The following is a 57,671-nucleotide window of genomic DNA, read 5'->3' as shown; positions in this document are numbered from 1 at the left end:
ACCTCGCCGCCCGTCTGTCGGACGCCGTCTTCGACCGGTTCCACGCCTACGCCCGGGAGCATCTGACCGAGGGCCTCCCGCTGCTCATCTCCGGCGGCTGCGGGCTCAACTGCGAGTGGAACCGCCGTTGGCGCGAGTGCGGGCTCTTCCCTGCGGTCTTCGTCCCGCCGTGCCCCAACGACAGCGGCTCCGCGATCGGTACCGCCATCGACGCCCAGCACTTCTACACCGGGTCGGCCGGCCTGGACTGGGACGTCTACGCGGGGGGCGAATTCGTCGAGGACGTTTCCTTTGACCCCCAGCGGTACGAAATCCGGCCGCTGGACCACGGCGAGGTCGCCCGCTACCTCCGCGACGGGAACATCATCGGCTGGGCACGGGGCCGCTGGGAGATCGGCCCGCGCGCGCTCGGGAACCGGTCGATCCTGGCCGCTCCCTTCACCGAGGAGACGACAGGCAGGCTCAACAAGATCAAGCAGCGCGAGGGATACCGCCCCATCGCCCCGATCTGCCTGGAGCAGGACGCGGGCCGCTGGTTCAGCGGCGGGGTCCCCGACCCCTACATGCTGTACTTCAGCCAGGTCGAGTCCGGCGAACTGCGGGCGGTGACACACGTCGACGGCACGGCCCGCACCCAGACCGTCGACCCGACGGCCAACCCGGAAATGGCCGAACTCCTGTCCTCCTTCGGCGAGTTGACCGGATTCAGCGTCCTCTGCAACACCTCGCTCAACTACTCGGGGCGCGGCTTCATCAACCGCACAAGCGACCTGATGACCTACGGCGAACTCCACGGGCTGGACGGATACGTCGTGAACGACACCTTCATCACCCCACGGCGGTGACGCCGCCCGGCAACGACGCGGAGGCAGCAGGCGACCCGAAGGCGACAGCCGGCCCGTAACCCTGGGCCGGTTCGAGAGTCCCTTCTCCACGAGAGAGTCCGGGCCCGCAGGACGGGCCCGGACTCTCTCGCATTCACCGACATGGCAGACCAACTACTCGTCGATGCACGGTAGTTGCCCGGCCGACAGCCCACATGCAATCCTTTTCACGCACTTGCAGAAAACTCTTGCACGACGTCGCGTTGTGGCTCGGAGATCCGGCCCCGCTCAAGTCGTTCCACGGCCGGACTCCTCCCCGAAGAGGAGGAAGAGTTCATGTCGTTCCTGGCAAAGACCAAGCAGCAGCTCGCGCTGGCCGCCGCCGTCGGCACCCTGGCCGCAACGGCAGGCGTCGCGGCAACCGCGGCCCCCGCCGCGGCTTCCACCACGGGCGCCGATTTCGCCGGCGTCTTCATCTACGCCAACCCCAACTACTCGATCCCGGTGTACCCCAGCGGCGCACCCGTGCAGGTGGGAGAGCTCACCGGATCGGGCAAGGACTCCACCTCCTCCATAGGCAACAGCACGAACCTCTCCATGTGCTTCTACGAGCACAAGAACTACGGCGGCCTGGAGTTCAGGATCGGCCCCGGCGAGTGGTGGGCCACCGTCCCCGGCTGGATCAACGACAAGATCTCGTCCTACCGCCCCTGCTGACCGCTGACACTCGCCCCCGGCCCCGGCCAACCTCTCCACCACGGAATACGGCCGGGGCCGCGGGCTGCCGTACGCAGGTCGCGGGGTTGCACGACATGGACCCCAACCTCGTGGTCAACAGCGTCACCGCGCCGACGGAGAGGGCCAGGCTGGTTGAGCTGGACGGTTCGGCCTGCGAGGTGGTCGGTGGCCTGGCCGAGAAGTCCTTGGGGAGCCTCAGGCCTTCCTTGACCTTGACGCAACGGCACGGTTTCTACTGAGACCTACCGATCGGAGCGACCCCGTACTCGTACGGCCGCCCCCCTGGAAAGGAGTCCGAGATGCCCACCGTGAACGGAAAGAACCTGGCCCTGCTGCGCACGGCCTACAAGGCGCTGGAGCTCGGCGATCTCGACACCTGTGTCGAGATGCTGACGGAGAACTTCATCGCCAACGTCCCCGGCGTGAACGACCCGCTGCACGGACGGGCGATCTGGCGGCACGGAGCCGAAGCCATGTGGGAGGGCTTCCCCGACCTGCAGATCGACGTCGAGGACATGTTCGAGGCCGACGACAAGGTGGCGGTGCGGATCCGCTTCCGCGGAACCCATCGGGGCACCTTCCAAGGAATTCCGCCGACGGACCGGCAGGTCAGCTTCCGGAGCGTCGAGATCTACCGCATCGAAGGCGACAGAATTGCCGAGGAATGGGTCGCTCCGGACATGCTCACCCTCATGCAGCAGATCTCGCCCGCACCAGTCGCCGGCCAGTGACCACAAGGGAGGAAGCAGCGCAAGAGAGTGTGATGTCCGGCCGAGGAGCTACACAGCATCGAACCGGTGCGGATCACCTCCGCGATCCACGCCGGCGTCCAGCGCTGAACCTCGTCCTAGCCATGTCCTGCCGACACCACCTCCAGCTCGCTCGCTTCTTCACCGGCACCCCGGCGTCGGCCAGGGCATCGGCGTACGCCAGGCCCTCGTCGCGCAGCGGGTCGCATTCGCCGCACCCGATGATCGCCGGGGCCAGCCCGCTCAGGTCCTCGGACAGGAGCGGGGAAGCCTCCGGGCGGGTGCCCGCAGCCAGGTCGCACCGGCCGGTGAACCGGTCTTCGCGCACAGGGCTTTTGATGCCTCTGCTCACTGGGGTGGGCAGTGGTTCGGCCTGTACCGGATCGCGTCAGCCCGCTTCGTTCTCGCCGTCGTCGCTCTCATTGTCGTTGTCGTACCAGTAGGCGCCCTGCACGGAGCCCGGGCCCCTGGGCGCGCCCTCTCCGCCGATCCACCAGGTCTCCATGCTGCCGGGAATCCGCGACACCGCGGCCACACCGCCGAAGGCGGCGCCGCTGCCGAAGGCCGAGTGCTGGTAGGTGGTCCACTTTCCGCCCTCGTACCAGTGCGCGCCCTTCACCCCGCGCTGGGGGCCGACCCACCAGATCTCCATACTGCCCGGGATCCGGGACACTGCGGCGATCCCGGTGGCCGGGGACGCGCCGGCGTCCGGTGCGAGGCGATAGCGGGTCCACTGGCCGCCCTCGTACCAGTGCGCGCCGTCCACCGACGCGATGGCGCCGCCGGTGTCGCCGATCCACCACATCTCCATGGTGCCGGGCGCGCGTGAGAGCGCGGCCATGCCGCCGTTGACCGAGGCGCTGCGGGCCGGGGCGATCTGGTAGCGGGACCACGGGCTGCCTTCGTACCAATAGGCGCCCTCCACCGACCCGTTGGCACCGATCCACCACAGCTCCATGCTGCCGGGAATCCGCGACACCGCGGCCACACCGCCCCGGACCGCGGCGCTTCCGTGGGGCGCGATCTGATAGCGGGTCCACTGGCCGCCCTCGTACCAATGGGCCCCTTCCACGGATCCGTTGGTGCTGATCCACCACAGTTCCAGGTGGCCGGGGACCCGTGACACGGCGGCGAGGTTGCCTTCGTTGTTCACGCTGTTGTTGGGCGCGATCTGGTAGCGGGTCCATGGGCTTCCCTCGTACCAATAGGCGCCCTCCACCGACCCGTTGGCGCCGATCCACCACAGCTCCATGCTGCCGGGAATCCGCGACACCGCGGCCATTCCGCCGCTGACGGAGGCGCTGCCGCCCGGCGCGACCTGCTGGCGTGTCCACTGGCCGCCTTCGTACCAGAAGGCGCCTTCGATCGACTGGTTGATGCCGGTCCACCAGATTTCCATGCTGGTGGAGATCCGCGACAGCGCGGTGATACCACGGGTGTCCGTGGCGCTGCGTTCCGGCGCAATGTTGTATTCATGCCATGATGCACACATCTGGAGCCCCCTTCCGCTTTTGCCCCGGAACGTAGCATCGGGGAAGCGGGAGGGGACCGGCGCGCAATCGTGCGCTGGGGGCACGGCCGTCCGCCCGGCGTGCACGGTCCCGGGCACTTCGGGTCCCTGATGGCCGTCCGCGGGGAATCCGGTGGAGTGCGCCCCGGCGAATTCCATCTCGGTGACGGCCATGAGCAGTTGGCCGTGTGGGGTGGCCGTCGCTGCCTCCGCGCGGGACGATCGCCGGTATGGGGGTAGGGCGAAACCGAAGCTGGCAGATCAGTGCGGTGTACTTCGTGCTGGCCCTGGGCGGGATGAGCGGGGCGCTCTGGATCGCCCACCGGTTCGCCCTGGGCGCCGCGGCCACGGCTGCGTCGCTGCTTCCCACCCTGGCCCCGCTGTTCCTCTCCTGGGTCACCTACCGGTCAAGCGCCCGGAAGGCGGCGGAGCAACAACTTGGGGAGATCGCCGACCAGTTGGCACGCGCCGTCCACGACCAGTGGGAGACGGAGGCCCGGGTGCGGCGGGTCAACGACCCGTATCCGCTCCGGGTGTCCTGGCGGGCCGTGCCGGACGGTCTTGCGGAGGAGTGGCCCCTGCTGCGGTCGATGGCCGTCGACTGGCCGGGCGGCCCGGCCGGTGACAGCGCGGCGTGGGCACGAACCCCTGAGGACCTGGCCGGTACGGGCGCGGAGATCACCGAGTTGTTCGCCGACCGCGTGCCCACCCGGAGGCTGCTGGTGCTCGGCCCGCCGGGAGCGGGCAAGACGGTACTGCTCGTACGGTTGCTCCTGGGCCTGCTCGCCCTGCGGGATTCCTCTCCGCAGGGCCGTCAGCAGGGGCAGAGCCAACCGGTGCCGGTGCTGTTCCCGCTGGCCTCCTGGAATCCGGAGGGACAGGATCTCTACGCGTGGCTGTCCGACCGGCTCGCAGCCGACCATCCCGGCCTGGCGGAGCCGGCGCCTGCCCGCCACGGATCGGTGACCCGCTCCCGCGCGCTGCTCGAACACCATCTGGTCCTGCCCATTCTCGACGGTCTCGACGAAATTCCCTTCGCCGTTCGCGGCAGGGCTCTCAGCGCCATCAATCAGGCGCTCCCGCTGGGGCGGCCCGTTGTACTGTCCAGCCGCCTCACCGAGTACCGAGACGCCCTGCGCCCGCTCTCCTACGGCGTGCCGGTGAAACTCTCCGGCGCCGCGGGGATCGAACTGCTCCCTCTGGCCGCCGCGGATGCCGCCGCCTACCTCCGCCGGGACGCGGGAGGCGCCGGCCCAGCAGCCGACCGCTGGGCAGCCCTCTCCTCCGAGTGGAGCAGTGCCACGCCGATGGGCGAAGCGCTGCGCACGCCGTTGATGCTCTTTCTGGCCCGGACGATCTACAACCCGCGTCCCGGTGAGCAGACCGCTGCGCTGCCGCATCCAGGAGAACTGTGTGATGCGCGGCGCTTTCCTGACCGTGACTCCGTCGAGGCACACCTGTTCTCCGCCTTCGTCCCCGCCGCATACCGTTCCCACCCCGGCCGTCCCTGCCGCTGGACGCCGCAACAGGCGCACGCCGCCCTGGTCTTCCTCGCCCGTCATCTCCAGCGTGTTCAACACGGCTCCCCCGATCTGACCTGGTGGCAACTGCACCGCGCGGTATCAGCGAGCATCCCGCATCTGCTCGCCCGGGCCATCGGATCGGTCGCAGCAGTCGTGCTGCTGATCGTGGTCACACCGCAGATCGACGGCAATGCCGCCAAGCTCGGGACGGCCCCGTCCCTGGTCCTGGGAGGGCTCATCGTCGGCTACACCCTCGTTCTCCCGGCCTGGCTGTCCTTCGCCCCCGACCGACAGCCCGTGACAGGGATCCTCTGGACGTGGAACTGGCCCTGGCTCGCGGTCGGACTGGGCGTCACCGCCCTGGTCGCCCTGGCCGGAGCCGCCACCACAGCGGTGATCGCTGTCGGTCTGGGCCTGACGCTCGCCGCCGGCTTCGGCACGAGCTCGGCCGACCCGGCTCGCGCAGTGGGACCGCAGGCGCTGTGGGCGCGGGACCGTCTCGTCTTCTGGCAGCTGACCCTCGCGGTCGGCATCCCGGCCGGGGGCGGGCCGGGGGTGGCCATCGCCCTGCACCACGATCCGCTGGCCGGCCTGCTGACCGGACTCGGTCTCGGGCTCTGGGCCGGACTGACCGTTGCCTTCTCCTCCACCGTCTGGGGCACGATGGGCATCGCACACCTCTACCTCGCACTGCGCCGACGCCTCCCGCGTGACTTCATGGGCTTCCTGCGCGACGCACACGAACACCGCGGCGTGCTGCGTCAGGCCGGAGCCGTCTATCAGTTCCGCCACATCGACCTGCAAAGACACCTGGCCGGCTGAGTCGACACCGATCTCCCCGCGGAAGCAGGCGGAAGCAGGCGCAAGGTGCACGGGGGCCGCAGGACGAGCCCACGGGCACCTTCGCGGGGGTCTCCTACTGCTTCCAGCCCGCCGGCTGAGCGGGGTCGAGCAGCCGCCACCGGGCCAGCACCTGGGGATCCTGTGCGTCGAGCCAGTTGGTCAGTTCGCGGAAGGAGACACAGCGCACCCCCTTGCGGGGGCAGACGTCCTTCATCACGTCCTCGACGGCATCCATGTAGATCCCGCCGTTCCAGTCCTCGAAGTGGTTCCCGATGAACATCGGCGCCCGGCTGCCATGGAACACCCGCTGGAATCCCGCGAGATAGGCGTCCCTGGCCTCCTTCCGCCACTCCTGGTACTTCGCCGGATCCCCCTCGGTGCTCCCCTTCGACTGGTTGTAGAGGAAGTTGAAGTCCATGGAGAGCACCTGGAACTTCTTCTGGGGGAAGGGCAGCAGCTGCAGCGGCAGGTCCCAGATGCCGTCCTTCTTGGCGGGCCAGATCTGGAAGTCCCCCGCAGAGCTGGCGTCATAGCGCCAGCCGAAGGGCTTGGTCGCCGGTATGAGGGTCTTCTGCCCCTCCAGACAGGGCGCCCGCCCGCCCACGACCTCACGGGTGGGGTCGAAGGGCAGCGGATCGAGATCCTTCATGCCCGTGTTCGTCTTCCAGTTCTGCACGAAGGAGTAGAACTGGTCGATCTCCGACGTCCACTCCGCCGCACTCCAGTCGCCGCCGCCCTTCTTGCCGCAGAAGTGGCCGTTGAAGTGCGACCCGATCTCGTTCCCCTCCTTCCAGGCCCCGCCGAGCTGCTCCAGCGTCATACGGATGTGTTCGTCCGTCGGGTACGAGATCGCGGCCGCGCCGGTCTTGTGCTGCGGCGGCAGATACTGGTTCTTCTTCTCCTTCGGCAGCAGATAGATGCCGGTGAGGAAGAACGTCATGTGGGCGTTGTTCTCCTTCGCCACGCGCCGGAAGCGGGAGAACAGCCGGTCGTCGCTCTCCAGCGCGCCGTCCCAGGAGAACACCACGAACTGGGGAGGCTGCTCACCCGGTTTGAGCCGCTCCGCCTTCAACTGGCCCGGCTGCGGCCCGGTGTAGGACGTGGAGCCGTCCCCGAGCACCCGCACCTGCCCGTCCCACTTCTCCTCCTTGCCCTTGCCGGTGCCCGGCGGCTTCTTCGCGGTGGGCTTCGGCGCGGCGGCGGTCGCCTTCGGCCCGGCCACGGGGTTCGTGGCGTCGTCCGACGAGTCGTCCGAAGCCGAGACGGCGAGCGCGGTGGAGAGCGAGGCGACGAGCACTGCGGCGACACCGAGACTGATGCCGGACCTGGTACGGATCCGAGCGCGCAGCGTGGCCGACTTCTTCCAGATCATCGCGACTGCTCCAGACAGAGGGGGGAGGACGGGGGCGAAGGCAGCACGGTGCGCGTCACCGGCGCAGGGCGGCCGTGTACCGGCCCCAGATCTCGGCCGGCATCTTCCTGGCGGCCGCGGGATCCCGGCCGAGCGCCTTGAGGGACAGGGGTGCGAGGCTCTTGGCGAGGTCCATGCGGTAGACGACGACCGCCGTGGACGCCTCCTTGGTGGAGCCGACGTACCAGCGCGCGGCGTCGTCAGGTGTGGTGCCCGTCTTGCCTGCGAAGTCCTCGCCGGTACGGGTGAGCGCCTCGGTGACCTGGCCCGCCACGGCCTGGCTCAGGGCGCGCGCCGAGCGCGGGCGGGGCAGCGGCACCGGCTCGCCGTTGCGCGTGATCTTCCGTACCGAGTACGGGTCCGTGTGCATGCCGCCGCCCGCGAACACTCCGTAGGCACCGGCCATGCGGATGGCGCTCGGGGTGGAGTTGCCCAGCGAGAAGGCGGGCACGGGCGGGCCGAAGTTGGAGGCGAGCATCCCGGACTCCTCGGCGGTGTCCCGCACCAGGTCGAGACCGACGTCCATGCCGAGTTGGAGGAACGGGGTGTTCACGCCCCGCGCCATCGCCTCCCCCAGCGGAATGTGCCCGTAGGAGCGGTCGCCGTCGTTCTGGCCCTTGACCATCTTGCCGCCGCGGTCCCAGTAGGGGCCCTCCGGAGTCATCAGCGGCGCGTCGTCGTCCCCGTCGTACACGGTCGAGGGGGTGATCGGAGTACGGGGGCCGGTGCGCTCGCGCTGGACGCCGTGCTCCAGTGCGGCGGCGTAGACGAAGGGGGTGAACGCCGAACCCGCGGGGACCGTGGCCGTGTTGGACTCGTTGAAGGCCTGCCGCTGGAAGTCGGGACCGCCGTACACGGCGAGTATCCGCCCGTCGGGGGCGACCGAGGCGGCCCCGAACTTCGCGTACCGGTCGGTGGCCCGCGCCTTCGGGTCCAGTGTGTCGCGCGACTTCTTGACCGCCGCGGTGAGGGCCGCCATCCTCGGCTTCTCGAAGGTCGTGTAGATCTGGTAGCCGCCGAGGTCGAAGGCCGCCTCGGGGATCTTCCCCGTGCGCTTCGCGTACGACTCCGCGAGCGCCACCAGGTAGCCGTCCTGCCCACTGGCGCTGGTCGTCCTGGGGGCTGCTCTGGGCTCGGGGAACTCGGTGTACCGCGCCCGCTCGGTCCGGCTCAGCCTGCCGACGTCCACCATGCGGTCCAGCGTCCACTTCCATCGATCGACGGCGCGCTTGTGGTTGCCGGGGCCGAGGGCGGGATCGTAGAGCGCCGCTCCCTTGAGCAGGGCGGTCAGGAACGCGCCCTCGCTGACGTTGAGTTGGGTGACCTCTTTGCCGTAGTACGCCTGGGCCGCACGCTGCAGTCCGTAGGAACCACGCCCGAACCAGCTGGTGTTGAGGTAGTCCTCCAGTATCTGGTCCTTGCCCCGCTGCCGGTCGAGCTTGATCGCCATGAGCATCTCGGTGAACTTGCGCGAGAAGGAACGGTCCTGTGAGAGATAGACGTTCTTCACGTACTGCTGGGTGATGGTGGAGCCGCCCTGGGTGTCCCCGCCGCTGACCGTCTGCCACAACGCACGCGTGACGCCCTGGAGCGAGACGCCGGGATCCGAGTAGAAGCCGTGGTTCTCGGCGGCCAGCACCGCCCCGCGGACGTGCTCGGGAACCTTCTCCAGGCTCATCTCCTGACGGCTCACCCAACCGGTGCGCGCCATGGGTGTGCCGTCCGCCCAGTAGTAGACGTTGTCCTGCTGGGTGGCGAAGGCGTTGAGGTCGTCGGGTATGTCGGTGCGGGCGTACGCGATGGCGACGGCCGCCGTCAGCAGACCGACGAACGTCACTGCCGAGCCCAGCAGTTGGCACCACGAAGGCACCCAGCGGCGCCAGCCGCGCCGCCCGGACCGGGGGTAGTCCGGTCTCTTGGGCAGTCGCAGCTTCATGGACCGCGTCCTGGTCCGCTTCCGTCTGCCCCGCCCGGGTGCCAGTGCCGTACGTGCGGCCTGCGTTGCCCTGTTGAACCTGTCGTGCTTGGTCATTCCCGTCCTGCTGATAGCGATCCCGGGCCGAAGCGTCACGGAGGGTCATGTCGTGAAGTCACGTAAAGATAACAGGCACATGACGCCGTCCATGACGCACCAGGTCATGAACGGCCGGTAAAAGACGGGGAGTTACGGTGTGCGCGTCTGAGTGCCGGTAACTGCCCACACCGTCGTCCCTCGGACGAGCGGGTCGTGCACCCGGTGGGCGCGCGCGGAGCGGTGTCCGTTCAACGGCCGGACAGCAGAGCCCAGAGGCTCAGGGCCAACCCGCCGGCTGAGATCCCCAGATGGATCCCGACCCAGAGTGCCGAGATCTTCACCCACGAGATACGCGGGTACTCGGCCCGATGCTCCGCGCGGTTGTCCGCGATGAGAGCGGACAGGTTCAACTCCGGGTGGCGAAGCCCTATCTCACGCCGCAAGCTGTCAGCCAGACCGGACTGGACGGCCCAACGCTCACCGTACTTGGCACAGGCCACGGCGCCGAAAAGCCCCAGGGCGAACATCGGCAACGTCACCCCGAGCGAGGACGTGCGAAGTCCTCCGTGCTGCACCAGGAAACCGAAGCCGGCCGCAGTAACCACGATCACGACGCTGGTGAGCGCCGCACGTTGATTCTCCATCTGGCGGGCCTCGTCACGCTGGCCCCGCCACAGCTCCAGCAAGATGTCCGTGTCGTCTGCCATCTCTCTCCCCCCCCGTGCCGCCCCTCAGCAAAGCGCAGAATCGCTCGTGCTCCACCACGTCCCGCAGAACCTCGTGCTCCACCACGTCCCGCAGAACAACGCAGGGAACCTTGGCCGTTGACCGACCAGAGGCGACTACAAACCACGCAGCGCCTCATGCAGATCGTCGTAGACGCCCCAGCAGAGGACGCTGCCGTCGTCGTTCAGGCTGCCCATGTACCAATCGTCGTCATGGGAGACCTTCACGATGCAGAGTTCGCCGAACCCAAGGACGAGCGTGGGGTGAAGAACCTCGTCAGGGGCGTCGCAGTGCACGACACTTCGATCCGGGCTGAGCACCTCGGCTCGGGTGTCCCCGGAGACGTCCCGAATCTGTTGGAGCGTCCACCCTGCGGGCGGCTGCCGGTTTTCCATGAGGCCGATCGTCGCACGGAGAATCGCACAGCCGGACGCGCGAGGGGTGCGGAGAACGTCCACCGTTCCAGCGGCGTCGGCCCAACTGCCGTTTGATGGGCTGTCGCAGACGCGTCGCGGATGCACGGGGATGATCCGTACGGAGGGTGCCGGCGCGGGGAGGCCCGATCATTCTCCTGTTCGCGGAACGCACCAGGTTCCTGGCGCTTCCGGCCCCCCGTGCGCGCCGTACCGCGCCGTACCGCGCCGTACCGCGCCGACAGGCGAACAGCAGACAGGCAACTCGCGGGACGCACTGCGGTCTTACGCCCGGAAAGTACGCCTGATTCCACCTTGATCGAACTGGCACCTTGATCGAACTGGGCGGTGGTGCCCCTGGGGCCGGGCGCCACCGCCCACCTGGTCGGCTGTTCTCAGCGTGCCGCGGGCTGCCGGGCTGCCGGGCTGCCGGGCTCAGCAGGTGACGACCTTGCCGTAGGAACCGCGGCCCCAGTTCCACTCCCACTGTTCGCCCTTCTGGTACGTCAGGCAGCGGGAGTCGGGGCCCCAGTCGATGACGACCTTCAAGTGCATCGCCTCGTTGCACGTATTGGTGACCTTCACGTACTTCTTGTGCTTGATGACATCGCGCTTGACGCAGGCCGGCGCGGTACCCATGACCTGGGCCGGTGAGGCCTGGGCCCCGGCGGGGACGGCGAGGAGCGCGGCGAGCACGGCAGCCGCGGTGAACACAGCCGTACGCAGCGGCTTCCGGGAGGCAGAGCGCATGTCATCACCTTCTGTAGGGATCATGGCGGAACAATTGCACGCAGATCGGTCCCGGTGGCGACATCCTTCGGTACAACCCCCGAAAGAGGTACCTGCGGCAGTGCCGGAACGCGTGGGGCATCCGGGGCAGGCGGTTGGTCGCTTCGTTCCGGGCAGGCATGCAGGCCGAAGAGGTCCAGCTCGCCCAGGCCTCGCCCAGGCCGTGTTCTAGGAAGCGGGTGACTCGTGGGCGGCGAGTTCTTCGGCCAGTTCCATGCAGCGCAGGCGGGCCGGGGAGAAGTCGTAGGGCATCTTTCCTATGGCTTCCAATGCGCTCATGGACCCATGCCCGCTGCCAGAGCTCGGGTCGGCCTCGTCCTCACCCCCATCTGCGGGAGCGGGGTGCAGCGCGTCCCAGGTGTCGAAGAGCGCGTCGTCGCTCTCCGCCAGGCCGGAATCCTCGATGACGGCATGCAGCGCCTCTTCGAAGGCGTGCCGTTCGGCAGCCACCCGGGCCACGCGGGGGTCGTCGACAGCGATCGTGTCATCGAGTGCCTCCTCGGCGGCATCAACACGGTCGGAGTCCTCCCGTAGATCCGGGTGAGTGGCAAGGGCGATGAACCGGCTGGCCTGGACAGCCGCACCGAGCGGGCCGAAGATCCGCTCGGTGACCAGCAGGCAGTCCAGGTCCGCCTGGCGCAGGGAGCCCTCGGGCAGGCTCTTGAAGCGGCTGGTGACGAAGTCGGAGAGCAGGCCCATCCTGCTGCCCTCGGTACGCATGCGCTGCACGGCAGTCCGTTGCCGCCGCAGTTCTGCTTCCTGGACGACGAGGGTTTCCTCCAGCCGATCCAGGGTGCCCGCGATGCCGTCGTCGCTGTCGGCACCGGCGGAAGCCGTGTCGGCGAAGGCATCACGGATGTCGTCCAGGGCGATCCCGGCATCGGCCATCCTGCGGATCCACAGCAGCCGGATCATGTCCTCGTAGCCGTAGCGGCGGCGGTCGTCGCTGCCCCGCTCGGGCTCGGGGAGCAGGCCGATCTCGTGGTAGTGACGGATCGCCCGCGGTGTGGTGCCGACGAAGGCCGCCGCGTCACCGATCTTGACCTGGCGCGGCGGGATGAAGGACGAGAACATGAGCTGGGGCCTTCCTCAGTGGGGCGGGAGTGAGTCCACCGGACCACATACCGCTACGGAAGATGCAACCCGAGCCACTCCGCCCGGCATCGTACGGCTGCCGGCCACCTCTCGGGCGGTGCCGCAGGAGGCTGGACAGGCGCGTGGAGCGGCGGCGAGTGCGGGGGGGCAGGGCGGGGTCTCCGTTTCAGAAGGCGGGGAAGGCGGCGCCCGACACGTGGAAGGGTTCGCGTGGGCCGCGGAAGGCGACGGAGGTGGCGGCCAGTGCGCCGGGGCGCAGTTCCTGGATGCGGCCGGCGGCTGCCAGGGCCGTCAGGGTGGGGCCGCCCAGGTAGGCCGCGCCCAGTTCGGCGGCGGACAGTCGCAGGTCGGCCTGCGTCCGGGTGCGTTCGCAGGTGACGGTGTCGGCGTCGGCGTGCAGGTGGTAGCGGCCGGTGTTCCAGGGGCAGAAGGTGTCCTCGACCTCCAGGACCACGTCCAGGCCGGTCGTGTAGCGGCGGGCGGCGAGTGCCCGGTCGATGTCGACGAGGCGTACCCACAGGTTGTCGACCACGGTGGTACGGGCGGCCCGCGGATTGAGGAGCAGGTGCGGCAGGGGTTCGTCGACTGCGCCTTCGTGGGTGAGGTGGTCGTGGCCGTCGAGATCGATGAAGAAGCGCCACAGGGCCGCGTAGGACTGGCGGGTGGTGGCGGCGAGTTCGACGATGTCCACGGTGCTCGCCCGGGAGCGGTAGAGGGCGTAGCCGGTGACCGCGCCGCTGGGCTCGGTGTGGACGGCGAAGCGGAAGGCTGTCGCGCCGTTGCGGACGTGTTCCGCGTCGTAGAGCCGGGCGTTCCAGTACTTCTCCGTACGGTCGACCCAGCCGACGGTCCGGCGGCGGGCGGTGTCGTGGACCTTCTCCAGGAGCGGGCGGGCCTGGTCGGCGTCGAGCAGGCGGATGGTGCCGGTGCCGAGGTCGACGTCCGGGCGCATGGCCATGTCCCGCTTGTCGCCGCTGAGTTGGGCCAGGTGGGCGGCGATGGCGTAGCCGAACCGGCCGTAGATGGTGGCCTCGGCGGCGTTGAGCGCGGCGATCGCCTCGCCGCCCGACTCGTGCAGCTCGGTGAGCTGCTTGCGCATCACGGCGGTGAGGATGCCGCGCCGTCGGTGCGTGGGCAGGACCGCGACGAGCGTGATGCCCGCGACCGGGGTGCAGGCGCCGGGCACCGTCAGGGAGCGACCGTAGATCGAGGCGCCGCCGACGATGTCCTGGCCGTCGTAGGCGGCGAGTGTGCGTGCCGGTTCGATCACCGAGCGGGCGCTGCGCAGGGCGCCTTCGCGCCAGTCCTGGCCGTAGGTCGTGGTGATCATGCGGGCCCAGGCGTCGAACTCGTGGGCCTCGATGGTGCGCAGGGGGTACGAAGTGGTCATGGGTCGAGCGTCGCCGGGTAAACACCCGGGCCGCATCAGGAGAGTTCGGTATTTATATGCTGGCGAGATGGTGGCGGAACGCGTGGTCAGTCCGGTGTTCATCGGCCGTGGCGACGCGCTGGCCGCGGTCGCCCGGGCGTGGCGCACGGCGCAGGAGCAGGGCCCGGCGGTGGTGCTCGTCGTCGGCGAGGCCGGGATCGGCAAGTCGCGGCTGCTGACCGAGTTCGCCCGCACCCAGGAGCCCGCGGTGCGCGTGGTGCGGGGCGCCTGCGCGGAGTTCGGGGGTGAGGGGCTCGCGTACACCCCCTTCGTGGCGGTGCTGCGCGGTCTGATCCGGGACGTGGAGGCTCCGGCCGGGGGCTACCGCGAGCTGGCGCACTGGTTCCCGGAGCTCGGTGGGGCGGGCGGGGCGGGTGCCGGAAAGCACCGGCTGTACGAGGAGGTACTCGCCCTGATCGAGCGGGCGGCCGCTGTCCGGCCCGTCGTCCTGGCCATCGAGGATCTGCACTGGGCGGATGCCGCGTCCCACGAGCTGCTCGCGTTCCTCGCCCGTAACCTGACGCGGCCCGGCGTGCTGCTGCTCGCCACCTACCGGCCCGGTGGGACGAGCGGCGGACAGCTCGGCGCGCTGCTGTCCGAACTCGCCAGGGGCCCGCGCACCACCACACTGCGGCTGCCCCCTCTGGCCGAGGCCGACGTCGCCCGTCAACTGGCCGCGATCCTGGGCACCGTGCCCGACGCCGCCACCGTCCACCGCGTCCACCGGCGCAGCGACGGCAACCCGCTCTTCGTCGAGGCGCTCGCCCACGGGGACGCCCGCACGCCGGACAGCCTGCGCGAGCTGCTCCTGCGAGGACCTCGCTCGCTGCCCTCCCCCGCCCGCCTGCTGCTGGGCCTCGTGTCGGCGGGCGGCGACCGGGTCGCGCACCGGCTCCTGGAGCAGGTGGCCGAGGAGAGCGGTGCGGAGCTGGACGCCCTGCTGCGCCCGCTGGTCGACCAGGGGCTGCTCGTCACCTCCGACGACGGCTATGCGTTCCGGCACGCGCTCATCCGGCAGGCGGTGTACGAGGATCTGCTGCCCGGCGAGCGCTCCCGGCTCCACGCCCGCTATGCGACGGCGCTGGGTTCGAGCGACGCCCACGCTGCGGAGCTGGCCGCGCACGCCTACGCCGCGGGGGACTACGTACAGGCTCTGACCGTCGCGTATCGGGCCGCGTCCCGGGCTCGCCGTTCCTACGCGTACGGCGAGCAGCGTCACCTGCTGGAGCGAGTGATCGAGCTGTGGGACCGCCTGCCGGACCCGTCGGACGGGATCGGCACCGATCTGGTCGGTGTCCTGACGGAGGCGGCCGAGGCGTGCATGTTCAGTGGCGCGTATCTGCGCGGCGTCGACCATGCCACGGCCGGACTCGCCGGGCTCGACGAACGAATGGCTCCGGAGCGCGCCGCCCTGCTGCTGGAGCATCGCGGCAGGCTGCAGCACCGTCTCGACGGCACCGGCATCGGCGACTTCGAGCACGCGCTGCGACTGCTGCCCGAGGAGGTCGGAAACGTGCAGCGGGGACGGGTGCTGGGCGTTCTGGCCATGGCGCTGTTGCCGAACGCCGACAGGGCGCGGTGGGCGTTCGACGAGGCGCTTCGCTCAGGCCGGTGCACCGGGGACGCGACCGTCACCGTCCGGGGGCTGCTGGGTGCCGGAGCCCGCACCGGGGACCTGGCGGCGCTGGCCGAAGCACGCCGGCTCGCCGAGCGGCTGGAGGGCCACGACCTGCTGCTGACGGTGCCGATGTACGAGGCGATGGTGCTCACCCGGGCCGGCGATCACCCTCGCAGCGTCGCGGTGGCTCTGGACGGCATCCGCCGTGCGCGCCGGTTCGGTCTCGGCCGAAGCCGTGGCACCGATCTCGCCTGCTACGCCGTGCACGGTCTGACGCTGGCCGGGCGGTGGGACGAGGCAGCCGTACTGCTCGAAGAAGCTCTCGCCGAGGGCCCGCCACCGGCCGCCGGGCAGCATCTGCGGTGCCTCGGCGGCCACTTGGCGCTGCTCCGCGGCGAGGTGGAGGCCGCTGCGGCGGTGGCCGCCGGGCCCTCGGACGCCCTGCGCGGTACGGGACTGTTCCACCACTCTCAGTTGCTGTGCCAACTCGCTCTCGCCCAGGGCGATGTGGAGGGCGCCGATCGCATACTCGGCCGCGCCCTCGCCGATCCGGAGTTTCCCCGGTTGCGCGCCGACCAGGCCCGCTCCGTCCTGGTCACCGGGGCATTGGTCCAAGAGGTACGTCTGCGTCGCGGGAGCGGCGCGGTGACCGCGGACAGGGTCGCGGTGCGGCGGGCCGAACTCACCGCGTTCGACGGCCGGTTCAGCGAGGACGGCCGGCTCGACCGGGCGTGGCGCGGCTACCTCCACGCCCTGCTCCACGACGAGGGGTGGCCCGGGGCGGTGAGCGCCTTCAGGGAACTGCGGCAGCCCTACCACCTGGCCCAGTGCCTGTGGTACGCGGGCAGGGCTGCGATCGCCACTGGTGACCTCACCACAGGAACAGCCCACCTCAATGAGGGCGCGGAACTGGCGGCCTCCTTGAACGCGACCCTGCTCCACCGCCAGATCGCCCTGGCGGCCCGACCCGCCTCCGCGCCGCACGCCGGGCTCACTGCACGCGAACATGAGGTACTGGAGCTCATCGCCCAGGGCCTGAGCAACCGCCAGATCGCAGGGCGTCTGCACATCTCGCCCAGCACGGCGGGCGTACACGTCTCCCACATCCTGACCAAACTCGGCGCTTCCAGCCGCACCCACGCCGCAGCCATCGCCCACCAGCAGGGGCTCACCACTGATCTCTCCCCCGCCCCGGCGCAGGACCGATGAACGCCCTGGTGGCAGGAGCGGCGACGCCCCTGTCGTCGGAGGTACGGGAACCCGGCGGTCACCAGGATCGTTGAATCAGCATGTCAGAGCATCAAGACTCCGCTTCCGTACGCCCGATTGCCGACGCCGATGTACCCGCTGCGATCGACACCCTCACCCGGGCCTTTGCCCACTACCCCTACACGCAGCATGTGATCGCCGCAGACGACCACTTGGACCGGATACGACGCTTCCAAGAGCTGTGCCTGACCCGCCTCGGGATGGTGTACGGGCGGGTATGGGTCGCCGGAGCGGGCCGCGCGGTCGCCGTCTGGGCCACTCCCGACCGGGACCCCTCGCCCGCTTTCGCCGAGATCGGCGCCCTGCTCGACGGCCTCGCCGGCGACCGGGCCGCTGCCTTCGAAGCCGCGGAACAGGCCCTCGCCCCGCACCGGCCGCAGGAGCCGGTGTGGTTCCTCAACACGGTCGCGGTCTCTCCTGAAGCCCAGGGACAGGGTCTGGGCAGCGCGGTACTGGCTCCCGGCATCGAGGCGGCCGCACGCGCCGGGCACCCTGCGTTCCTGGAAACCTCCAGCGAACGGAACGTCGCCTTCTACGAAGGCCTCGGCTTCACCGTCACAGCTGACATCCAGCTTCCCGACGGCGGCCCCCGCACCTGGTGCATGCGCCGGGATCCCCGCCAGGACGCCGGAAGGACAGCCGAACGGCCCGGGTCGGTCGGAGAGCGGTCCCGGACCGGGGAATAGAGCACGGACCCAATCGGTCTGCTGCTTGGCGGATCGGGGGACTGCTTGATTGCTGCCGCTGCACGTCAGACGTGGGCCGGCGACTCCGTACCAACCACCGCGCGCTGGGCCGCCGAGGCCAGGCTGCGACGGTCGGTGCCCGCGAGCGTACGGTGCGGGGTGATGCGTACGGACAGGCCGCGGGTGCCCGCGACGCGGCGCAGGCCGGTGCCGAAGTCCTCCTCTCCGAGAAAGGCGGCGACGGTGGTGGGCCTGCCGTGCTGGAAGTAGTCGAGGGAGACGGGCCTGACCGGGGCGCCCGCGTCGATCGCCGCCTGGAAGGTGGCGGGCCTGAAGGAACCTCCCGCGACCGTGCACCAGGTGGTGGCCTGCGGGAAGACCACGACGGACCGGCCTGAGCGGAGCGTGTCGGACAGGTCGGCGACCGTCTGCGGCAGTTGCCGCAGCCCTTCGCGGTCGATGAACCGGGTTCCGATGCGCCGGGCGAGTGTCCCGACGACCGGCCAGGCGCCGACTTCGCGCTTGGCGAGCAGGGTCAGTCGGGGCTCGACGGCGAGGAAGGCGACGATGTCGAGCCAGGAGATGTGGTTGGCCACCACGAGCGTGCCGACCGGGCCGGGCACTGTCAGCGGCTCGGCCCCGGGCGCCTTCCTGAGCTCGATCCGCACGTCGAGGCCGTCGAGTACCTCCCCGGCCCGTTCCCGCAGGGTCTCCGGGGCGCCGAGCCGCTCCCCCATCGCCACGCTGCGCAGCAGGGTCGCGGCGAGGGAGGCGTAGCGCCGGGCGATGCCGGACAGCGGCATCCGCGGGCCTCCGTCCGTGGCACAGCCCGGGGTGCACAGCGACTCGACGGACCAGGAACTCAACTGTCCTCTCCGAGGAAGTAGCGGCGGTAGCGGTCACCCAGCCGGTTCATGTCGAGCAGTACGAAGAAGTCGGCGACGTCGAACTCCGGGTCGTGGGCCGGGGCGCCGCACATCCAGGCACCGAGCCGCAGGTAACCGCGCAGCAGCGGCGGGAGCAGTGCGTAGCTCGGCCGACCGCCGCTCGGGCTCTGCGGGGTCCATGGGTTGTGTGGGTGAACCCGGTACGCGGCGGGGGCGGCGTGCTTGCCGTTGCCCAGCAGCCAGGCGTCGGCGGCTGCCGCGCCACCGTCGCCGAGGGGCACGGAGGCGCAGCCGCCCAGGTAGCGGTGGCCGGAGAGCAGGACGTAGCGGGCCATGGCGGCCCACATGGTGTTGATCACGGCCCCGTTGCGGTGCTCCGGGTGGACGCAGGAGCGGCCGACCTCGATCATCGAGGCGCGCACCGCGGCCAGGCCCCGCAGGTCGAACTCGCCGCTGGAGTAGGACTCTTCGGTGCGTCCGGGCGGCAGCATCCGGTACGTGCCCACGACGTCGCCCGAGGCGGTGTCGGTGACGATCAGGTGGTCGGCCGTCTCGTCGAAGGCGTCGATGTCGTGCCCGTCGAGCGTCGTCGGGATCTTCGCACCCAGCTCCTGCACGAACACCTGGTGGCGCAGCCGCTGCGCCGCCCTGATCTGCTCCTGGGTGTCGGCAAGGGACGTGACGTACTCGGAGGTGGCTGTGGTGGTGGCTGTGGTGGTGGCTGTGGTGGTGGCCGCCTTCAGCGTTTCGATGGCTGTCGTAAGCATGAAGTGCCGTTCTCCAATGGGGTGGTGGGAACTCCCATCCCTTCCTCAAGGGACCGCACTCAGGTAGCCCGGGAGAGACCGACCTGGCCTTTCGGATCGGTGTCCTTCGCGTTCAACGGGGATGAATTGTTGTGCGGGGCGCCACCGACGCCCCGCACGGCCCTTCGGCCACTCCGCTGCTCAGGTCCGGCGCGGTCGGAGCAGTCCCTCGGCGGTGAGGCCGCGGACGATCCGGTCGAGGAAGGGGCCGTCCAGCGGCGGCCGTTGCACACCCGCCCGGTCCAGGGCTTGCCAGGTGCGGTCCGAGCGGATGACCGGTACCCGGTAGTCAGGGCCTGTGATCATGGCGTACTGGCCGACCTCCCGCATGGCGGCCTGCGGCAGCACCGCCCTGTCCGCGGCGTGGTCGTCCACCGCGCTCCACCACTCCTCGCCCTCGACGACTTCCAGCAGGTGACCGGCCCTGCGCATCGCGGCGAACACCTCGGCCAGGGGCAGTGGCCGAGGGTGGATCAGGTGGTACGTCCGGCCTGCCGCTTCCGGTTGCCGGGAGAGCTCGACGAGGGCTCGGGCGACGACGTCGATCGCGTCGACGGGGATCGCGCCGACGCCTGCGGGGACGCGGCCGAGGACCGCCGACGCGCGCAGTACCGGCACCAGGAGGTCGGATGCGGAGGTACGTCCCGTCCGCGTGTCCCCCGTCACCACCCCCGGCCGGAACACCGTGAGCGGCAACCCACGGTCGGCGGCGGCCAGCAGCTCCCGTTCCGCCGTGGCCTTGGTCAGCGGATACCCGAGCGGTCCCGCGGTGCGTGCGGTGGCGGGCGTGAGCTCGTCGACCTCGGTCAGACCGACGTCACGGGCGGCGGCCAGAGTGCCCAGTGTGGAGACGTACCGGAGGGGGACGGGGCGGCGGGTGAGGCGGTCCGCCCGTTCGGCGAGGGCAATGACGTGACGGGTTCCGCCGACGTTGACGGGCGCCAACCGGTCGTATCCGGCCGCGAGGTTGACGTGCGCGGCACAGTGCAGGATCTCGTCCACTGTCTCGGCGAGCGCGTCGTAGGAGGCGGGAGACAGCCCCAGCCGGGGCCGGGCGACGTCCCCGCTGACATGGACGACCCGTTCGCCGGGGGCGATGCCCAGTTCTGCCAGCCGGTGGTCGACCCGATGGGCGTCACCGCGTGCGAGGCAGTACACGGTGGCCCGGGTGCGGGCCAGCAACTCGGCGCACAGATGGCCGCCGAGGCTGCCGGTGACCCCGGTGAGAAGGACGGCTCGGGGGCCCGCCGACGTACTCATGTCGAAGCCCCCCGGTCGTCGCCGGCCGCCAGGGCCGCGGCGAGTGTGCGGAGGCTTTCGGAACCCAGCAGCCGGGCCACCGGGATGTCGAGGTCGTGGTCCCTGCTCATCCGGGTGCGCACTTCCACGGCCATGAGGGAGTCCATCCCGAGACGGTTCATCGAACGGGAGCGGCTGATCTGGTCGGTGTCCGTACCGAGGACGGCGGCGAGGTGGGCGGCGAGGCGGTCCTCGATGGCGGGTGCGTCCCCGGCGGGACGGCTGCCGGAGGCGGGAACGCCGCACTGAGCAGTCGGCCCCGACCGGCCGGCGGCGTACTGGTCGCCGTCGGCGCCCCGGGTCCGCGAGGGGCGCGCCGGTGCCCCGGTGCGCTCTTCGCGTTCCGCCGCGTGCGCAGCGGCCCCGGCAGTCGCTCGTCCCGTGCGGGGCGGGGTCGGGATGCCGGACGTCGTTCGCCCGTCCTCCGCCGGTGCGGTCCTGCTCCCGGGGACCTGCCGACGCGGTGTACGCACCGGTGGCGACCCCGGTCGCGCGGCCGGGCCCTTCGGGCGGTGCCCGACGTGCTCGGGTACGGGCGGTGCGGCAGGCGATGCCGCGCCCCCTCGGCCCGGCTCCGCATGGCGTGCGTACAGCAGGGGGTTGTCCGCGTCGCCGGGGTAGGCCGCCAGGTAACCGTCCCAGTCGACCGGCGGGTACATGAGCCGCTGGCCGGGTGCCCGGAGCAGCTCGGAGAAGAGCGCCGGGGCGTCCGCCGGGCGGATGGGGCCCATGCCCCGGGGGCGCACATCGTGGCCGTTGGCCTCGCTGAGGCGTGCGGCGATGCCCACCTCTGTCCAGTAGCCCCAGTTGACGACCGTGGCGGGCAGGCCGGTCGCTGCCCGGTGCGCGGCCAGGGCGTCGGTGAAGGCGTTGGCCGCGGCGTAGGCACCCAGATGGTGGCCTGCGGTCAGGCCGCCCAGGACGGACACCGCGGAGGAGAAGAGTACGAAGAAGTCGAGTTGCTGGTCGGCGAAGAGCTGATGCAGTGCCCAGCCGCCGGCGACCTTCGGGTGCAGGGTGCGGTCGAGGTCGCGGGTGGTCAGGTCGGTCACCGGACCGGGGGTCAGGACGGCCGCGGCGTGGGCCGCACCGGCCACCGGCGGGAGTCCTTCGCGGTCACGCCTGCGCAGCACCTCTGCCAGTGCTTCGTGGTCGGCGGCATCGACGGCCGCGTACTCGATCTCCGTCCCGCTCTGCCGCAGCCGCTCCAGCAGAGCGAGCCTGTGGTCGTCGGACGGCAGCGTGGACAGGTCCGTGCGGCCGGTGAGCAGGAGGTGGGTGGCGCCCTGGTCGGTGAGCCACTCGGCGAGCAGCCCTCCGACGCCGCTGAGACCGCCGGTCACGAGGTAGCTCGCGCCGGGGCGGATCCGTGCTGGATCGGTGGTCCTCCGGGGCATGGCGAGGGCGACTTTTCCGGTGTGGCCGGACCGTGCCATCAGAGTGAAGGCCTCGGTTGCCTCGGTGGCCGGGAAGACCCGGGTGGTGGGCGGTTCGAGTGTCCCGTCGTCGACGAGCCCGGCGACGGTACGGACCAGCTCCCCCAGGTGCCGGGGGGCGTACCGGTAGAGGTCGAGCAGATTGACCGGCAGGTAACTGCGGCTGCCCGCAAAGACGTTCATGGGCAGCGGCCGGGCGGCGGCGATGTCGTTGATGGACAGGTCCACGTAGCGGCCGAAGGGGTTCAGTACGGAGAAGCCCGCGTCCACGCCCGCGCCGACGAGGGTGCCCAGGACGACGTCCACGCCGTCGCTGAATTCTTCGGCGAAGTCCGTCGTACGGGAGTCGGCGACCCTCTCCACGCCGAGACGGCGCAGGAGTTCCCGTTTCGCGGGTGTGCCCGCTGTGGCGTAGACCGTCGCGCCGCACATCCGCGCGACGGAGATCGCGGCGAGCCCGACGCCGCCGGTCGCGGAGTGGATCAACACGCGTTCGCCGGGGGCGAGTCGGGCCCGCTCCACCAGCGCGTAGTACGCGGTGGCGTGCGCGGCCGGCAAGGTCGCCGCCTCGGCCTGGCTGAGCCGGCCGGGAACCGGGGCGACCAGTTCCGCAGGAACGGTGAGACGGGTGCGCGCGGAGGGGTACGAGAAGGCCATGACCGGGTCGCCGACGGCGAATTCGGTGACGTCCGGGCCGGTGCGTACGACTGTTCCGGAACATTCACAGCCGAGCTGCGGCGGGCCCACCGCAGCGTCACCGTCCGCCCCGGCGGCAGCCAGGACGTCGTGGTAGTTCAGGCCGACGTGAGTGACCTCGATCTCGATCTCGCCGGGGCCGGGCGCGCACCGCTCGGCGGGGACCAGGCGGAGCCCGTCCAAACCGCCCTCGGTGAACAGGGCGAGCGGTTCGTCGGGCGCACCGGAGGGGGCGGCAGCCAGCCGGGGCGCCAGGAAGTCGCCTCCGCGCACGGCCACTTGGGACTCGGCCGTACGGGAGAGGAGAAGCCGGGTCAGGCTCTGGGCGTCGTCCTTCGGGTCGCTGTTCTCGTCCAGGTCGACCAGGACCGTGGCGAGTTGCGGGTGTTCCTCTCCGACGACCAGGCCGAGGCCCCACACCGCGGCCTGCCACGGCGCGGGGCAGCCGTCCTCACCGCGGGCCTGCCGTGCCCCGCGGGTGACCAGCATCAGCCGCCGGGGAGCACCGCCTTCGAGTACGGCCCGTACCGCATCGGTCAGCGAGGAGCACAGCCGTACCGCCTCGTCCTGGACGTTCGCAGGGGTTTCGTCGTCGTACAGACACACCACCGCGTCGATCGGTCCGTCCTCGGCGGCTTCGTCGAGCAGCTCGTGCAGGTCGGCTTCGTGGGTGGCCGTGGTGACGGTGTGTCCGGCCGCTGTCAGCGCGCGGGTCAGTCGGCGGTCGAGGCGCCCGGCCGTGCCCAGCAGCAGGTAGTTGCCGGGCTCGGGCACCGGGTCGGGGATCCGGGCGGGCTCCCAGCTCACGGCGTGGAGCCACTCCTCGTACGCGGCCGAGGTGTCCGGTGCCCGCGACGCGGCGGACGCCGTGGGAGACAGCGCCTTGGCCCGGAGGCCGGTCAGTTCGGCCACGGTTCGTCCTTCGGTGTCGCTCACGGTGATGTCGGCGGTCAGGCCCTGCGGACCGGTGCCGGTGACGCGTGCGTGGGCCCACACCTCACCGGCCGGGGAAGTTCCGGGCCGGACCCACAGCCGGTCGACCCCGGTCAGAACGAAGCCCCGGGCCGGGTCGGAGTGCAGCACGGCGAGCGGCTGGAGGCAGGCGTCGAGCACCGCCGGATGCAGGCGGCGTCCCCGGCCGGGCCGCGCGGTGATCCGGGCGAGGACCTCGCCCGGACCGTGCCAGAGCTCCGCCACGGAGCGGAAGTCGCCTTCCCAGCTGTTGCGCCGCCCGGAGTAGCGGCGGTAGAAGGCCTCACCGTTCAGCCGGGTGCCGCAGCGACGGCGTACGTCGTCGGGGCGCTCGGCCCGGTTCGGGGAGTCGCCCGCTTCGGCCGACCGGGCCGAGGCGTGGCGGGTCCAGTGCTCGCCGGTTCGGCTCTGCTTGCCGGTTCGGCTCTCCACCTCCAGCCGGCGGATGCCGTCGACGGGGCCCCGGTTCCGTACGCGGAGCTCGGGCGGGTCCTTCTCGTCGAGCGGCAGGAGTTCGTGGAAGGCCACCGAGGTGAGTTCGCCGGCCGGGCCGGCCGCGTCCAGGAGGAGTTCGAGGAACCCCGTGCCGGGCATCACGGACATCCCCCCTACCCGGTGGTCGAGCAGGAACCGGTCCCGTACGAGATCAAGTGCGGGCCCGGGGCACGGAACCGGCTCGACGACCGGCTCCGGCTCCGGCTCCGGGAACTCCGGGGAAGGGGCCTCCCCGATCGGGGGGTACGGGTAGCCGTCGGCCTGGTACCAGTGCCGTCGGCGCTGCCAGGGGTACGCCGGCAGCTTCGGCGCGCGGCCGCCACGGGGGTGGACCGCGTCCCAGTCGGGCTCGCCTCCCGCTTCGTACAGGAGGCCCAACGAGTCCAGCAGACAGCGCAGTTCGGGCTGGTCGCGACGGAGTGAGCCCAGCACGGTCGCGCTGCTGCCCGCGTTGTTGCGGAGCGCACTGCTCAGCACGGGGTGGGGCGACATCTGAAGGTAGACCACCGGTTCCGGTCCGCTCCGCGCCACCACCGGCTCCAGGAGGACGGTCTCGCGCAGATTGCGCCACCAGTAGGTGCGGTCGAGCCGGGTGCCGGACAGTTCGCCGCCGGTGACGGTGGAGAGGAACGGCACCGTCGATTCCGCGGGGGCCAGGTCGGCGAGTCCGGCCAGCAGCGGGCGGCGGACCGCGTCGATCTGCGCGCTGTGCGCCGCGTAGGCCACCGGTATCCGGCGGCACTCCACACCCCACTCGGCGCAGACGTCCACCAACCGGTCCAGTTCGGCGGGCGATCCGGAAAGTACCGCGGACGACGCGCTCTCGGCCACGGCGACCTGAGCGTCGATGCCACACTCCGTCAGCAGCTCGGCCGCGTCGGTGTGCGCAAGACCCACCCAGGCCATGGCACCGGGCGGCGCCAGTTCGTCAAGGAGCCGTGCGCGCAGACAGCTCAGGCGCCCCGCTTCCTCCAGGGTGAGTGCGCCCGCGCAGCAGGCGGCGGCGATCTCGCCCTGGCTGTGGCCCAGGACCGCGTCCGGCACGATGCCCCACGCCCGCCAGTGATCGGCGAGCGCCACGCCCATGGCCCACAGGGCGGGCTGTACGTACGCCGTACGTTCCTGCCAGGACGCGTCCTCGCCGCGCAGGGCATCCAGCAGCGACCACCCGGTCTCGGCCTCGATGATCTTCGAGCATCGCTCCAGCGTCGTGCGGAACGCCTCGCTGCGCGCCAGTAGTTCACGCCCCATCCCGTGCCACTGGGAGCCCTGTCCGGGGAAGACGAAGACGATGCGAGGCCGGTCCACCGGGCTTCCCTGCACGGGGTCTTCGAGGCTCTCGGCCAGCTCTTCGGCGTCGTCGCCCGTCACGGCCAGCCGCCACTCGTGGTGGGTACGCTGCCGGGCCGCGGCCGCGCACCAGTCACCGAGCGGAGGCGGCTCGTCGTCGAGCAGCAGTCGGCGGTGCGCATCCGCCAGCTCCCGCAGCGCGCCGGGCGAACGGGCGGAGAGCGTCAGCAGATGCGGCCCGAGCGCACCGCCGCCGGAAGGCGCACAGCCGGTGGAGGGCGTGCCGCCGTCGGAAGGGGTGCAGGGTGGGCAGTCCACGGAAGGTGTGCCGGAGGGCGCCGAAGCCAGCACCACGTGCACATTGGTGCCGGAAGCACCCAGGCTGTTCACCCCGGCCAGCAGTTCCCCCTCGGCGGGCAGCTCCGCGTTCTCCTTCGGTACGCGGAAGGGCGCCGTCTCCCAGTCCACGGCCGGGTTGGGCGTCAGCAGATGCGGATTGCCCGGCACCCTGCGCCGCTCCAGGCTCAGCACCGCCTTGATCAGCCCGGCGATGCCGGCCGCGCCCTCGGTGTGCCCGATGTTGGCCTTGCCGGACGCCACGAGGAAGGGGGCGCCCCGGCGCCCGCTCATCTCCTGGGCGAGCGCGGCCAGTTCCGTACTGTCGCCGAGCGGCGTGCCGGTGCCGTGTGCCTCCACGAAGTCCACTCCGGCAGGGTCCGCGCCCGCGTGGCGATAGGCGCGGCGTATTGCGTCCCGTTGCCCGTCGAGCGTCGGCGCCGCGATGCCCGTCCCGCTGAACCCGTTGTTGTTGACCGCGCTGCCGCGGATCACCGCACGAACGCGGTCCCCGTCCGCGAGCGCCCTCTCCAGCGGCTTCAGCAGGACGAGTCCGGCGCCTTCGCTGCGGACGAAGCCGTTCGCCGAGGCGTCCGCGAACTTGCAGCTGCCGTCCGGGGACAGGCCACCGGCCCAGGCGAAGGCGAGGTTGGTGTAGGGCGTGAGGGTGATGTTGACGCCGCCGGCGAGCGCCGTGTCGCACTCCCCGGCACTCAGGCTCTGGCACGCCAGGTGCACCGCCAGCAGCGAGGAGGAACAGGCGACGTCCACGGAAACCGCCGGTCCCCGCAGGTCGAAGGCGTAGGCGAGTCGGCCGGAGTGCGCGGACCTGGACGTCGCGCCGAGCTCCGTATAGAAGTCGATCCCGTCCGGGTCGGCGATGTGCCGCAGCCAGTAGTCGCTGGAACAGCTGCCGATGAAGACTCCCGCGGGCCGACGGGCGAGCCGGTCACCGGGAATGCCCGAGTCCTCGATCGTCTCGTGGGCGGTCTCCAGCAGGATGCGCAACTGCGGGTCCACACGCGCGGCTTCACGCGGCGAGATGTCGAAGAACCCCGCGTCGAAACGGTCGATGCCCGACAGGAAGCCGCCGCGGGTGGTGGGTATACGGCCCGGTGTGCGTGGCGCGGGATCGTACAACTCGTGCATCCACGGCCGGTCCGCCGGCGCGGTCCCGACAGCCTCACGCCCCTCTTCCAACAACTGCCAGAACGCGTCTGTGGACGGGGCTTCGGGGAAGCGCCCGCTCATTCCGACGATGGCTATCGGAGAGTGGGCAGGGGAGGCGGCAGCAGGCATTCGTACGTGTCTCCAGCGCATCGGGAGGTTGGTGTTGCTCCTTGACGGCACGCAGCGATCGCACAGGTTGAGACGTACATCCCCTTGCCCCAAGAACACTCGTACCCAGCCCAGACGCTACCCGGTGAACGATCTTGGACGCATCCCGGCCTCACACTGTTCCGCTCGACCGCTCGAATCCCGGCAACGAGACCCGCGACGCGCGGCACGGTCCCGGGCCTCTCACCTGTCCACCCACCCTCCGTCACGCAAATCTCGTACGGACAGCCGATCATGCGGCGCCGGACTCAGGCACTCCGACAGACCTCCTGGAACAGGGCGGGGAAGCCCCTGCTGCGGCCGGGGCGCACGAGTTCGCGGAACGAGACTCACCACCCAAACGGCGCCACCCCAGCCATGCTTCGCCCGTCGCGGCAGGCATCACCGTTGAGCACGGTTCCTTACCGTCGTCGGCCGGACCGCCAACGCCGGCTGCGACCAGAACGCCGAGAGCACGGGACCGGTAGCACCCACGCGGCCGGTCCCGGAAAGCTCACGCACCCGCACGAGGACGGGCACCCGCCAGCGGTGCCCGTCCCCGATGCCCGTCTGTCACGGCATGTGTGTCACCGCAGGTCCACCCTCGGCTGGCGGCACCAGTCCGGCCCCCACACCGACTCGCACACCGTGATGTACATGTACGCCTTCTTGGAGCTGATGGTGTGGGTCGTGCAGCCCTTGGTGTTGTCGTAGAGGACATCGGCGTCCAGGCCATTGCGGTGCCTCAGGTACGCGTAGACCGCGTGGCCGTCCTTTTCCTTGTCGCAGACCTTCACCTTCTTGGTCTTGAAATTGAAGTAGGCCCAGTCGTCGCCCTGGTAGATCAGGGCGCGATTCCCCTGGAGAACCTCTTTGACGGCCGGTGCCTCCGATGCAGCCGATGTACCCGATCCGGTCTGCGACACCTCGGCGGACGATGCCTGGGCGGCAGATGCCGGTACCAGCCCCGCCCCCGCCATGCTGAGCGTGACGGCGGCGAGCATCGCGGCGAATTTTGACTTCTTCATGTGCGCCTCCCCCGTGAGAGGTAATTTCCGATACCAAGGAAACTAAAGGCGTACGAACCGGGCCTGTCCACGAGTTTCGGTGCTGGCCGAAACAGGGTCCGGCTCCAGGTGTACGAGGTCTTGGTCGTGAACCTGCCCGCCAAGAGCTGCTTCACGTGGTGCAGCAGCCCAGCCCGCCCGCAGATCCCTCATCTTGGAATGGGCCTGCTTCGGGCGTAACCTGGCCTGGAATACGGCCAGTTGAGTCGCAAGGGAGGGTCTGTGCCGGATCGAGACAGCGTTACCCCTGAGGACCCCCCGAGCGCGAGGGACCCTGGAAACGAACCCCCGGCATCCGGCAGGGCGAGGCGGAGCGCGGCCCTGGACGACCTTCTGTCGATCGTCTCGCCAGAAACCGCAGAGTCCGGGAGAAGCCCGGGATGGAAAGCCAAACGCGTTGCCTTCATTGTCGTCGCCGCCGCCGTGGCAGGAGCATTAACCATTTACGTTACCGCGGAAATGGATCTTATTTTCACGGAAGAGCGAGCCGCCACGGAAGATCGGGCGACGGATGCAATCGACGACAAAAAGCCTCCGTTTGACTGGAAAATAATGCCCGCAGTGGACGGTGACGAAGGATGGTTCGCCTTCCACCTGGATCGATATCTCACAGCGGAAGAGAGAGCGAGACTGAAAGCGACTCGTGGCGACGGGAAGAAGATTTGGAGCATCGTCCGGCCGTGGGGTGCCAGGAGAGTAGGCGGAAGAGCGGACGGCTACTTGGCCCAGTTCACCAGCGAGCGCGCCAAGCCCGTATCCATCACAAAGCTGTTGGCGAAACCGACGCAGTGCCGGCCCTCCAAGGTGAAGACAGTGATCTCGACCAGCGGAGCCGGCGCCGTCACCTGGGGGGACATCCACTTCTTCTTCAACAACGGGGCCAAGGCCAAAGAGGCCGTACCGGCGATGGAGAAGGGCATCCCTGGGGCGCCAATCGAAGATACACCCCAATGGAACAAAGTGATATCGCTAGGGAACGGGGAAAGTCCCGGGTACTTCAAATTATGGCCTCAATCCCAGCTGGCCTGCGAATGGACCCTGACAGCCGAGTACAACGTAAGCTCAGGAAAGACCCAGCAGGTATTGATTAGCGAAGACGAGCACGGGAAGAAGCTCTTGACCATCGGTGAAAATCCCCAGGATGGTGTTGATTACATGACTCCGAATGAATTCGAAGCCGGAGGCTAGCAGGAGTGCGGAGTAGGTTGTGCCGATGACTGGTTCCCTGCCGCCCGGCGGCGCTGTGCTCGATTTGAACGAACTGGATGCCCGCTGGGCGGATGCCTGGCGCCCGGAACAGGTCGCGGAGCGGCTGGACGGGATCGGGACACCCTGGTGCGTCGCGGCGGGGTGGGCGCTGGATCTGTTCCGCGGGGAGCAGTCGCGGCCGCACGGTGATCTGGAGATCGCGGTACCCGCGGCAGGTTTTCCGGAGATCCGGGACCGTTTCCCCGAGTACGCGTGTGACGCGGTGGGTTCCGGACGGGTCTGGGCAGGGGCGGGAGCCGAGGCGCTGGCCGCCACTCACCAGACGTGGTTCCGCGAACCGGCGAGCGGCCGGTTCCTGTTCGACGTCTTCCGCGAGCCCCACGAGGGCGGGACATGGCTCTGCAGACGGGACGAGAGACTGCGACTGCCGTACGACGCGGTCATCGAGCGGACGGTGGACGGTATCCCCTATCTGATACCTGAGTTGGTACTGCTGTTCAAGGCGAAGGCTCTGCGGCCCCAGGACCAGGCGGACTTCGACGGCATGCTGCCGCTGCTGGCCCGAGCCCGGCAGGAAACCCTGAACGGGTGGCTGGAATTCGTGCACCCCGGGCATCCTTGGCTGGCGAAACTGGCGAAGCTGGCGAAGCTGGCGGGGTAGGCAGGGTAGGCGGTGCCGATCGCGCCGGCGGACAGCCCTGGACGGTTCAGCCGTCGGGTGCTGGAGGGATACGACCTCACGGCTCGCTCGGCTGGGTCGCCCCGGAAGAACCGCACCCAGGTGCGTTCTACAACTGGACGTCGGCTTACCCCTGTTGCGGGCCCAGCGCCCTGATCCAGGGCTGGTCACGGTGGCCGACGCCCTGGCAATGGCGGCCGTCCAGGGTCAGCAGCCGGGCAAGGCTGGGGCCCCTCCTGCTCGAACCGCTTCCGCCACCTGTGCAGCGATCGACGGGGCGTTCCGTGAACGTTGCACAGCCAGTCCAGCCGGTCCAGCCAGTCCAGCCAGTCCAGCCGGTCCAGCCGGGTCGGGCAGGTTCATCGCGAGCCGTAGCGACACCCCTCGTCACGGCCCACTCTCTGCTCTCCGGCCGGGACGTTTCACCCGTCTGCGCCCTCCGCACGCCGCAGCTCCGGTCGCGTGCCACGATCGGCCAGGAGGGACGGGGGTGCACCTGATCGACATGAAGGCGAGTGATGGCTGTGGCGAAGGCGTTTCTGGTGGGCAGCGGGATCGCGTCCCTGTCGGCAGCGGCACTCCTGATCCGTGAGGCGGGCTTCTCCGGTGAGGACATCGTCGTCCTGGAGGAGCAGGACCGCGAGGGCGGCAGCCTGGACGCCGCGGGCTCTCCCGAGACCGGGTACACGATGCGCGGCGGGCGCATGTTCGAGCTGCACTTCGAGTGCACCTACGACCTCCTCTCCTCCATTCCGTCACTGGACGACCCGACGAAGTCGGTGACCGAGGACACCTTCGCCTTCCACGACGACTTCGCGTGGAACGACCATGCCCGTCTGGTCGATGCGGACGGCAAGGTCCTGGACGCGCACTCGATGACGTTCTCCGAGCGCGACCGGCTCGAACTCGTCACGGCCGTGGCCACTCCGGAACACCTCCTGGACGGCAAACGCATCAGCGACCTCTTCCACGAGGAGTTCTTCCGGACCAACTTCTGGGCGATGTGGTGCACCACCTTCGCGTTCGAGCCCTGGCACAGCGCGATCGAGTTCCGCCGCTACCTCAACCGGTTTGTGCACCTCTTCAAGACCTTCGACAGCATGTCGGGGATCTACCGCACGAAGTTCAACCAGTACGACTCGATCGTCCGGCCGCTGCTGAAGTGGCTGACCGAGCAGGGTGTCACCCTCCGGCTCGGCACCAAGGTCACCGACCTCAGGCTCGCGGAGGGCGACGCGCTGACCGTCGAGGCGATCTCCGTCGAGCGCGGCGGCAGAACCGAGGAGATCACGCTGGCCCCCGACGACCTGGTGATGGTCACCAACGGGTCGATGACGGCCAACTCCACCCTGGGCAGCACCGACAGCGCCCCCGTCCTGGACACCACGACGCCCAGCGGCGCCTGGGACCTGTGGGAGACGCTCGTGGCCAAGAGGCCCGGCCTGGGCGATCCGAGCGTCTTCGACTCCTCCGTGGACGACTCCACCTGGGAGTCGTTCACCGTCACCACGAAGGACCCCTCCTTCTTCGGACTGATGGAGAAGTTCAGCGGCAGCGAGGCGGGCAAGGGCGGCCTGATCACCTTCAAGACCTCCAGCTGGCTGCTGACCATCGTCCTCAACCACCAGCCGCACTTCCGCGACCAGCCCGAGGACACCTTCGTGTGGTGGGGCTACGCCCTCTTCCCCGACAAGGAGGGCGACTTCGTCAAGAAGAAGATGCGCGACTGCACCGGTCGGGAGATCCTCGACGAGGTCCTGCACCACCTGCCGTTCGCGGAGGAACAGCGCGGCGGGATCCTCGACGGATCGATCGTCATTCCGGCGCTGATGCCGTACATCACCAGCCAATTCCTGGTCCGCAAGGGCGGCGACCGGCCGCAGGTCGTTCCGGAGGGGTCGACGAACCTGGCGTTCATCGGCCAGTACGCGGAGGTGCCCGACGACGTGGTGTTCACCGTCGAGTACTCGGTACGCACCGCCTGGACGGCCGTCGCCGGACTGCTGGGCCGGGGCAAGCAGCCGCCACCGGTCTACAAGGGCCAGCACGATCCCAAGGTGCTCGTCGAGGCGCTCCAGACACTCCACCGACGCTGACCGCCGGCCGGGTGGAGACCGAGGCACATGCAGCGCATGCGCCGGGCCTGGACATTCCCGTCCTGCGCCGCGCGGACGCCCGTCGCACGGATCCACGTCGCACCGACGCACGCGGAGGTCGGCGAGCAGGCCGGTGCGGCAGTCACGGATGCGACGCCGCACCGGCCCGGTCGGGCTCGGCCGGTGGTCAGGCCGTGTCGGCCGCGTCAGGCCGTGTGCAGGGTCAGTCCGTAGCGGTTGAGGATCTCGTTGACGGGCTGGTGCCAGGTCTCTCCCCCGCTGCTGCAGTTGCCCCAGCCGCCGGAGGTGACGCCCTGGGCCTGGTCACCGCTGATGAACGAGCCGCCCGAGTCGCCCGGTTCGGCGCACGCGTTCGTCTTCGTCATCTGGTGGACAGCGCCCTGGCTGTAGTTGACGGTCTCGTTCTTGGCGAGCACTGTTCCGCAGTGCCAGTGGGAGGTGGAACCGGAACGGCAGATGGACGCGCCGACGGGTGCCTCGGCCGAGCCGCGGACGAGTTGGTCGGAGACCGTGCCCCAGCCGAGGACCACCGGGACGGTCCACCAGCCGCTGCCGACGTTGACCCAGGCGTAGTCGTTGTCGGGGAACGAGGAGCCCTGGAAGTTGCCGATGTACGAGCGGTCCCAGCCGTTGACGCCCTGGCCCGTGCCGCCGCAGTGGCCCGCTGTGACGAATCCGCCGTGCACGGAGAAGCCGATGGAGCAGCGGACGTTGCCCGTGTAGTACGGGTCGCCGCCGACCGTGCCCGCAGCGAGGGTCGTCGGCTTGTGGTGCGTGGCCCGGACCGTCAGCGGCCCGGTGCTGCGCGCCTGCGCGAGGAAGCGCTTGACATCGTTGTCCTTCTGTCGTTCGGTCTGGACTTCCACCACGATCTTGTTGGTCTTCCAGTCGACGTGCCAACTGCTCACGCCGGTGGGCGCCTTGAGGGAGTCCAGGCGCCGCAGGTTCGTTTCGAGCTGCCGGGCGTTGCGGGCGACCGGTTTCACGGTCGCACCGGCGGCCCGCACCTCAGCGGCCTTGTCCTGACCGGCGAGGGCTACGGTCAGACGCCCGTCGTCCGGGGTGAACCACGAGCCGGCGTAGTCGGCTCCCGCCGCCGCTCTGGCCCGCTTCTCGACGGCGGTCGCCTCCTTCTCCGCGGCGAGCCGGGCCTCCGCCTCGCTCCGGGTGAGCCCGAAGTCGCGCTGCATGGCCGTGAGTACGCCCGCGGACGCCGGGGCGCGAACGGCCTCCGGGGCGTCCTCGGCCGCGGACGCGGGGGCGGATCCGACCGTTGCCCCGGCACCTGCGACGAGGAGTGCGGACAAGGCGGTGCGCAGAACTGCCATACGTCTCATGTGGGTTGGCCCTTCGTTCGTTGTTCCGGCGATGGGGGGATGGAACAGTACGATGCGATCTGAGAGCGCTCTCAGGGCGTGCCGGTGAGGAGACTAGCGAAGGAACGCGGGCAGGTCCATGCCAATGCAGCGCGCGCATGCGCCGGGCACGACGGGCAGCGGGCAGCGGGCAGCGGGCAGCGGGCAGCGGGCAGCGGGCAGCGGGCAGGACAGTAGTGATGACGCGAGTCGCGATGACCGCGTCGGATGCACATCACCGACGCACACCGCCGACGCACACCGCCGCACAGAAGCTCCCCGCCCGCTTACGCCCCATCAAGGCTCGAAGACGCAACGGACCGACGATGTGCCCAACTCCCCTACTGGCGCCCCCTATTGACACTTGCGTTTCCGCAGTCCTACGTTCCTTGACGTCTGAGAGCGCTCTCGATAGGCCCTTCCCGTCAAGACTTCGAGGTGCCGTCCATGCCAGATCCCCGCTCGCACCCCACCCCCCACAGCGAAACTCCCCGCAGCAGAACTCCTCGCAGCGAAACGCCCCGCTGCAGACCGGTCGCCGCTCTGGTCCTGGTCGCCGCGCTGGCCGCCGTCGGGCTCGGCCCCGCCGCCTCACCGGCGGCGGCAGCCAATGTTCCGGTGGGTTCCGGCAGTTACTCCGACACCCGCCCCGCAGGAACCTCGGGCCCCACCACCAACACCGGCGCCCCGGTCACCCCCAAGGTCACCCCGGCGGCCAAGGGCAGGCCCGTTCCCACCAACGACTGGTGGTCGTCCCTGGCCTTCCAGCGGTACGGCGACAACCCGTACTCCACCCCGATGTACGGACACCCGCTCACCTACCAGGCCACTGCGGGCGGCCTGGAGGTCGGCTACCCCACCACCCCCGCGGTCGTCGGCGAGGGCCGCCAGTACGAGTACGCGCACAAGCGCGACCTCACCCTCGGCCTCACCCGCCTCAACTCCCCCGACACGAAGGCCGATTCCTGGTCGGACTGGACCGTCACCCCCTACTGGTCGGACGGCGCCCGCACCCTGCGCACGACCATCGGCCACGGCCTGCCCTTCGTGTACGCCAAGGGCTCGGGCGGCAACGCCCAGATCACCACCGCCGCCGCACCGGCCGTCTTCGCGGACCAGGGCAACGTCCTGGGCATCACGGTCGCGGGTCACCACTACGCCCTCTTCGCCCCGACCGGCAGCGACTGGAACGTCTCGGGCTCCACGATCACCGCGGGTCTGGGCGCCAAGGACTACTTCTCCCTGGCCGTCCTCCCTTCCGCCGACGCGCTCGCCACGTACAAGAAGTACGCCTTCAGCTTCGTCACCGGCTCCAAGGCGACCTGGTCCTCCGCCGCGGGCTCGGTGAAGGCCGGTTACACCCTCACCACCCAGGCGCAGGAGGGCAGCGAGACCGGTACGCTCCAGGCGCTCTACCGCCACCAGTGGCTGCACACCACCGACCCGCTGACCTCCTACACCTATGTCTCGCCGCGCGGCACGATGAAGGTCCGCGAGGGCACGGCCTTCACCACCACCCAGAAGTCCTCCCCTGTACTGCCCGCCCTCCCGAAGTCCTCGGGCGTCGACCGGGCCCGCCTGAAGACGTATCTCGACGAGGTGGCGAACGCGGCCGACCCGTTCTCGGGGGCCACGGACACGTACTGGACGGGCAAGGCGCTCGGCAGGCTCGCCCAACTCGTCCCGGTCGCCGACCAGTTCGGCGAGAGCGCCACCCGCGACAGACTCCTCGGCCTGCTCAAGGGCCGGCTCCAGGAGTGGTTCACCGCGGGCGGCGCGAGTGAGTTCTCGTACGACAAGGACTGGCAGACCCTCACCGGCTACCCGGCCTCGTACGGCAGCGACACGGAACTCAACGACCACCACTTCCACTACAGCTACTACGTCTACGCCGCCGCGATCGTCGCCCAGTACGACCAGGCCTGGGCCGCCGACTCGGCGTGGGGCGGCATGGTGAAGACCCTCATCAAGGACGCGGCCAACCCCGCCAGGGGCGACACGGCCTTCCCGTTCCTGCGGGGTTTCGACGTCTACGCGGGCCACAGCTGGGCCTCCGGACACCAGGGCTTCGCCGCGGGCAACAACCAGGAGTCGTCGTCCGAGTCGACGAACCTCAGCGCGGCCCTCGTACTCTGGGGTTCGGCCACCGGAAGCACCGAACTCCGCGATCTGGGCGCCTACTTGCTCACCACCGAGTCGGAGGCGATCGCCCAGTACTGGTTCGACGCCGACGAGCAGGTGTTCCCCGCAGGCTTCGGCCACGACACGGCCGGGATGGTGTGGGGCAGCGGCGCGGCGTACTCGACGTGGTGGACGGCGAACCCCGAAGAGATCCACGGCATCAACGTCCTCCCGGTCACCGGCGGTTCCCTCCACCTGTCCGGGCACAAGGCCGCGATCCGGCGCAACCTCGCCGAACTCGTACGGGAGAACGGCGGGCCCGCCGTCGAGTGGCGCGACATCCTCTGGGAGTTCGAGTCACTCGCCGACCCGGGCGCCGCGAAGTCCAAGTGGGATGCGGGCAACGGCGGTTACACGCCGGAGCAGGGCGAGTCCAAGGCGCACACCTACCACTGGACCGGCACCCTGGACGCGCTCGGCGCCCCCGACACCGGGGTGACGGGCGACATCCCGACGTCAGCGGTCTTCACCAAGGGGACGGTACGCACCTACGCGGCGCACAACTTCGACCCCGCGCCCCGCACCGTCACCTTCTCCGACGGCAAGACCCTCACCGTCCCGGCCCGCTCCACGGCGACGGGCACCGGAACCGGCGGCGGCCCGGACCCCGACCCCGACCCGCCCACGGGGAACGTCTTCCAGCTCCGCACCGGAGGCACGCTCACCACGGCGACCGGAACCACGGCCGGCAGCGACACCCTCGCCCCGGCGGACGGCACGAACCACGACGGCATCCCCTACCGGCCCTTGGTCTACGAGGCGAAGCAGGTCAACGGCGTCCTTGCTGCGGGCGGTTCCACATCCTTCCGCCTCCAGGTGGACGCCGGAACCGCGGTCGGCCTCGGCCCGCAGGCCAGGATCAGCTACGACCTCACGGGCGACGGCACCTTCGAGCGGACGGAGACCTACCGGTACTTCGCGACCGACCCGGTGACCGGATGGGAGACGTACGGCGAGGGCAGCGGCCTGAAGTCGGCGACCGGTTCGCTGGGGAACCTGAAGGGCGGGACCGTACGCCTGGAGGTGTGGTCGGCGATCGGGAACGCCCCGGCGAAGCTGAGGACCGGGACGGCCGATTCGGTACTGACGATTCCTTTCGGCTGACCGGCTGACTGGCTGACCCAGCTTGATCCGACTGACCCGGCTTGACCCGGCTGACCCGACTGACCCGGCTTGGCCCGTGACGGGCGCCGACGGGGCTCTCCCGCCCCGCCGGCGCCTACGCCGAAGCTCTCCGCACCAGGACGGTGGGTGTGATCACCGGCTCCGGGACCGGCGCCCCCGACCCCCTCTCCCCCAGCAATCGCATCAGCAGCCGTACCATCAACCGGCCCATCTCCTCCACGTCCTGACGCACCGTCGTCAGAGGAGGGTCGATCCTCTCCACCACCGAGGCCATGTCGTCGAATCCGACCACGCCGACATCCTCCGGAACCCGCAGGCCTCGCTCGCGCAATGTCGCCAACGCCCCTGCTGCCATGAGGTCGTTGGCGGCGAACACCGCGTCCAGGCCCGGCTGCCGGTCGAGCAGTTCGGCCATCGCACGCGCACCGCTCTCCTCCGTGAAGGCCCCCTCGCTGATCAGCTCGGACCCGACACCCGACAGTACGTCGCGATAGCCGTCGGCCCGGTCCAGCGCGGACGTCTGGTCGAGCGGGCCCGCGATGTGCGCGATGTTCTTCCGCCCGAGCGAGACCAGGTGCCGTACCGCTTCCCGTGCTCCGCCCCGGTTGTCGCAGTCGACGTACGGCACTGCGGGTCCGGATGCCGCACCCTCGGACCCGGCCCGGCCCGGCTTCCCCGGCCGCCCTCCGAACACCGACGGCACCTTCGTCCGGCCGATGATCGCGGGGAGTTCGTCGTCGTCGTGCAGCGAGAAGGCGAGCGCCCCGTCGACGTGGCCACCTCCCAGGTAGCGGGCTATGCGCTCGTAGTCGCCCGGTCCTTCCACCCACAGCAGGACGAGTTGGGAGTCGTACGCCGTCAACTCCCGGCTGATTCCGCGTATTTGCTGGGCGAAGAAGGGGTCCGAGAAGATTCTGAACTCCGGTTCGGCGATGATCACGGCGACCGCGCCATTGCGCCGGGTGACCAGGGTGCGGGCCGCGTGATTGGGAACGTATCCCAGCTCCTCCACCGCCTGGCGCACCTTCTCCACCAGGGACACCCGGACACCGGCGCCGCCGTTGACGACGCGGGAGACAGTGGCCCGGGAGACACCGGCACGGGCCGCGACCGCTTCCAGGGTGGGGCGGGCCGTACCGAACCCAGGAGTCTGCTCGGGCAAGGGGTGCTCCTCGGCTACGTCACTCGGCTGCCGGGACAGGCTACCCGCCCCGATCCACGTCCAGGAGGGCTCCCACCGACCGCACCGGCACTCGGGAGATTGCGCCATACGAGGGACCTCTTGTGCGCTCGCGCGCCCTCGGGGCTCCGCATCAGTAGCTTGGTGAGTCCATGCCCTGATGGGCGGCATCGTCGGTTCGGGAGGAACGTGCCATGCGCAGGTTTTCCGTTGTCGCGGCAGCAGTTGCAGGAGCCATCGGCCTGACCCTGGGAACCACCGCTGTGGCAGAGCAACCAGGAGTGCAGCCGGCCGAGCGCTATCTCAACCTCCACCAGTGCGTCTACGTCGGCAGCGGCGGGCACTACACGAACGTGCTCCCGAACACGGCGAATACCGCCTTCAACACGGGCACCAACATCTCCAGCACACCGGACAGCGCGCTCTCCTGCAGTCCGGGTGGCGGGGGCTGGAAGCCGGCACCCGCCAACTCTGCGGTGAAGGACTTCGATCTCACCGCCGGTCGGTACCTGAACATGCATCAGTGCGTGTACTTCTCAGCCGGGCAACACTACACAGCCGTGCTCCCGAACACCCCGAACGTCAACTTCAACACCGGCACCAACGTCTCCGACACGGCCGATACGAAGCTGAACTGTGCTCCTGGTGGGGGTGGTTGGCGACTGCTCCTGGCCAACTCCGCCGTCAAGTCGTTCGACCTGGCCAACAACCGGTACCTCAACCTGCACCAGTGTGTGTGGACTTCGAGCGGGCAGTACTACATGGGTCTCCTGCCCAACAGCCCCAATACCAACTTCAACACCGGTACCAACGCGTCACAAACAGCCGACACCGCCCTGAACTGCCGCGTCGGGGGCGGAGGTTGGGCTCTCGACCGTATCGACTCGGCGTATCTCCCCCTGGGCGGTTGATTCGACTCGGGCAGTGCTCAGACCGGCCGCAGCACCGTGTCCCTGCCCGTTCGTCAGGCAGGGGCCGGGGCGCGGTCGTCTTCTTCTCGCGGTCCGAGTGGGCCGAGCCGGTGGTCGAGCGCGGCACCGACCACGGGGCAGTTCCCGCGGATGACGTCGAGGAAGGCGTTCAGTGCCGGGGAACGGTCCCGGGCGCTGAAGGACAGGACCAGATCGGGCAGCGGCGTGCGCGGGGTCACCTCGCAGAACCACGTGCCCCGTCGTGGGGCCGTCAGCATGCGAGAGGGTCCCAGACCGACGCCCACCCCGCAGGCGGCGAGGCCGATGATGGTGTGGATGTCCCTCGCGACGGTCGCGCCGGAGAGCGCCGGGGAGTCCTTGCCCAGCAGGGTCCGCAGCCCGGCGACGACGGCGGGCTCGTCCTCCTCCGACGCGACGATCAGCGGCTGTCGCCGCAGCCGGTCCACGTCCACCGACGACTGACCCGCGTACGGGTGTGTGCTGTTCACGACCGCGACCAGGTGGTCGTGTCCGATCGGAACCGATACCAACTGCTCGGCCCCGATGCCCCCTGGCCGGCCGAGGCCGATGGCCACGTCCAGTTCGCCGGCGATGAGCCCGGTCGTGCTGCGCCTGGTCGCCATCTCGTGCAGTTCCAGCCGTACGTCGGGCCGTTCGCGGCCGAACCGGCAGAGGACGTCCGGCAGGGGTTCGAGCAGCGCCGAGGCGATGAACCCCAGGCGCAGCCGTCCCGTCTCGCCGCGCGCCGCCCTGGCCGCGTCGACCGAGGCCGCCGTGATCTCGTCGAGCGCCCTGCGCGCCCGGGACAGGAAGGCCGTGCCCGCAGCCGTCGGAAACACCCCCTGGCGGGTGCGATCGAACAGGCGGGCACCCACTTCCCGTTCGAGGTCGGCGATCTGCTTGGAGAGCGGAGGCTGCGCGATGCCCAGCGCACCGGCCGCCCGGCCGAAGTGTGCGTGCTCGGCGAGGGTCAGTGCGTACCGCAGGTGCCGCGCCTCCATGTCAGCCTCCCAGCCATATCTCCCAGGTATCGTCGGCAAGCTTGTCAGATCTTTCGCTGGATGGTCGGGGCCGGGTCGCGTGGAATGCGGTCATGACTGATTCCTCCTCCACAGACGCCGTCTTCGTCTTCGTGCACGGGGCCTGGCACAGCTCCGCGCAGTGGGCGGCGACGCAGCGCGCACTCACCGCACTCGGTGCCGCGAGCACGGCCGTCGACCTGCCGGGACACGGCTTCGAAGCGCCGCTGCCCAGCGGATACCTCCAGCCGGGCCAGCCGGGCCTGCTGACCGAGAAGTCCGCGCTCGCCACCGTGACGATGGACGACAGCGCCGAGACCGTGCTGGACACGCTTCGCCGGGCCCGCCGCCACCGTCGTGTCGTGCTCGTCGCGCACAGCGCGGGCGGCGGCCCCGCGTCACTGGCTGCCGAGCGCGCACCCGAACTCGTCGACGAGATCGTCTACCTCTCGGCCTTCGTGCCCGCCGGACGGCCCCGGTTCTACGGCTATCTCGGCTCGCCCGAGAACGCCACGGAACGCGACCAGGGCCTCAACCTCGGCGACCCCGAGGAACTGGGCGCCGTGCGGATCAACCCGCTCTCGCCGGATCCCGCCTACGTCGAGGAACTGCGGCAGACCTACTACCAGGACATCGCTCCGGACCGCTTCGACCGCTGGCGCACGGCACTGAGCCCCGATCTGCCGCTGTCGATCCCGAGCACCCCGGTCATCGTGACTCCGCAACGGTGGGGGCGCGTCCCGCGGACCTTCCTGCGCTGCGCGGACGACCAGGCGATACCGACGGCCGTGCAGGATCTGATGATCGAGGAAGCCGACCGGGCCGTGCCCGGCAACCCGTTCACGGTGCGCACCCTCCCGGGCAGCCACAGCCCGTTCGCCGCCCGGCCCCGTGAGCTCGCCGCGGCTCTGCTGTCGTGAGCGGTGGATTCCCTGTGCTGCCGGTGGTGCTCAGCGCCACCTTCGTACAGGGGTGCAACATCCTGGCAGTGGCCGGTTCCGCCGCTGCCTGAGCCCTACTGCCACTGATCGTCCTCACGGTGCACTTCGGGGATCGGCCCGAGGAGCGTCCACCCCGGCTTCAGGGACCGGGTGCTCCGGAACCCGCGGTCCTTCGCGTACGCCGCCACGTCCGTGCCGTCGGACACGTGCATGATCGTGTAACGCGGCGGGTCGTCCCCGTAGAAGCGGAAGAACGTGCGCCCGTCGTCCTTCGACTGACGCACGATCACGTCGACGCCTCGCAGGGCATCGCCGAAGGCGCCCCCGATGCGGTACCGGTCAGCAACCGTTTCCATCGGTGGCAGGGCCTGTCGAAGCGGGTCGGGGACATCTCCGCCGCACAGCGCAGCACCCCGTTCGACCCGCTGCTCGCCGAAGCGTGATGCCTCGGTGCTGGTACCGGTGCCGGTGCACGCCGGTGCGCGCCGGTGCCCGCAAACGCCGGATCGGGCAGTGGCCCGGCCGCGGCCCGGGAGGTTGCCCCCGGGCCGCGGCGGTCACGCAGGGTCAGCGGGATCGGGTGGTGACGCGGAAGGTGCTGAGCACCGCCTTGTGGTCCGTCGGCCAGGTCCAGTCCGGTTCCAGGAACCTGTCCCTGCCGGTCTCCCTCGTGCGGACGTTGCGCACGATCGATCGCGAAGGACCGACGACCACGCTGTCCAGGAGCCGGATCCGGCGATCCGGGTGGTAGAAGACGAAGTCGATCCGGTCCCGCTCGTCCGCCTTCGGGGCCCAGGTGAGTTCCTCCACCTTCGCGCCCGGGTTGTCACTGGGCCAGGTGAAGCCCGGAGTGCGCACCGGGTCGGGGTGGATCTCGCGGTAGCTGTCGCGGAAGCCGGCGTTCTCGATGGCCTTGGTGGTGGACCACTCGATCTGCGCACCGTGGTGGTCGAACAGATTCCGCGTCCTGCGGGTCCAGTCCCGGTGCGAAGGTTCATTGAAGTCGCCCGCCATGACCGTGAGCCGTCCCCTGCGCCTCTCCCGCGCGGCGTCGGCAAGCACGGTCCTGGTCACGGCAGTGCGCCCCGACGCCTCGTTGAGGCGCATGATCAGGGCGGTGTCGGTGATCGGGCCGGTCGGAATCTCGCCCCAGCCGTACTCGGACGTCTCCAGCGGCGACGGCGTTCCGCCGCCGTAGCCCCGGGGCAGGTAGGTCACGTAGTAGCGGTACTCCAAGTGCCCGGAGTACGCGACCACTTCGGTGCCGCCCACCGATATCACCGCCTTGGACCAGGACGGGAACGACTGGTGCTCGATGATCGGATACCGCGAGATCACCGCGGGGTCGGTGGGATTGGCGTTGTCGTAATAGGTCAGACCCCGGGCGGCGAGATCGGACAGCAGGTGCGCGACCCGCTCGGGATTCGACTCGCTGAGCATGACCACGTCGGGACTGACCGCGGCGACGGTGTCCGCGATGCCGGCGCGGCCGCCCTGCACTCGGCTGCCGCCGAGCCAGATGTTGAACTGGAGGATCTTCAGTGTTCGGTGTGTCCCACGGCCGCCCGGGCCGGAGGGCCTGGCCTCGGCGGTACCCGCACCGACCACCCCCGCCCCCACCGCGGCACCCACCAGACCGAGCAGTTCACGACGTCTTACCACGCGGAGCCTCCATGTTTCACAGACCGGACGCGGCCGAGCACCGCCCGACGCGCTGGTCGGAGTCTTGAGGCACCCGGCATACGGAACCTGAACGTCCGCCGAACTCTTCGCCGCTCCGGAGGACGGGGCCGGGCGTTCGGCCGTTCAGGAGTTCGGCAGTCCGAGAGTTCGGGCGTTCAGAGAGACGCTACTCATGCCGATATCCGGAGAGGCCGTTGCCCCCCTCTGACAACCCGGAGCAGTCCCCATGCGCCTCGTCGCCGCCTTCGTCCTGTCCGCCACCGCGATGCTGCTGTCCCTGAACGCGTCCCAGGCCGCCGTGGCGAACGTCCCCCTGCACGCCTGCTACATCGACGAGTACGACACCGCGCACTGCGAGAACCACCCGGTGTGCAAGGAGCACCCCGACGGCTCGATCAGCTGCGTCGTGTAGTGGCAGGTGGACATCTCCTTGTGGCACACACGGCGTCATCGCACGCCCTGTCCCCCGGCCCGGAAGCGGCGGAGCCCGGCGCCCGCTCCCACTGAACCGCCCCCGGACCGAGACGGTGATCAAGGGCGCCCGGCTGCTTGAGTCGTACGGGACGTACGCCGGCCGGGAAGCCGTGAACGGGAACACCCCGGGTCCGCGGTGCGCGTCGCGCGGGGACGGATCCCCGCGCCCACAGGCCAGGGCGTCTCCCCGGCCGTCGGGTGCATCCACAGACGTTATGACCGGCTGACATTGGCGGAGGCCGACGCAGTGCCCCCACACTCCCAACCAGTACACCTTGACAGTGCATCGACAAGCGAGGCGGTTGCTCCTCCCGGGAGGTGCCGATACCCGCCACCCGCGCCACCGGCCCCGTCTCTCTCCCCTCGCCTCGCCCCCCCGCAGAGACCAGCCCAATGAAGGGACAGCCATGCCCCACTCGAAGTGGATCGCAGCAGTCGGCACCGTCGCAGCCATCACTGTGATCACGCTGCCCGCGGCGCACGCCGCGCCTGCGCCCGCGCCCGCGCCCGCGCCCGCAACGGCTGCACCGGCCGGCGTCTCCGCAGCCACGACCCTCTACTACGACGACACCCGGGCCCGTGGCTGGGAAGCCGCCATAACGGCCGGAGTTGCCTCCTGGAACGCGAACACCACCCAGGTCAAGCTGGCGAAGGTCAGGCCGGGCACCCGCGCCGAGATCCAGATCGTAGCCACCAACGGCTGGCCGCAGGCCACGCTGGGTCCGGTCCGTCCTGGCGGACTGGCCAGGGTGGAACTCGGCAACCTCGCGGTCACCGAGGGCCATGACAAAACCCGCATCGCCGCCCACGAGATCGGTCACAATCTCGGCCTGCCCGACACCAAGCCCGGACCGTGCTCCCAGCTGATGTCGGGTTCCAGCGCCGGTACCAGCTGCAAGAACGCCGTCCCCAACGCGACTGAACGGGCCCGGGTCGAGGCCGCCTACGCCAACCGTGCCGCCACGCGCACCCCGGCCGACGGTCGCATGCTGGTCGACGCGCCCTGACCGGGCGCACCGGACGACGTGCCGGAAAGCGTTCGAGGGCGCTTTCCAGCACGTTGGCATCACACGGCTTCCGTCCGCGGCGACCCCCGCAGAACGCTCGGCGTAGATCGGCCGGCCGCCACCCGCGGCCGGGTCGGGCGCGGTGCGGTGCGGAAGACACCCGTGTCCTTGTCGAGGAGCTGGCGCAGGTTTTTAGGACAACCTTCAACTCGCTGAATCTCAGGGGATATACGACCGGACGACCGACGTCTCACGGAGTGTTCGCCCCCGACTGACCGCAGCCGGAACAGGCCTCGGAGGAAGTCCTGCCCGTCCTCCGCAGCCGCTGCCTGAACGGTCCACGGCTGCGGACCGATCTCCAGCGGCGCCCCTGCCGCCCGGCCGGTACCACCCGGGTTCATCGGAGCGAATAAGTAGGGTAATACGAGCGCCGACATCGAACGGTGCCCTCCACCTGCCGCCGACGAGAATCCATGAGCCTCACGTGACAAAGGCCGGGCCCACCGCCAGACCCGAACCTCTCATATCCGCACCCGCACCCCCCTCCCGGGCCACCGCCGCCCCGGCCCCCGCCGCCCCACGCCGTCTCCTCGGCGTGGACGTGGCGCGTGCCGTGGCCGTGCTCGCCATGTTCGCGGCGCACGTGGGCCCGAACCCCGAGCCCTCGGGCGCGGGTTGGCTGATGGTCGCGGCCGACGGCCGGGCCCCTGCCGTCTTCACCCTGATAGCGGGCTTCTCCCTCGCCCTGGCGCACGGCGGCCGTCAGCCGCGCCGCGCCCCGGGCGGCTTCCGGGCCGTCGCGGTGCGCTGCGCCATCATGGCGCTGCTGGGTCTCCTCCTCACCGCGCAGCCGGGCGTACTGATCATCCTCACCTTCTACGCGGCGTACTTCCTGGCCGCGGAGCCCTTCACCCGGCTGCGCCCCGCCGTCCTCACCGCCTGCGCGGCGGCCGGGGTCGTCCTGGGTCCGCTCCTCTCCTACGTGATCGGGCCTCTGACCGGCCACTGGGCGTCCGGACGCGGCGGTACTCCCGCGCTGTCCGACTTCACGACCTGGTCGGGCGCGTTCGACTTCTTCGACAAGCTGCTGGTCACCGGCGCGTACCCGTTCCTCACCTACTTCCCCTACGTACTCGTGGGTCTCGCCCTCGGCAGGCTGGTGGACGTCCACCGCACCCGGCCCGTGCTCCGGATGACCCTCTGGGGAGCCGCGGCCGCGGTCGCCGGTCACGGAATCTCCTGGTGGGCGGTGGAACACGGCGGCGGCAGGCAAGCACTCCTTGAGGGCATAGCCCGGCACCACTCCTGGGCGATGGACAGGCCCGATCCGATCGTGTCCGTGCTCGCCCACCAGGTCGGCGCGATCCCTTCGACCGACTGGCACTGGCTGCTGCTCTCCCGGCCGTACAGCCAGACGCCGTTCGAGACCCTGGCGAACGCGGGCGTGGGCGCGGCCGTGATCGGACTGTGCCTGTTCGTGGTCCGTGTCCGCCCGCTGGCCGCCGTGCTGAATCCGCTGGCCGTGACCGGGACCATGGCCCTGTCGGTCTACGTCGTCCACGCGTTCGCGATCTCCAACTTCGTCCACGGCCCGGACGGCTGGGTCAAGCTGCTGTGGTTCTGTACGACGGCGGTGGTCGGCTGCTGGGTCTGGCAGCGCTGCTTCGCCCGCACCGCGCTGCGTTACGGGCCGCTGGAGTCAGCTCTGCGTGCGGTGACCCGCAAACTCTGAAGCCGCTCGGCCGGCGAGCAGTGCGTGGCCGGACCGGGCGGGGCGTGCAGTGCGCGGCGGCCCGCCGCGTCCTGCACGGGGCCCGTCACCGCCTCCAGTCGGGTTGCCCCAGCGCGAGCGAAGCACGGTGCGCGGCAAGGGCCCGGACCAGAGGATCGGAGAAGCCAAGTCCTTCGATGATGTCTGCGAGGCGGTCCTCCAGCAGCTCCTCATGGGCTTGATCCTGCTGATCCTCCAGGAGGAGGACGATGACGTTGGCGGCCGTGACCAGAGTTTCGTAGTGAGTGCGGCCCAGGCTGCGGTCCGCCTCCGCCAGCGCTGCCTGGGCCGCGGCCAGCGCCACGTCGGTACGGCCACGCAGTTGGTCGATGTGCATGAGCCGGTATCGGGCGGAGACGATCAGCGGATGGCCGTCGCCGAGGACGCCTCGTCCTTTGTCGATGGCTTCCGTGAACGCGGCCTGGGCCTCGTCGTGCTGCCCTGCGTCACGCAGCACCGTGGCCCGTTCGATCATCGCTGCGAGCGCCGACTGTGAGATGTGCTGCTCGGGGTCGGCGGAGCGGAGTGCCGCCCGGTGCTCGATCTCCTTCAGGTCCCGGGCGCTTCCCTGCCGTTCCTCCTCCTCGGTACCGTGCTCTTCCTCCAGTGACCGGCGGGCCCGGTACAGCGCTGCCCGGATGTCCAATGTGTCGGAGTCCCCCGCTCCCAGCGCCTCCTCGAACCGGGGGAGGATCTCCTCCCAGAGCGCGACCGCCTCGGCGGTCCGCCCGGCCCGTTCCCAGATCACAGCAAGGTTGTTGCGGGCCATGAGCGTGTCACGGTTTCCGGTCCCCCGCGTCGCGGTGCTGTGCTCGATGATCCGTTTCACGATCTGCTCGGCGCGCTCGTACTCGCCCGCGTGCAGGAGGATGCCACCCAGGTTGGTGTATCCGTCCCAGACCGAGGGGTGTTCCGCGCCCTGGGCCTCGATGCGTGCCTGAACGACCTTCTCCAGCAGCCGTGCGCCGCGAAGGGGTTCGCCCGCCTGGTCATGGGCGGCCGCGAGGTTCGAACGGGCGGTCAGGGTGAGGGGCGCGTCCCTGCCGACGTGTGCTTCACAGGTCCGTACGAAGCGCTGGGCGAGGGGTACGGCCCTGGCGCCCATGTCGTTCTCCAGCAGGATGACCACGGTGCGTGCGACGATCACGGCCCCGTCCGCGAAGTCGTCCTCGGGCCGGGTCTGCTCCGTCCAGTACGTCAGGTGCGGCAGCATGGCGAGGCAGTGTGCCGTCTCGCTCGGGCTGTCCGGTTCTCCCAGGAAGTCGCCGAGAGCGAGGATCGCCTCGTCGCGGCCACGGATGCCGTGGGTGGCGCGGACCTGGCGGCGGGCTTCCTCGGAAAGGGTGCAGCGGCCGTCCTGGTGCCGGATGAGCATGCCCTGTGCCGCGAGCTCCGCCACGGCTTCGGCCGAAGCCGTCGGCAGGCCCGGCGGAAGCGGGTCGGGGCCCAGCCAGGCCGCGGTGGTCAGCAGGGCGGTGGCGTCGTCCGAGAGGCCGTTCGGCTTGTTCATCGTCAGGCTCCCGTGTGTACGTACGAAGCCCAGATCGTCGGCGTCGCGGGGTAGCGCTCACGTAGTTCTCGTACCGCGGTGTGCAGTGCGCGGGCGGAGTCGTCCGTGTGCGGCGGATGGCTGCCGGAGTCGGTGAGGTGGCCGTAGAAGGAGCGCGTGACCTCGTCGGCCACGCCGTCGCTGACCGGCCAGAGAGCACCGATGACGTGGCGGAATCCGGCGAGCTGGAAGGCACCGGTCAAGTGCAGGCTCTCGTCGGTGAGATCGGGGCTGACCTCGGACGTGCTGCATGCCGAGAGCATCGCCAGCTGTCGGCCGGACAGCTGCAGGGCGGCGAGGTCGGCCACGGTCAGCGGAGCCGCCTCGTGGTCGGCGAGCAGCAGCTTGCTCGTGCCCGGCGAGTGCACCTCTGTCATCGCATGGCAGGCGAGGTGGACGTTGGCGTGGCCCGGGAGGGCGGCCAGCACGTTCGCCCGGGTGGCCGTGGGGCCTGCGAGCAGCGTGGCGTCGCGCAGCAGTGGGCGCAGGGCGGCCACCTCGGCCTCGACGCCGTGCAGCGCGGGTGCGGAGGGCGGCTCGGACTGGGCGACGATCAGCGTCCGGCCGTGGAGAGCGCTCGGCTCCATGCGTCGCACGAAGTCCAGCGCGCGAAGGCTCGCGGTGTACGAGGAGATCACTCGGTCCAGTGCGCCCGTGTCCGCGCCGGCGGCGTGCCAGGGCAGGTAGTTGAGGAAGCCCAGCGGACACCACCACAGTCGCGGCCAGGCGCCCTCGGGCGTCGAGGTCAGGCCGAGTGCGCGCAGAACGGGTTCGACGGCGCACTCCCACAGCCAGGCCAGGGTGTCCCGCACCTCGGCCTGCGCCGTCAGGCGGACCCGGAGGGGGTAGGCGTCGCTGATGGCGTAGTGGCGGGCGGTGAGGAAGGTCAGGACGCGTTCGCTCGCGGTGCGGAAGTCCAGTTCGGGAAGGTCCAATGCGCGTACGGGCTGCTCAGGGTCGCCTGTCAGGAGGAGTGCATGGGCGCCCGAGGAGGCTGACGCCACCATGACGACGGGTCCCTCTGCGGCGATCGCGGCCAGGTCGAGTGGTGGGGGCTCCGGGACCGTGGCGCGCAGCCGGTTCCAGCGGGTGGTCAGCTCGACGCGCTCGGCGGCGATCCGGCGGTCGAGTTCCCGTTGCCGTCCCATGCCTTGGGGGAGGGAACGGTCCCGGGCGTCCAGTGCGCGCAACTGTGCGGAGACTGCGTGCAGTTCGACAGCCGTGGCGGGTTCGAGCCGTGTGTCGTTCCGGATGTCCATGACGTCTTCGGACAGCAGGCCACGGCTGCGTTCGAGGAGGTGCACGGTACGGACCGGGTCGTCGGCGGCCAGGCCGATGGCGATGATCTGTTCGGTCAGCAGCGAGTAGCTGCGCAGCGCGTGCTCCCGGTCGGACCACAGTGGACCGGACGCCACGTTCAGCCGCAGTACGTCGACAGCGTTCGCCAACCGGTCCATCGCGGCTGCGCCGCCGGCGCCGGCCAGGGAGGTCTGCATCAGGGCGGCCCGCATCCGGGTGGTCGGCTGGGCGTCGGCCGCTCCCACGACGCGGTCGAGTCCGGCGAGGGCCGATTCCCGCATCTCGTCGTCCTGGGTGAGTCCGGCCAACTGGATCTGTGCCGTCGCGCGTTCCACCCGGACGGCTGTCAGGGTGACGGGGACCGCGGATTCACCGAGCGCCAGCGCCCGGTCGGCCAGGGCTATCGCGGCGCGCAGTCCGTCCGCGTCGTCCTCGGTGGCGGCCAGCAGTCTGCGCGCACGGCACAGTTCGTTGAGGGCGAAGGACGCTGCGCGGTCGTCGGCCGCGGTCAGCGAGAGTGCCCGTTCTCCGTGGCTCACCGCCTCCCGGATCGTGGTGACCGGTTCGCCGGGTACCAGGGAGTAGAGGTCCGTGAGGATCGCGGTGAGGCCGCACAGCATGTTCACCTGGACGTGCTCGGGCAGGTCGGGCAGCTCCCAGGCCCTGCGGTGGGCGTCGAGCGCCTCGTGCAACAGGGCCTGGTCGTTCAACCGGGTTGCGTACCGGTGCAGGATCATGCCGTGCGTGGCGATCAGGGACGCGCGGTGCACGGCATCCGTAGACTCCAGTTCGGCGACTGCGAGCCTGCTGTGGTGCACCGCCTCCCGTTGGGCCTCCAGATCGCCGGTCAGCTCGAAGAGGACGCTGTGTGCCTGCGCCAGATTGGCCAGGGCGACGGACGGGTCGAGGGCCTCGGCGCGGCGGGCGTGTCCGACGGCCCGTTCGGCGAGGTCGACCGCCTCCCGTGCGACGGCCGGGTCGTGCATGAGCTGAGCCAGGCGGACGAGCGAACTGGCGATGTTGTTGGCGGCCTCCCCGAGCGCCTGGTCCTCCTGGGCGACGGCCAGGATCCGGCGGCCGAGCGCGATGAGATCCCGCTGTGCCTCCAGGTCGCGGTGGCCGTCCCGTTCGGCGGCCTGGAGCGCGAGAAGGTACAGCGCACGCAGCGCGGGTACGTCCGCGGGGAGTTCCGGCGGTGGGTGGGCGAGCGCGGCGCGGCAGAACTCGGTCACCGCCCGTTCGTGTCCCGGAGCGGACAGCAGATCGCGCAGCAATGCGCTCAAGTTGCTCAGCGCCACGGGCCCCGCCGTGGCCGCGGCACCGCGGAACACTCGCAGCGCCTCGTAGCAGGGCTCGTGGTCGTCGGTCAGTCTGCCGAGTTCGACGAGCGCACCACCCAGGTTGACCGCATGTGTGGCCTCCGGATCGTCGGAACCGAGACGGCATCCGGCACGGAAGCAGTCGACAGCCAGTCGCGCCGCGTCCACGTCGTCGTCGAGTTTCGCCAAGGTCAGTGCGGACAGGCCCTGGTTGCCCCACACGACTGAACGCGACGGGTCGTCCGGCGGAATTCTGTCCAGTGCCAAGCCGCAGACCTCCAGCGACTCGCGGCAGACCTCCCGGTCCTCGGTCAGCGCGGCCCGCAGCAGACCGAGCTGGACGCTCAGCATGGTGAGGAGGCGGGTGAGGGAAGGGTGGTCAGGGCCCGCGGCCTGCCGGGCAAGTCGCAACAGGTCGACGCAGAGCAGGAGAGTGGCTCGGTCGCCCGACCGGGTGTAGCGAGCGGTCGGCTCCAGATGCAGCACCCACCACACATCTGGGTCGGTCGTGAAGCCGGTGTCGGCGGAGAAGTGCTCCCAGGGGCAGATCCCGCTGTCGTACGTGGACGTGATCATGCCGGGCAACGGCGTCGTGCCGGCCGCGTGCACCGGGCCCAGTAACTGCACCGCGGCGACGAACTCGACGAGCTTGCGTTCGGAGGACTGGGCCAGGAAGCGGCGGAAGAAGTACAGGCCGCAGACAGTGAGCACCTCCAGGTCGATGCCGGGGCCGCGGTGGCGCAGCAGCCGCACCGCGTCGTGGAGCGCCTTCTCGGACAGAACCTCGTCCGAGCCGGCCCCCTGCTCGGCGACCTTGTGCAGCAGGTACGAACGCACGCCGACCCCCCGACGCTTAAGTGCTTACATATCAACTTACCGCCGATACCATGCAGTTGTGCCTGACGACTCGAATGTGCGCGGCGCCGGGGATGCGCTGGTCGAACTCGCCGAACGCGTGGGACGCCTCTGCCGCGAGCACGCACGCAACGGACAGCTTCTGGGCCTGCTGGAGGCGGCGGGAAGAGAAGACCTCATGGAGACCGTCACCGGCTTGCTCGCCGCTCCCGAGCACGCCCCGGACCTGATGAGCCGGACTCTCGACGCGGTCGAACGGGTACTGGCCGAGCAAGGGGTGCACGGGCTGACCCGACCGAACCGCGAGTGGGCACGACTGCCGGGTGTCACGGCCCGTACCGAACCGGTCGTGGTCCATGTCTGTCCGGCGAATCGCTGCACCCGGGCGGAGCAGGCGCCCGCCCACTGCTCGCTGACGAACCAGGCCCTGGAGCCCGTCACCCTGTCGCCATGACCACCTTCCTCCAGGAACTGTCGAAGAGGGCTGCCGAGCGGTGGGCGACGCTGTTGCTCGGTCCGGGCTTCCTCTTCGTCATCTGCGTGGTCGTAGGCAATCACCAGGGGTTCGGCCACGCCCTGGACCTGGACCGGCTGCGTGCCTACGTTCGGGCGGTGGCCACCGACAAGGCCCTCCAGGAGACCGGGGGACTCGCCGTCGCGGTGGGCGTGGTCCTGGTCTGCTCCGCGGCGGCCGGTCTCGCTGCGGCAGCTGCGGGGCGGCTGTGCGAACGCGCCTGGACGCCGACCGGGCCCCGCTGGTACGTCCGCCTGCTGACCCTGTGGCGAGCCAGGCACTGGGACCGGGTGGACCGGGCCCTCACCAAGGCCGTCGCAGATGCCGGCCGGCAGGTGGCGCGTGAGAGGCTGCGCGGCCCGGCACCGCAACGAACGTTCCCGGCGGTGGAGCGGCTGCGTGCCCGGCGGAGGGCCCTGTCGCCCGGCCGGCCCGACCGCCCGACCAGGTCGGGTCAGCGGATGGAGGACGCGGCACGGCGCGTGGAACGCCGCTACGGGCTGGACCTCGCCGAGATCTGGCCCCATGTGTGGGCGGTCGCCGACGGCCAGGTCCGCGACGACATTCAGCTCGTGCGCGACCATCACGCCGCGGCGGGGAGGCTGGTGGCATGGAGTGCGGCCCTGCTCGGCCTCACCGCGGCCACCGGGTGGTGGCCCGCGGCTGTCCTGGCAACCGCCTTCGCCGGCATCGCACTTCGGAGGGGGCGCGCGGCGATCGACACCCTTGCCGTCCTGGTCGGCACCGCGGTGGATCTGTATGTCCGCGACGTCGCCGATCGGATGGGCGTGCCCTCCCCCGAGCCCTTCACCGCGACCGGGGCGGCCAGGCTCCGGGCGATCCTGCGACCGGAGCCGTTCTGACCGTCCCTGCCCCTTCCTGACCCTCCCTGCCCCGCCCTGACCCCCCTGCCCCGCCCTGCCCCTGCCCCCTGCCCCGTTCCGACCCGGCCGACTGGCCGTGATGTGGGGGGTGTTGGCAGGTCACAGGGGTGCGATGAAGTCCTGGACCAGCTTGATGAATTCATCGGGCTTCTCGAAGAAGGCCACGTGACCCGCGTCGATCTCGGCGTACGCACTGCCCTGTATCGCCGCGTGCAGAGCCCGGCTGTGGTCGACCGGCACGGTGACGTCCTGGGTGCAGCCGATCACCAGCGTGGTGGCCTGGATCTTCGGCAGCAGGTGGCGGACGTCCACGCGCAGGTCCAGGTCGACATGGCGCAGGGTGCCGGGGGTGGGCGGCATGTTGGGGATGAGCTTTTCGACTTCGTCCCGGCCGATGGAGTTGAGGAAGGAGCGGCTGAAACCGGTCATCGTGACGCTGCGGCCGAAGGCCTGTGCGTCGGTGGTGCCGAGCTGCTGCCAGAGGGTGAACAGGTTCCTGAGGTACTCGTCGCTGTCCGTGTGGGCCCATCCGGCGACCGTGATCAGTCGCCGCACCAGGTCGGGGCGGGTGGCGGCGACGGCGGCGACCACGGGCGAGCCCATGGAGAAGCCCAGCAGATCCACCGGGCCGACCGCTGCGTCCTCGATGACGGCGACGACTTGTTCCGCCAGACCTTCGACGGTCAGGGGTGCTCCGTCGTCGTCGGTCAGTTCGGTGCCGGACAGGTCGGGGGTGATCACCGTGCGTCCGTCGGCGAGTCGGGGGGCTATCTGTCCCCACGTCAGCCCGGCGCCGGCCGAGCCGGTCCCGTGGACGAGGACGACGGCCGGCCCGGTGCCGGTGCGGGTGTAGTGAACGCGGGCGTTGCCCACAGAAACGGTGGTCATGACTGCCTCTTTTCGCGGTAGGTGACGGACGGCGGGAGGGGATACCTCTCGCCGCCATGACCGCACCCCAGTTGTTTGACGTGCGGAATATCGCTGAGGCAAATAACTACACCCAGTTATTCCTCACGTCAACTATCCGCACGGCAAGCACCGCTGTTACGATCGGACCATGCCCGCTCCCGATGTCTTCGACGACCCGCGCCTCACCACGATGGGCCTGCTCCTGGAGGCCCACGACGGGCTTCTCGCCAAGCTGGCGCCCACGTTGAAGAAGGGCGGCCTGTCCGCACTGGACTTCAATGTCCTGATGCGGCTGAGCCGCTCCCCCGGCCAACGGCAGCGCATGAGTGACCTGGCCGCCCAGACGATGCTGTCCACCAGCGGCATCACCCGCGTCGTCGACCGCCTGGAGCGGGCGGAGCTGGTCAGCCGCGAGCCCTGCCCGGACGATCGCCGCAGCACCCTCGCGCTCCTGTCCCCCGAGGGCGCCGACCGTCTGCGCCAGGTCCTCCCCGACCACCTTGAGGCGATCGAGCACTGGTTCACCGGCCGGCTGGCAGCCGAGCAGCTGGATGCGCTGATCGCCGGGCTGCGCACGCTCCGCGACGCCGTCCACCCCGACGCCGCCGGCTCGCCGGCACTCTGATCGGCCCTCATTCCCGACTGTGACGACACCGGCCCAGCGAGGTCGGACCCCTCTGGACCGGTCCCGCACCTCCGGCAGGTCAACAGGGTGGGTACGTCACCTGGTCCGCGGGCGCTGCGCGGCGCAGCGCCCGCGGCGGAGCACGGTGACGCCGTGCACGGCCGCTACGGCCAGACCCAGGGCCAGGCAACCGAGCCAGAGGGCGCGTGAGCCCCAGCCCTGCAGGATCGCCATCCCCAGAGGGGCGCCGAGCACCAGGCCCAGGTTCCACACGAAGAAATAGGCTCCCTGGTACGAACCCACCCGGCCCTCGGGGGCGTGACGGACCAGGAAGGCCGAGGCCTGCGGGACCAGGAGGATCTCTCCGGCCGTCCAGACGAGAATCGCGGCCGCGTACGTCCAGGGGGTGTGGGCCAGGGCGTTGCTGCCGAAACCGATCGCCAACAGCAGGGCTGCCCACAGGAATTGGGCGGACGAGCCGATCCGCTTCACCAGCCGGGCCACCAGGGGCAGGGCTGCGATGATCAGCAGTCCGTTGAGGGACATCACCAGTCCGTACTGCCGAGGTGACAGACCATGGCCGGCCATGTCCAACGGCAGGGTGGACTGCTTCTGCAGGTAGATCGCGGCCAGGCAGAACGACAGCAGCAGGAAGGGCGCGACCGGTGCGGACCGGAAGGGTTCGGTGGCTCGGGACCAGACCTGCGTACGGCCGGCTGTCGGCTCATTCCCGTCGTTCTCGCACGGTCTGCCGCACCCGGCGGACCCGGGCAGCCGCAGGGCAGCGGCGGAGTACAGCAGCGCCGTGGTGACGTTGAGAACGACGAGCCAGTGTGCGGAGGTCTGCAGGAGGAATCCGGAGACGACAGGCGAGACGGCCGCACCGATGTTCCAGGCCCAGTAGAGCAGGCCGAACGCACGAACGTGCTCGGAGGCCCGAACGGTGGCCGAGACCACCACGGTCCCGGAAGCCCTGTGGAGGGTGGAGGAGACGCCGCACAGGAGGACGAGGGCGGCGAGCGCCCCCGGTTGACGTACCGTCAGGAGCGGCAGGAGGGCTACGACGGCGGCAAGCTGCGAGATCAGGATGGTGCCGCGGGGGCCGACGCGATCGGCCAGCGCCCCTCCCGCCAGGGCTCCGGCCAGGGCCCCCGCACCCCAGCAGCCCGCGAGGATGCCGAGCACGCCCGGGGGCGTGCGGGCCTGGGCCGTCAGGTACAGGGAGAGAAAGGCGGGCACGAGAGTACCCAGCCGGTTGAGCAGGGTTCCTGACCACAGCAGCCAGAAGGTCGCGGGAAGCGCGGACCCTGCCTCGTGGGCCCCTTTCCTTGAGGGCTGCCGCAGCCTCACGCCGTCTCAAGGCCCCGCCAGGCTGTCAGTTGCTGTACCGCGAAGATGTCGCCGACTGACGCGATCTGGCCTTCCAGATCGGTGGTGGTGCCGTTGTCGAGGATCGACCGGTAGGCGTCGCGGAGCGCATGCATGGTGGCGCGCAGACCGTGGTTGGCGTAGATGACCGCCGACACCCCGGCTTTAGCCGCGTCGTCCACATGCCAGTCGGGGTAGGTGGTGGGCACGATCACGACGGGTGCCCGGTCCTCCCACTGTTGGAGAAAGGCGAGAATCGGCTCGTTGGTACGGTCCTTGGAGTGCACCAGGACCGCATCGGCCCCTGCGTCCACATAGGCATGGCAGCGGTCGAGTGCGACGGGCACGCCGAGGCCGTCGATGAGCGCCTCGGTACGGGCGATGACGAAGAAGTCGTCGGTGCGCTGAGCCTGCTTGGCGACCCGGATCTTGGAGCAGAACGTCTCGGCGTCCAGGAGGGTCTGGGGAGCGGAGACGAAGCTGTTCATCTTCGGATAGAGCTTGTCCTCCAGGCACACCGCGGTGATGCCGGCCGCTTCGTATTCGTGCACCATGTGCGTGACGTTGAGGTTGTTGCCGTATCCGGTGTCCACGTCCGCGACCACGGGGATACCGGTTCCCCTCTGCGTGTGGACGGCGGAGCCGAGGTATTCGGTCATGGTGAGCACGCTGGCATCGGGTAAGCAGCGTGCTGCGGAGATTTCGAGGCTGGAGGCCCACACTCCGTCGAAACCGGCTTCTTGGGCGAGCCGGCCGCCCAGCGTGTCGTGCGCTCCGACGAGGCGAGCGGCCTTCCCTTGCGACTGGCGGTGTGCCAGGACGGAGCGGAACGACGGGTAGGTGACGGGCTTGAGCATGGCGGTGCTCCTCGTGTCGACGGTGCGGATGTGTGTGGTCGGGTCATGGTGGGCGTGCTCGCCCCTCATGTGCCCGTTGCCGGCCGGGGAGTCCGGTCCGACATGTGCGCGTGTTCTTCGGGAGCGGCTTCGGGAACGACCTGGAAGAGGCTTTCGCACAGCAGCCGGACCTCTTGCAGATCGGCCCACAACTGCTCCGGCCCGTCGGCGTACAGGGCGATGTGCAGGGGGATGAGCGCGCCGTCCTTGCGGGGCCGGACGGAGTCGCCCGGATGCTTGTGCAGATCGACCTGTACGACGCTGGACAGTGCGCGTATCTCATCGAGGCCGTGGTAGGCGGTGAGGATGCCAGGCCGTACGGGATAGGGGGTGACGACAGCAGCCGCGCCCTCGCGTGAAGGAGTGACCGCGGGCTCCCGGTCGCGCAGGACGTCGCGGTACCCGGCCAGCAGGTCGATGCCGTGCGCCGCGTGGATGAGGGAGATGCGGTTGCCCCCTGGGCGTCCGCCCACTTCGATCAGCTTGGGTCCTTCCGGGCCGTGGACGAACTCCGCATGGGCGATGCCCCGGTCGATCCCCACGGCGCGCACGGCGTCCGCGGCCAGTTCCCGCAGGTGGCGCTGTTCCTGTCCGGTCAGACGGCTCGCGGTGACCCGCGCGAAGTGGTGGAAGTCGTGTCCGCCCAGATCGGCCCCGGTCACCACGTCGACCACCGGTGTGGTCCACACCCGGTCGCCGAGGGCCAGGCATTCGACCGAGTGATTGGTACCGGGCAGGAACTCTTCGACCAGGACATCGACCGGCGGGGCGTCAACACACTGCGCGGCCGCGAACCGGGGCCCCGCCACACGGATGTCCCGGTACGCGCGCAACAGCGCGTCGGCGTCGTCGCACCGGGAGACGAAGTAACTGCCCCAGAGGTTCTCGGGCTTGACCACCACCGGGTAGCCGACGTCCGCCGCGAACCGGAGCGCCTGGGCCTCCCCGCGGACGGACCGCGACCGGCACGAGACATGCGCCCCGACGTCCTCGGCGAACCGTCGGCGCATCAGGGACTTGCTGCGGACGGTGGCGGCTGCGGTGCGGCTCATCGACGGCAGCCCGAGCCTGGCACAGACCTCGGCCCACATCTCCACCAGTGCCTCGTCCACGTTGATGACCGACTCCAGATCCCTACCGTGTGCGAGCTCCTTGAGGTGCCGGCAGACCGCCTCCGCCCCTGCCGAGAACGGCACTCGGCCGATGACATCGAATTCCTCCGGCTCCAGGGAGTGCACCGAGCCGGTGTCCTTGAGCAGTCCCAGTGCGACATCCGCTCCCAGCAACCCGGCATAGCACTCGGGGCGCTGGACCGAACCGAAGTAGACGATCAAGGGCCTGCTGTCACTCGGCACGGCTTATCACCCGCTTCAGGGCGGTGAGGCCTTCGGCGATGCGGTCCGTTCCGATGGCGTAGGACAGCCGCAGACAGGTGTCGGCGCCGAAGGCCTTGCCCGGCGTGAGAGCGATGTGTGCCTGCTCCAGCAGAACGTCCGCGAGCGCCTCGGAGCCGGCCACCGGAACGCCGCCCAGCTTGCCGCC

General features: G+C 70.1%; 44 protein-coding genes (2 of these 44 cut by a window edge). 18 read left to right on the top strand and 26 right to left on the bottom strand.

What is annotated here, in order from left to right:
- From ACH4SP_RS04515 to ACH4SP_RS04505, 3 genes are all read left to right on the top strand, one after another.
- Positions 1–845, top strand: partial view of a carbamoyltransferase C-terminal domain-containing protein gene (locus tag ACH4SP_RS04515; protein WP_398409129.1) — the 3' portion only. 721 nt of this gene lie to the left of the window's left edge; only the last 845 of its 1,566 coding nucleotides appear in the window; the start codon falls outside the window, past its left edge; it ends in the stop codon at positions 843–845.
- 315 nt (positions 846–1,160) lie between these two features.
- Complete coding sequence (locus ACH4SP_RS04510; RefSeq protein WP_398409127.1) at positions 1,161–1,541, top strand: hypothetical protein; 381 nt, start codon at positions 1,161–1,163, stop codon at positions 1,539–1,541.
- A gap of 320 nt (positions 1,542–1,861) precedes the next feature.
- Complete coding sequence (locus ACH4SP_RS04505) at positions 1,862–2,293, top strand: ester cyclase (RefSeq protein ID WP_398409125.1); 432 nt, start codon at positions 1,862–1,864, stop codon at positions 2,291–2,293.
- Between the two features lie 73 nt (positions 2,294–2,366).
- On the opposite strand, the gene ACH4SP_RS04500 is transcribed toward ACH4SP_RS04505, so the two are convergent.
- Positions 2,367–2,639, bottom strand: coding sequence for an alpha/beta hydrolase fold domain-containing protein (locus ACH4SP_RS04500; protein ID WP_398409124.1), 273 nt, complete (start codon positions 2,637–2,639; stop codon positions 2,367–2,369).
- A 60-nt stretch (positions 2,640–2,699) separates the two neighbouring features.
- A complete protein-coding gene (locus ACH4SP_RS04495) occupies positions 2,700–3,803 on the bottom strand; it encodes a hypothetical protein (protein ID WP_398409122.1) in 1,104 nt (367 codons plus the stop codon).
- Positions 3,804–4,051: 248 nt separating this feature from the next.
- On the opposite strand from ACH4SP_RS04495, the gene ACH4SP_RS04490 reads away from it, so the two are divergent.
- Positions 4,052–6,166 carry an NACHT domain-containing protein gene (locus ACH4SP_RS04490; RefSeq protein ID WP_398409120.1) on the top strand — a complete coding sequence of 705 codons (2,115 nt, stop codon included), beginning with the start codon at positions 4,052–4,054 and terminating at the stop codon, positions 6,164–6,166.
- A gap of 94 nt (positions 6,167–6,260) precedes the next feature.
- Here ACH4SP_RS04490 and ACH4SP_RS04485 read toward each other — a convergent pair whose 3' ends face one another.
- The 7 genes from ACH4SP_RS04485 to ACH4SP_RS04455 form a co-directional block, all read right to left on the bottom strand.
- The gene (locus tag ACH4SP_RS04485) at positions 6,261–7,559 is read right to left on the bottom strand and encodes a hypothetical protein (protein WP_398409118.1); all 1,299 of its coding nucleotides are present in this window, start codon (positions 7,557–7,559) and stop codon (positions 6,261–6,263) included.
- 55 nt (positions 7,560–7,614) lie between these two features.
- Positions 7,615–9,534 carry a transglycosylase domain-containing protein gene (locus tag ACH4SP_RS04480; RefSeq protein WP_398409116.1) on the bottom strand — a complete coding sequence of 640 codons (1,920 nt, stop codon included), beginning with the start codon at positions 9,532–9,534 and terminating at the stop codon, positions 7,615–7,617.
- A 326-nt stretch (positions 9,535–9,860) separates the two neighbouring features.
- Positions 9,861–10,319, bottom strand: coding sequence for a hypothetical protein (locus tag ACH4SP_RS04475; protein ID WP_398409115.1), 459 nt, complete (start codon positions 10,317–10,319; stop codon positions 9,861–9,863).
- 135 nt (positions 10,320–10,454) lie between these two features.
- On the bottom strand, positions 10,455–10,733 hold the full coding sequence (locus ACH4SP_RS04470) for a hypothetical protein (protein WP_398409113.1): 279 nt from the start codon (positions 10,731–10,733) through the stop codon (positions 10,455–10,457).
- A gap of 453 nt (positions 10,734–11,186) precedes the next feature.
- Positions 11,187–11,501, bottom strand: a complete 315-nt coding sequence (locus ACH4SP_RS04465; protein WP_398409111.1) for a hypothetical protein — start codon at positions 11,499–11,501, stop codon at positions 11,187–11,189.
- A gap of 207 nt (positions 11,502–11,708) precedes the next feature.
- Positions 11,709–12,614 (bottom strand): MerR family transcriptional regulator, encoded by a 906-nt coding sequence (locus ACH4SP_RS04460; RefSeq protein ID WP_398409109.1) that lies wholly within the window; start codon positions 12,612–12,614, stop codon positions 11,709–11,711.
- A gap of 187 nt (positions 12,615–12,801) precedes the next feature.
- On the bottom strand, positions 12,802–14,025 hold the full coding sequence (locus ACH4SP_RS04455; RefSeq protein WP_398409107.1) for a GNAT family N-acetyltransferase: 1,224 nt from the start codon (positions 14,023–14,025) through the stop codon (positions 12,802–12,804).
- Between the two features lie 67 nt (positions 14,026–14,092).
- Between ACH4SP_RS04455 and ACH4SP_RS04450 the strand changes: the two genes are divergently transcribed.
- The gene (locus ACH4SP_RS04450) at positions 14,093–16,891 is read left to right on the top strand and encodes a helix-turn-helix transcriptional regulator (protein ID WP_398409105.1); all 2,799 of its coding nucleotides are present in this window, start codon (positions 14,093–14,095) and stop codon (positions 16,889–16,891) included.
- A gap of 80 nt (positions 16,892–16,971) precedes the next feature.
- Positions 16,972–17,637, top strand: a complete 666-nt coding sequence (locus ACH4SP_RS04445; RefSeq protein ID WP_398409102.1) for a GNAT family N-acetyltransferase — start codon at positions 16,972–16,974, stop codon at positions 17,635–17,637.
- Positions 17,638–17,702: 65 nt separating this feature from the next.
- On the opposite strand, the gene ACH4SP_RS04440 is transcribed toward ACH4SP_RS04445, so the two are convergent.
- From ACH4SP_RS04440 to ACH4SP_RS04420, 5 genes are all read right to left on the bottom strand, one after another.
- Positions 17,703–18,503: a lysophospholipid acyltransferase family protein gene (locus tag ACH4SP_RS04440; RefSeq protein ID WP_398409100.1), complete on the bottom strand. Its 801-nt coding sequence runs from the start codon at positions 18,501–18,503 to the stop codon at positions 17,703–17,705.
- Positions 18,500–19,291, bottom strand: coding sequence for a GNAT family N-acetyltransferase (locus ACH4SP_RS04435; RefSeq protein ID WP_398409099.1), 792 nt, complete (start codon positions 19,289–19,291; stop codon positions 18,500–18,502). The genes ACH4SP_RS04440 and ACH4SP_RS04435 overlap by 4 nt, the downstream gene beginning before the upstream one ends.
- Before the next feature lie 180 nt (positions 19,292–19,471).
- Entirely contained in the window at positions 19,472–20,590 is a 1,119-nt protein-coding gene (locus ACH4SP_RS04430) for an SDR family oxidoreductase (protein ID WP_398409097.1), read from the bottom strand.
- On the bottom strand, positions 20,587–27,153 hold the full coding sequence (locus tag ACH4SP_RS04425; protein WP_398409095.1) for a beta-ketoacyl synthase N-terminal-like domain-containing protein: 6,567 nt from the start codon (positions 27,151–27,153) through the stop codon (positions 20,587–20,589). The genes ACH4SP_RS04430 and ACH4SP_RS04425 overlap by 4 nt, the downstream gene beginning before the upstream one ends.
- Positions 27,154–27,758: 605 nt before the next feature.
- The gene (locus tag ACH4SP_RS04420) at positions 27,759–28,199 is read right to left on the bottom strand and encodes a hypothetical protein (RefSeq protein WP_398409093.1); all 441 of its coding nucleotides are present in this window, start codon (positions 28,197–28,199) and stop codon (positions 27,759–27,761) included.
- A gap of 261 nt (positions 28,200–28,460) precedes the next feature.
- On the opposite strand from ACH4SP_RS04420, the gene ACH4SP_RS04415 reads away from it, so the two are divergent.
- The 3 genes from ACH4SP_RS04415 (at position 28,461) to ACH4SP_RS04405 (ending at position 32,222) form a co-directional block, all read left to right on the top strand.
- The gene (locus ACH4SP_RS04415) at positions 28,461–29,426 is read left to right on the top strand and encodes a hypothetical protein (protein WP_398409091.1); all 966 of its coding nucleotides are present in this window, start codon (positions 28,461–28,463) and stop codon (positions 29,424–29,426) included.
- A 25-nt stretch (positions 29,427–29,451) separates the two neighbouring features.
- Positions 29,452–30,108 (top strand): nucleotidyltransferase domain-containing protein, encoded by a 657-nt coding sequence (locus ACH4SP_RS04410; protein ID WP_398409089.1) that lies wholly within the window; start codon positions 29,452–29,454, stop codon positions 30,106–30,108.
- A 542-nt stretch (positions 30,109–30,650) separates the two neighbouring features.
- Positions 30,651–32,222, top strand: a complete 1,572-nt coding sequence (locus ACH4SP_RS04405) for an oleate hydratase (RefSeq protein WP_398409535.1) — start codon at positions 30,651–30,653, stop codon at positions 32,220–32,222.
- 206 nt (positions 32,223–32,428) lie between these two features.
- Here ACH4SP_RS04405 and ACH4SP_RS04400 read toward each other — a convergent pair whose 3' ends face one another.
- Complete coding sequence (locus ACH4SP_RS04400) at positions 32,429–33,580, bottom strand: S1 family peptidase (RefSeq protein WP_398409087.1); 1,152 nt, start codon at positions 33,578–33,580, stop codon at positions 32,429–32,431.
- Between the two features lie 465 nt (positions 33,581–34,045).
- Here ACH4SP_RS04400 and ACH4SP_RS04395 point away from each other — a divergent pair, with 465 nt between their 5' ends.
- Entirely contained in the window at positions 34,046–36,883 is a 2,838-nt protein-coding gene (locus ACH4SP_RS04395) for a glycosyl hydrolase (RefSeq protein ID WP_398409086.1), read from the top strand.
- A 115-nt stretch (positions 36,884–36,998) separates the two neighbouring features.
- Here ACH4SP_RS04395 and ACH4SP_RS04390 read toward each other — a convergent pair whose 3' ends face one another.
- Positions 36,999–38,066: a LacI family DNA-binding transcriptional regulator gene (locus ACH4SP_RS04390; protein ID WP_398409084.1), complete on the bottom strand. Its 1,068-nt coding sequence runs from the start codon at positions 38,064–38,066 to the stop codon at positions 36,999–37,001.
- Positions 38,067–38,278: 212 nt separating this feature from the next.
- Between ACH4SP_RS04390 and ACH4SP_RS04385 the strand changes: the two genes are divergently transcribed.
- Entirely contained in the window at positions 38,279–38,995 is a 717-nt protein-coding gene (locus ACH4SP_RS04385; RefSeq protein ID WP_398409082.1) for a hypothetical protein, read from the top strand.
- 53 nt (positions 38,996–39,048) lie between these two features.
- Here ACH4SP_RS04385 and ACH4SP_RS04380 read toward each other — a convergent pair whose 3' ends face one another.
- A complete protein-coding gene (locus ACH4SP_RS04380) occupies positions 39,049–40,017 on the bottom strand; it encodes a LysR family transcriptional regulator (protein ID WP_398409080.1) in 969 nt (322 codons plus the stop codon).
- Positions 40,018–40,109: 92 nt separating this feature from the next.
- Here ACH4SP_RS04380 and ACH4SP_RS04375 point away from each other — a divergent pair, with 92 nt between their 5' ends.
- Complete coding sequence (locus ACH4SP_RS04375) at positions 40,110–40,955, top strand: alpha/beta fold hydrolase (protein ID WP_398409078.1); 846 nt, start codon at positions 40,110–40,112, stop codon at positions 40,953–40,955.
- A 95-nt stretch (positions 40,956–41,050) separates the two neighbouring features.
- On the opposite strand, the gene ACH4SP_RS04370 is transcribed toward ACH4SP_RS04375, so the two are convergent.
- Together ACH4SP_RS04370 and ACH4SP_RS04365 are read right to left on the bottom strand one after the other, a co-directional pair.
- On the bottom strand, positions 41,051–41,332 hold the full coding sequence (locus ACH4SP_RS04370) for a hypothetical protein (RefSeq protein ID WP_398409076.1): 282 nt from the start codon (positions 41,330–41,332) through the stop codon (positions 41,051–41,053).
- 211 nt (positions 41,333–41,543) lie between these two features.
- Positions 41,544–42,638, bottom strand: coding sequence for an endonuclease/exonuclease/phosphatase family protein (locus ACH4SP_RS04365; protein ID WP_398409074.1), 1,095 nt, complete (start codon positions 42,636–42,638; stop codon positions 41,544–41,546).
- Between the two features lie 247 nt (positions 42,639–42,885).
- Between ACH4SP_RS04365 and ACH4SP_RS04360 the strand changes: the two genes are divergently transcribed.
- The 3 genes from ACH4SP_RS04360 (at position 42,886) to ACH4SP_RS04350 (ending at position 45,872) form a co-directional block, all read left to right on the top strand.
- On the top strand, positions 42,886–43,071 hold the full coding sequence (locus tag ACH4SP_RS04360; RefSeq protein ID WP_398409072.1) for a hypothetical protein: 186 nt from the start codon (positions 42,886–42,888) through the stop codon (positions 43,069–43,071).
- A gap of 469 nt (positions 43,072–43,540) precedes the next feature.
- Positions 43,541–44,140: a snapalysin family zinc-dependent metalloprotease gene (locus ACH4SP_RS04355; RefSeq protein WP_398409070.1), complete on the top strand. Its 600-nt coding sequence runs from the start codon at positions 43,541–43,543 to the stop codon at positions 44,138–44,140.
- A 484-nt stretch (positions 44,141–44,624) separates the two neighbouring features.
- Positions 44,625–45,872, top strand: coding sequence for a heparan-alpha-glucosaminide N-acetyltransferase domain-containing protein (locus ACH4SP_RS04350; protein WP_398409068.1), 1,248 nt, complete (start codon positions 44,625–44,627; stop codon positions 45,870–45,872).
- An 85-nt stretch (positions 45,873–45,957) separates the two neighbouring features.
- Here the strand turns inward: ACH4SP_RS04350 and ACH4SP_RS04345 are convergent, their stop codons facing one another.
- Together ACH4SP_RS04345 and ACH4SP_RS04340 are read right to left on the bottom strand one after the other, a co-directional pair.
- Positions 45,958–47,421: a tetratricopeptide repeat protein gene (locus ACH4SP_RS04345; protein ID WP_398409065.1), complete on the bottom strand. Its 1,464-nt coding sequence runs from the start codon at positions 47,419–47,421 to the stop codon at positions 45,958–45,960.
- A 2-nt stretch (positions 47,422–47,423) separates the two neighbouring features.
- On the bottom strand, positions 47,424–50,915 hold the full coding sequence (locus tag ACH4SP_RS04340; protein ID WP_398409062.1) for a CHAT domain-containing protein: 3,492 nt from the start codon (positions 50,913–50,915) through the stop codon (positions 47,424–47,426).
- A 58-nt stretch (positions 50,916–50,973) separates the two neighbouring features.
- Here ACH4SP_RS04340 and ACH4SP_RS04335 point away from each other — a divergent pair, with 58 nt between their 5' ends.
- A complete protein-coding gene (locus tag ACH4SP_RS04335) occupies positions 50,974–51,387 on the top strand; it encodes a hypothetical protein (protein WP_398409061.1) in 414 nt (137 codons plus the stop codon).
- Complete coding sequence (locus ACH4SP_RS04330) at positions 51,384–52,310, top strand: hypothetical protein (RefSeq protein WP_398409059.1); 927 nt, start codon at positions 51,384–51,386, stop codon at positions 52,308–52,310. Before ACH4SP_RS04335 ends, ACH4SP_RS04330 begins: the two co-directional genes overlap by 4 nt.
- Positions 52,311–52,430: 120 nt before the next feature.
- Here the strand turns inward: ACH4SP_RS04330 and ACH4SP_RS04325 are convergent, their stop codons facing one another.
- Positions 52,431–53,219, bottom strand: coding sequence for an alpha/beta fold hydrolase (locus tag ACH4SP_RS04325; protein WP_398409057.1), 789 nt, complete (start codon positions 53,217–53,219; stop codon positions 52,431–52,433).
- A gap of 169 nt (positions 53,220–53,388) precedes the next feature.
- Between ACH4SP_RS04325 and ACH4SP_RS04320 the strand changes: the two genes are divergently transcribed.
- A complete protein-coding gene (locus ACH4SP_RS04320; RefSeq protein ID WP_398409055.1) occupies positions 53,389–53,865 on the top strand; it encodes a MarR family winged helix-turn-helix transcriptional regulator in 477 nt (158 codons plus the stop codon).
- Positions 53,866–53,961: 96 nt separating this feature from the next.
- On the opposite strand, the gene ACH4SP_RS04315 is transcribed toward ACH4SP_RS04320, so the two are convergent.
- The 4 genes from ACH4SP_RS04315 to ACH4SP_RS04300 form a co-directional block, all read right to left on the bottom strand.
- On the bottom strand, positions 53,962–55,215 hold the full coding sequence (locus tag ACH4SP_RS04315; protein WP_398409053.1) for an MFS transporter: 1,254 nt from the start codon (positions 55,213–55,215) through the stop codon (positions 53,962–53,964).
- Positions 55,212–56,090 carry an isocitrate lyase/phosphoenolpyruvate mutase family protein gene (locus ACH4SP_RS04310; RefSeq protein ID WP_398409051.1) on the bottom strand — a complete coding sequence of 293 codons (879 nt, stop codon included), beginning with the start codon at positions 56,088–56,090 and terminating at the stop codon, positions 55,212–55,214. Before ACH4SP_RS04310 ends, ACH4SP_RS04315 begins: the two co-directional genes overlap by 4 nt.
- A 65-nt stretch (positions 56,091–56,155) precedes the next feature.
- Complete coding sequence (locus ACH4SP_RS04305) at positions 56,156–57,484, bottom strand: ATP-grasp domain-containing protein (protein ID WP_398409049.1); 1,329 nt, start codon at positions 57,482–57,484, stop codon at positions 56,156–56,158.
- Positions 57,474–57,671 carry the 3' end of a pyridoxal phosphate-dependent aminotransferase gene (locus ACH4SP_RS04300; RefSeq protein WP_398409047.1) on the bottom strand. The gene runs 996 nt beyond the window's last position, so only the last 198 of its 1,194 coding nucleotides appear in the window; its start codon lies off the right edge, out of view; the stop codon is at positions 57,474–57,476. The genes ACH4SP_RS04305 and ACH4SP_RS04300 overlap by 11 nt, the downstream gene beginning before the upstream one ends.

This window comes from Streptomyces sp. NPDC021093 (assembly GCF_044333135.1).
Classification (GTDB): Bacteria; Actinomycetota; Actinomycetes; order Streptomycetales; family Streptomycetaceae; genus Streptomyces.
This window is presented reverse-complemented; position numbering and strand designations above follow the sequence as displayed.

Excerpts from the sequence above, each read along its gene's own strand:
- ACH4SP_RS04410 (WP_398409089.1), top strand. The coding sequence starts at position 29,452 with ATGACTGGTTCCCTGCCGCCCGGCGGCGCTGTGCTCGATTTGAACGAA.
- ACH4SP_RS04375 (WP_398409078.1), top strand. The coding sequence starts at position 40,110 with ATGACTGATTCCTCCTCCACAGACGCCGTCTTCGTCTTCGTGCACGGG.
- ACH4SP_RS04445 (WP_398409102.1), top strand. The coding sequence starts at position 16,972 with ATGTCAGAGCATCAAGACTCCGCTTCCGTACGCCCGATTGCCGACGCC.
- ACH4SP_RS04345 (WP_398409065.1), bottom strand. The coding sequence starts at position 47,421 with ATGAACAAGCCGAACGGCCTCTCGGACGACGCCACCGCCCTGCTGACC.
- ACH4SP_RS04470 (WP_398409113.1), bottom strand. The coding sequence starts at position 10,733 with ATGGAAAACCGGCAGCCGCCCGCAGGGTGGACGCTCCAACAGATTCGG.
- ACH4SP_RS04385 (WP_398409082.1), top strand. The coding sequence starts at position 38,279 with ATGCGCAGGTTTTCCGTTGTCGCGGCAGCAGTTGCAGGAGCCATCGGC.
- ACH4SP_RS04490 (WP_398409120.1), top strand. The coding sequence starts at position 4,052 with ATGGGGGTAGGGCGAAACCGAAGCTGGCAGATCAGTGCGGTGTACTTC.
- ACH4SP_RS04425 (WP_398409095.1), bottom strand. The coding sequence starts at position 27,153 with ATGCCTGCTGCCGCCTCCCCTGCCCACTCTCCGATAGCCATCGTCGGA.
- ACH4SP_RS04435 (WP_398409099.1), bottom strand. The coding sequence starts at position 19,291 with ATGCTTACGACAGCCATCGAAACGCTGAAGGCGGCCACCACCACAGCC.
- ACH4SP_RS04355 (WP_398409070.1), top strand. The coding sequence starts at position 43,541 with ATGCCCCACTCGAAGTGGATCGCAGCAGTCGGCACCGTCGCAGCCATC.
- ACH4SP_RS04330 (WP_398409059.1), top strand. The coding sequence starts at position 51,384 with ATGACCACCTTCCTCCAGGAACTGTCGAAGAGGGCTGCCGAGCGGTGG.
- ACH4SP_RS04460 (WP_398409109.1), bottom strand. The coding sequence starts at position 12,614 with ATGTTCTCGTCCTTCATCCCGCCGCGCCAGGTCAAGATCGGTGACGCG.
- ACH4SP_RS04430 (WP_398409097.1), bottom strand. The coding sequence starts at position 20,590 with ATGAGTACGTCGGCGGGCCCCCGAGCCGTCCTTCTCACCGGGGTCACC.
- ACH4SP_RS04360 (WP_398409072.1), top strand. The coding sequence starts at position 42,886 with ATGCGCCTCGTCGCCGCCTTCGTCCTGTCCGCCACCGCGATGCTGCTG.
- ACH4SP_RS04465 (WP_398409111.1), bottom strand. The coding sequence starts at position 11,501 with ATGCGCTCTGCCTCCCGGAAGCCGCTGCGTACGGCTGTGTTCACCGCG.
- ACH4SP_RS04320 (WP_398409055.1), top strand. The coding sequence starts at position 53,389 with ATGCCCGCTCCCGATGTCTTCGACGACCCGCGCCTCACCACGATGGGC.
- ACH4SP_RS04395 (WP_398409086.1), top strand. The coding sequence starts at position 34,046 with ATGCCAGATCCCCGCTCGCACCCCACCCCCCACAGCGAAACTCCCCGC.
- ACH4SP_RS04380 (WP_398409080.1), bottom strand. The coding sequence starts at position 40,017 with ATGGAGGCGCGGCACCTGCGGTACGCACTGACCCTCGCCGAGCACGCA.
- ACH4SP_RS04510 (WP_398409127.1), top strand. The coding sequence starts at position 1,161 with ATGTCGTTCCTGGCAAAGACCAAGCAGCAGCTCGCGCTGGCCGCCGCC.
- ACH4SP_RS04475 (WP_398409115.1), bottom strand. The coding sequence starts at position 10,319 with ATGGCAGACGACACGGACATCTTGCTGGAGCTGTGGCGGGGCCAGCGT.
- ACH4SP_RS04325 (WP_398409057.1), bottom strand. The coding sequence starts at position 53,219 with ATGACCACCGTTTCTGTGGGCAACGCCCGCGTTCACTACACCCGCACC.
- ACH4SP_RS04495 (WP_398409122.1), bottom strand. The coding sequence starts at position 3,803 with ATGTGTGCATCATGGCATGAATACAACATTGCGCCGGAACGCAGCGCC.
- ACH4SP_RS04420 (WP_398409093.1), bottom strand. The coding sequence starts at position 28,199 with ATGAAGAAGTCAAAATTCGCCGCGATGCTCGCCGCCGTCACGCTCAGC.
- ACH4SP_RS04455 (WP_398409107.1), bottom strand. The coding sequence starts at position 14,025 with ATGACCACTTCGTACCCCCTGCGCACCATCGAGGCCCACGAGTTCGAC.
- ACH4SP_RS04485 (WP_398409118.1), bottom strand. The coding sequence starts at position 7,559 with ATGATCTGGAAGAAGTCGGCCACGCTGCGCGCTCGGATCCGTACCAGG.
- ACH4SP_RS04505 (WP_398409125.1), top strand. The coding sequence starts at position 1,862 with ATGCCCACCGTGAACGGAAAGAACCTGGCCCTGCTGCGCACGGCCTAC.
- ACH4SP_RS04450 (WP_398409105.1), top strand. The coding sequence starts at position 14,093 with ATGGTGGCGGAACGCGTGGTCAGTCCGGTGTTCATCGGCCGTGGCGAC.
- ACH4SP_RS04480 (WP_398409116.1), bottom strand. The coding sequence starts at position 9,534 with ATGAAGCTGCGACTGCCCAAGAGACCGGACTACCCCCGGTCCGGGCGG.
- ACH4SP_RS04370 (WP_398409076.1), bottom strand. The coding sequence starts at position 41,332 with ATGGAAACGGTTGCTGACCGGTACCGCATCGGGGGCGCCTTCGGCGAT.
- ACH4SP_RS04310 (WP_398409051.1), bottom strand. The coding sequence starts at position 56,090 with ATGCTCAAGCCCGTCACCTACCCGTCGTTCCGCTCCGTCCTGGCACAC.
- ACH4SP_RS04400 (WP_398409087.1), bottom strand. The coding sequence starts at position 33,580 with ATGAGACGTATGGCAGTTCTGCGCACCGCCTTGTCCGCACTCCTCGTC.